Here is a 54,970-nt window from a genome sequence, read left to right on the forward strand (position 1 = left end):
GAACCGGTGTGGACCTCGGCGTGCCCGGTGGCGCGGTCGACGGTGACGTCGCCGGTGGCGGTGCTCGCCTCGAGCCGGGCGGACTCGTCGAGGTGGATGTCGCCGACGGACGTCTTGACCCGGCTGTCCCCGATGCGGCCGCCGACGCGGAAGTCGCCCATCGCGGCGGTGCCCTGGATCCGCGAGCCCGCCGGCAGCTCGACCGTGATGTGCAGGGCGCCGGCCTTGCCCCAGAGCTTGGTGACGTACTTCGGGCCCTTGACCAGCAGCTCGCCGTGGGCGAACTCGACGCGGGTCCGGGCGACGGCCTTGACGTCCTCGTTGTCGGCCGGGTCGGCCGGGGTGACCTCGACCGTGGTCTCCGCACGCTCGCCGGCGACGATCCGGACGTCCGCGACGCTCACGTCGATCGTGGCCGTGATCGGTTCGGGAGTGGGGAAAACAGGCATGGCTGCGCCCTCCTGGGGTGCTCGGGTGACGTCTCCGCAGGTCGGAGACGTGAAGGGAACGAAGAAAAGGGGGTTACTGAACCCAGCCGGTGTACTTCTCGCCGAAGGCCGACCGCCGCGGAGGCGGCTGGGCCCGGCCCGGGCCGAGTGCGCTGGTCGCGGCCCGGACCAGCCAGGCGTTGATGGAGATCCGGTCCCGGCCGGCGGCTTCTTCGACGCGCTGCTTGAGCTGCTCGGGCAGGCGCAGGTTGATCCGCGCGACGGCGCCGTCATCGGGCTCGGGCGGGGGCGGCGGCGCCTCGGCGGGCGCCGGTTCGGGTGTGGTGGGCAGGGAGACGGCGAACTCGGCGTCGCGGCGGCGAAGGCGTACTTCGACGGAGCCGGGTGCGAGGTCGCGGGTGATCTCGTCGGTGGCGGCCGAAAGCGCGTCGAGCAGGGTGAGCCGGATCGCCGATTCGAGCGGCGCGGTGAGCCGCTCGGCCAGGGCGACGGCTTCCTCGCCCGCCGCTTCGGCGGCGACCGCGAGCTCCCGGCGGAGTTCGTCCACGAAGGGCGTCAGGTCCATGGCATTACTGTGGCACCGCTGTGGCACCACAACAACCCTGAATTGGCACCCTTAAGGGTCGGAAGTGGTGCCATCAGGTCCGAAAGTCCAGGTCAGGAGCGTTCGACGCGCTCCAGGAGCTCGTCCAGGAAGCCGCAGGCCTCGGCGGCCGCGCGGTCGGGATCGCGCCGGGCGATGGCCTCGGCGAGACCTTCGTGGCCGATCTCCGGCACGTGCTCGACGCCCGGCGTGATGCTCGACGTCGCCGCGACGCTCGCCGTGATGACCTCGGTCAGCCCGCGGTGGAGCTCGGTGAGCAGTCCGTTGTGCCCGGCGCGCACGACGGCCGTGTGGAACTCGGCGTCGGTGCGCGCGAAGTCCTCCCAGCGCCGTTCGCGCAGCTCGACCTCGCGGCGGGCCAGCAGCGACCACAGCTCGGCGACCTCCTCCTCGGTGCGCGACAACGCGGCGAGGCGGGCGCCTTCGGCTTCGAGGGTGCGCCGGACCTGCAGGACCTCGCGCAGCTCGTCGCCGCAGAGGCGGCGGATCGCGCCGGACACCTCGCTGGTGGCGCGCACGTAGGTGCCGTCGCCCTGGCGGACTTCGAGCAGGCCCGTGTGCGCGAGCGCGCGCACGGCTTCGCGGATGGTGTTGCGCCCGACGCCGAGCTGTTCGCCGAGCTCGACTTCGGTCGGGATGCGCTCGCCGAGGGGCCATTCGCCCTCCGCGACAGCGGTGCGCAGCTGCTCGATGACCTGGTCGACCAGGCCGGCCCGCCGGGTGGTGGCCAGAGGCACAGGAGTTATCCCTTCATCCAATCATCCTACGTATGCGATAGTAGCGGTCATGTCCGTCGAACACCGTGAATCCGCCCTGGAACCCGAGCTGGACGGCGCCATCGAGGTCCGGACACCGGGCGTGGTCGCCGCCGGCGCGCTGCTAGCGGTCGCGGTGGTGCTCACCGCCCTCAACCTGCGCCCGGCGATCACCGGGGTCGGGCCGATGCTCGAAGAAATGCGCGCGGACCTGGGCACCTCGGGAGTCTGGGCGGGCGTGCTCACGACGTTGCCGACGCTCTGCTTCGCCGGCGCCGGGCTCGCCGCGCCGCTGCTCGCCCGCCGCACCGGGATCGGCTCCGCGATCGCGCTCGCGCTGGCCACGATCGCGGCCGGGCTGGTCCTGCGCGTGGTCGACGGCCCGGCCGTGGTGCTCGGCGGGACGCTCGTCGCCACCGCCGGGATCGCCCTGATCAACGTGCTCATCCCGGTGGTCATCAAGGACTCCTTCCCGGCTCGCATCGGCGTCATGACCGGCGTCTACACCGCCGCCCTGCAGGGCGGCGGCGCGCTCGGCTCGGCGGTGACCCCGCAGCTCGGGGACGCCTTCGGCGGCTGGCGCCCGGCGCTGGGAAGCTGGGCGGTGGTGGCCGTCGTCGCGCTGGTGGCCTGGATTCTCGCAGCCCGCGGCACCGGCCGGACGCCCCGGCCCGCCGACGCCGACGCCGCCGGCCGCTCGCTGGTGCGCAACCGGCTCGCCTGGATCGTCACGGCCTTCTTCGGCCTGCAGGCGTTCTACGCCTACGCGGCGATGGGCTGGTTCCCGCAGGTGCTGATGGACGCCGGCGTCCCGCGCGACGAGGCCGGTCTGCTGTTCGGCCTGGTCTCGCTGATCGCGGTGCCGATCAGCCTGTTCGTCGCCCCGATGGCCGCCCGCCAGCGCGGGCAGGGCGCGTGGATCATCCTGCTCGGGGTGTTCTGCATCGCCGGCACGACCGGTCTGATGCTGGCGCCGTCGTGGTCGCCGCTGCTGTGGAGCCTGCTGATCGGACTCGGGATGAGCGTGTTCTCCCTCGCCCTGACGGTGATCGCGCTGCGCGCCCGGACCGGCGCGGACACCGCCCGGCTCTCCGGCATGGCGCAGGGCTTCGGCTACCTCTTCGCGGCGCTGGGCCCGTTCCTGTTCGGCCTGCTGCACGACCTCGCGCACGGCTGGCAGGTGCCGCTGGCGATGCTGCTGGGCCTGCTGCTCGTCCAGATGGTGTTCGGCGCGCTCGCCGGCCGCCGCAGGTTCGTCTGACACTTAACAGTTAATGCCGTTCGTCCAGGCGCCGGCCGCTTAAGATCACCGGATGGTCGCGCCGTCGCCGGACCTCGGGACGCTGCTGCGCGTGGGCCCGTTCGACGCCGCCCTGCGCGCGGCCATCCGCGCCCGCGGCCTGAGCCTCGACCGGCTGCGCGAACACCTGCGCACCCGCGGTGTCACGGTGACGACGGCGACGCTCAGCTACTGGCAGTCCGGCCGCAGCCGCCCCGAACGACGGGACTCGGTGCGCGGGCTGCGTCAGCTCGAAGCCGTCCTCGAGGTCCCGGAAGGCGCTCTGGTCGCCTTGCTCGGGCCGCCGCGCGTGCGCCGGTCCGCGCACGCGGAGATCGGGCGGTTCTGGCCGGACGGCCGGCGCATCGACGCCGCGGTGTCCGATGTGGACACACGGTGGGACGAGCGGCTGACCCGGCTCAGTCAGCACGACGTGGTCGTCGTCGGCCCCGGCCGTGAGGAGCTGGAAATCCGGTCGCGGCAGGTGCTGCGGGCCGAAGCCGACGGCCCGGACCGGTGGGTGGTGATCCTGCACCTCGACGAGCACGACCGGCCGCTGCCGGAGCTGCGCGACCTGCGCGGCTGCCACCCGGGGCGCCGGGTGCTCCGGCCGGGAGACGGCCTCCTCGTCGTCGAGCTGCTCTTCGACAGGCCGCTACGGCGCGGCGAAACGGTGCTCACCGAGCACACGCTCGTCAACAAAGCGCCGCACCCGGTCGCGACGAACTACGAACGCAAGTTCCGGCTCCCGGTCCGCGAATACGTGCTCGAAATCCGCTTCTCGCCCGAGGCGGTTCCGCCGGTGTGCCGCCGGTTCGCGGAGCCGGGCGAAGAGGTCGACGTCGTCCCGGAATCCGGTGCGGTGCACGGGGTCGCGCTGAACTTCGGCCCCGGCCGGTACGGCTTCGAATGGGATTGGCCCGCCAGTTAACTGTTAAGGACTTCCGGATCTTCAAATCGGTTATCCACCCGTTTTACGGTCTGCGCACTCCACTCGCCGATCCGAGGAGAAACCGATGCGCAGAATCGTTTCCGTCACGGGGGTGGCCGCTTTGGCCGCGCTCGGCCTGGGCCTGGTGCCCGCCGAAGCGGCCCCGGGCCACCCGGACGCCGAGGTGGCGGGCGTCGCCGCGGCGTTCGGGCTCACCGCGGACCAGGCCCGGGCCCAGCTCGACGCCCAGGACCAGGCCCACCGCGTCGCCGCGGCCCTGCCCGCCGCGGTGCGGGCGTCCTCGGCCGGGCAGTGGTTCGACGCGGCCACCGGGAAGCTGACCGTCGCCGTCACCACCGCCACGGCGGCCGACCAAGCCCGGGCCGCGGGCGCGGCAGCCCAAGTCGTGGCGCGGAGCCAGGCCGACCTGGACCGGACCGACACGGCCGTCCGGGAGCTGGTCGGGAAGGGCGTGCCGGGGGTGTACGGCTGGGGCGTCGACGTCCGTGGCAACGAGGTCGGCGTCGACGTCGATGCGACGAAGAAGACCGCGGCGACCGAGAGTTTCCTCTCGCGCGCAAGGGATCTCGGCGTCCGGATCACCGAGACCGCGACGTCGCCGCGGCAGCAGTCCGGCACGATCCAGACCGGTAACCCGTGGTGGCCGGGCAGCGAGAGCAACTGCTCGGTCGGCTTTCCGGTGACGGATTCGGCCGGTGCCAAGCACTTCCTGACCGCGGGCCACTGCACGAACGACCGCGACCAAGCCGCGTACGGCGCTTCGGGCCAGCAGAACAAGGTCGGCACGTCGAACGTCGGCGGCACCCACAGCGTCAACGCCCGCGAAGGCGACATGGGTGTCGTCGCGGTGACGGAGGCGGGCTGGAACCTGTCCGCGTCGGTCAACACCTGGGGCGAGCCGGCGGTCACGCTGGCCGGCGCGGCCGAGGCGATGGTGGGCGACCGCGTCTGCCACTCCGGCAACACCTCGCACTGGAAGTGCGGCGAGGTGAAGTACACGCATAAGTCCGTCGACTACGGCGGCGGCCTGGTCATCGACGACCTGACCTGGACGACGGCGTGTTCCCTCGGCGGCGACTCCGGCGGCGGCTGGCTGCTCGGCGACAAGGCCACCGGCCTGCACGACGGCGGCCCGTCGCAGTGCGTGGACAACCCGAGTGACGGCGACATGTCCCTGTTCCAGCCGGTTATCGAGGCGCTGACCAAGTGGCAGCTCACGCTGGTGACCGGCAGCGGCGACACAACCCCGCCGAGCGCGCCCGCCAACCCGCGCGTCACCGGCTCGACGGCCACCAGCGTGTCCCTCGCCTGGGACGCGTCGACCGGCGACGCCACCGCGTACGACGTCTACAACGGCTCCGCGCTCGCCACGAGCGTCGCGGGCACCACCGCCACGGTCAGCGGGCTCTCGCCGGACACCGCGTACACCTTCACGGTCAAGGCGCGCGACGCCGCGGGGAACGCGTCTCCCGCGAGCGCGGCCGTCGCCGCGCACACGCAGGCCGGTGGCGGCGGCCGGACTCTCACCAACGGCACGGACTACCCGATCCTCGACTACCAGCAGGTGTTCAGCCCGATCACGTCCACACTGACCGGCCAGGCGGCGACACCGCTTTCCGTCGCGGTCACGCTGCGGCACACCTGTGCCGAAGACCTCGGTGTCACGCTCCTCGACCCGAACAGCCGGGCGTACGCGCTCAAGTACAGCGGCGGCAGCACGTGCACGGCGTGGAACGGCACTCGCACGTTCACCGTCCCGGCAACCGCTCCGGCGGGCGGCCGGTGGCAGCTGCGCGTGACCGACTACGGGCCCGGCGACACCGGGACCCTCGACACCTGGTCGATCACGCTCTAGGGACTCCCGCGGGCCGGGCGGTCACCCCGCCCGGCCCGCGGTGACTCAGTCCAGCGGCAGGTTGAGCAGGGCGTTCTCGATCAGCTCCGGCATCGCCGGGTGGATCCAGTACTGCCCGCGTGCCATCGAGCGCGCGTCCAGGCCGAAGCTCATCGCCTGGATCAGCGGCTGGATGACCGACGACGCCTGCGGGCCGATGATGTGCGCGCCGAGCAGCTGCCCGGTCGCCGGGTCGGCCAGGAGCTTCGCGAAGCCCGTCGTGTCCTCCATCGCCCAGCCGTACGCGATCCCGGCGTAGTCCTGCTTCGAAGTCACGTACGAGACGCCCTTGTCGCGCGCCTTCTGCTCGGTGAGCCCGACGGAGGCGACCTGCGGGTGGGTGAACACCGCGTGCGGCACGAACCGGTGGTCGGCCTTGATCCGCTCGCCCGGGTGCAGCAGGTTGTGCTGCACCACGCGGGATTCGTGGTTCGCGACGTGCTTCAGCTCGTGCGGCGAGGAGAGGTCGCCGAGCGCGTAGATGCCCTCGACCACGGTCTCCTGGTAGTCGTCGACGACGACGTGTCCACTGTCCTTTGTGGTCACTCCGGTGGCGGCGACGTCGAGGAGGTCCGAGTTCGGTTTCCGGCCGGTGGCGATCAGCAGCAGGTCCGCTTCGACGGTCTCGGCGCCCTTCGGGCCCTCGAGGTCCAGCGCGACGCCGCTGTCGGTCTTGCGGGCCCGGACGGTCTTGCGCTCCAGGCGGACGTCGAAGCGTTCCGAAGCCAGCTCGGTGAACCGCGTGCTGACGTCCTCGTCCTCCGAGCGCAGCAGCCGTCCGGACCGGTTGACCAGCGTCACCCGCACGCCGAACGACGCGAAGACGTGTGCGAACTCGGCTGCGATGTACCCGCCGCCGAGGATGACGATGCGTTCGGGCAGTTCGTCGAGCCGCATGACCGTGTCGGACGTGTGGTAGTCGATGTCGCTCAGGCCGGGGATGTCCGGGATGACCGGGCGCCCGCCCGCGGCGAGCACGAACTTGTCGGCGGTCAGCACTTCGTCGGTACGGCCGTCGGGGAAGCTGACGCGCAGCTCCTTGTGCCCGGTGAAGCGGCCGGTGCCCTCGTAGACGTCGACGTTCTTGTTGTCCTCGTGGCTGCGGCGGTACTCCGCGCCGCCCGCGGCGATCGGGTCGATCCGGCCGAAGATCCGGTCGCGGATGTCGCGCCAGCGCACGCCCTTCAGCTCTTCGTCGACGCCGTACTTAGCGCTGTGCGAAGGCGTGTACGCGACGTCGGCGGCGTACACGAACATCTTCGTCGGGATGCAGCCGACGTTCAGGCAGGTGCCGCCGAAGGTGCCCTTCTCGACGATCGCCGTCTTCTTGCCGGCGAAGTCCGGGCCGAGGATGGAGTTCCCCGATCCCGTCCCGACGATCACCAGGTCGTAGTGGGGCACTGCATCCTCCGCGGGGTCGGTTCCGGTCGATTCACCCTAGCCAACCGCCTGCGTGAGGCGCGTGTTCCCGCGTGTGCTTAACGTCGTATTACGTGCTCAGTGGCCGTTGCCGGTGAAGTGCATCCGGTCCTTCGGGCTGGTCCAGGCACCGCCCCAGCTCCACCCGATCGCCGCGAACGCGCGCACGGTCGCGTCGCCCGCCAGGACCATCCCCGGCCGTCGGTTCGCGCGGTCGAGGTAGGCCGAGGCCAGCTCGGGGAGCACGAGCGGGCCCTGGGTGTAGGGGTTGCAGAACGGGTTGACGTCCACCGCGAGCCCGTACGCGTGCGCTGACCAGCTGGTCTGCCCGCGTGCCGGGCGGCAGACGAACGCGCTGGTGCTGTTGCCGTCGCCGGTCGGCGGCGCGACCAGCTCGGCGGGGGTGGTCACGCGCATCTCCTCCAGGGGGAAGTGCGCCGCGAAGAGCTGCCCGAAGACCTTGGTGATCCCGGTGGCGCCCTTCGCGTTCACCAGCATCTCGCCGGTGTGCGCGCGGCCGTCGAACCCCCAGAACGACATCGTCAGGTAGCGCAGGTCGGCCGGTTTGACCGGGCAGGCGGCCTGCCAGGTGCTGCGCGCGAGGACGTCGGCGGGCACGGCGCTGATCGTCGACGCGTACTCGCCGCCGGCCGGCGGCGGGAGGATGTCTTTTGTCGGAAGTGCCCGGTTCACCAGTTCGGGTGGCGTCGGCTCGATCTCGCCGAACCCGTCCGGGCGGCGGGGGAGCGCGCGGGCACCCACCTGCCAGGTGACGGCGGGCGCGCTCGCCGCCGCCTGCGGTGCCGATGTCACCGGGGCGGGGGGTTTGGCCACCGCGGTCGAGGACGGCGTCGCGGCCACCGGCTGCGGGGTCTGCGGGCCTTCCGACGTGCAGGCGGCCAGCGTGAGGGCCATGAGTGCCCCCCAAGCCGCCATCGCTGTCCGTCGCATCTAATCAGCTTGGCAGAAGCGTTCGGTGAGCGCGGAGTCCACCCGTTTCAGTGACACCGTTTCGGGCCCACTCCGATTAGGGTATTGAGCGCCGCTCCTTCACGCACCGGAGTCATCCGGGTGCCGAGCGCTCTGTCTCGTGCTGTTAGCTCGTGTTGATTTAAAAGAAGAGGGGAACGACCCATGTCCGTGAAGTCCCGCCGATCCCTGTTGCTCGCGAGCGGCGCGCTCCTCGCGGTCGCCGCGGTGGCCGTCCCGGTGGTCGTCGGCACGGCGTCGGCGGACCCGGCGTCCGCCAACCAGCCGCGGATCGTGGGCGGTGACAAGGCCTCGCTTTCGGACCACCCGTACGCGGTGTACCTGACCGACGCGAGCGGCAACCAGTTCTGCGGCGCGGTGATCGTCAGCTCGACGGCCGTCGCGACGGCGGCGCACTGCGCCAAGGCGGTCGCGAAGTCGGACGTCCGCGTGGTGGCCGGCCGGGAGGACAAGCGCACCGACGACGGTGACGTCCTCGGCGTGTCGAAGGTCTGGATCAGCAAGGGCTACAACGATCCGACGCAGGGCGACGACATCGCGGTCATGACCGTCCGCGGCCAGCTCGGCTACCGGCCCGCAAAGCTGCCCGGCAGCGGTGACGCCGCGTCGTACCGCGAAGGCACGAAGGCGACGGTGCTCGGCTGGGGCCGCGTCGCCGACGGCGGCGACCGGTCCGACTACCTGCGCAGCGCCCAGGTCCCGCTGGTGTCCGACAGCGCCTGCCGCTCCGACTACTCCGTGTACGACCAGAAGACCATGGTCTGCGCGGGCTACACCGAAGGCGGCATCGACGCCTGCCAGGGCGACTCCGGCGGCCCGCTCGTCGTGGGCGACACGCTGATCGGGATCGTGTCCTTCGGCGACGGCTGCGGCAAGGCGGGCAAGCCGGGCGTCTACACGCGCGTCTCGGCCTACACCGACGACATCGAGGCCCAGGCCGAGCCCCGCCTCTTCTGAGCGTGGTAAGCAGTGGGCATGCCGACCCTGCACGACGCGACCGGGCCCGAACTGACCGCCGCCCAGCTGCACGACATCCTCCGCCTGCGCGTGGACGTGTTCGTAGTGGAGCAAAAGGCCGCGTACCCGGAGCTGGACGGCCGTGACCTGCGGCCGGACACCCGCCACCTGTGGTTCTCGGACTCCAGCGGCGTCACGTCGTACCTGAGGGTGCTCGCCGACCCCGGTGGCGTCCGCCGCATCGGCCGGGTGGTGACGGCGGCCGCCGCCCGAGGCCAGGGCTTGGCCGCGCAGTTGATGGACGCGGCCCTGCTCACCCCGGGCGAGTACGTCTTGGACGCGCAAACGTACGTCCAGGGTTTCTACGCGCGCTACGGCTTCGTCGCGGAAGGCGCGGAGTACACGGACGAAGACGGAATCCCGCACATCCGCATGCGCCGCCTCCCGCGCTGATCACACGTGTCGTCCATCCAGGTACGCGTGTCGTCCGCCTGGGTACGCGTGTCGTCCGTCCGGGTACGGCTCAGCCGGTCGCGCCGCGCGGAGCCGTCGCCGTGATCACCTTCACCGCGCGGTCCACATCGGACTCCGTGAGGTCGGCGCGGGCGGTCAGCCGCAGGCGCGAGATCCCGTCCGGCACCGACGGCGGCCGGAAGCACCCGACCCGGATGCCCTGCTCGGCGCACGCCGCCGCCCACGCGACGGCCGTCTCCGCGGACGGCGCCTGAACCGAGATCACGGCGGCGTCCGGCATGCTCGCCTTCAGACCGGCCGCCTTCAACGACATCGCCAGGTTGCCGGCGTTCTCCAGCACCTTCTCCGCCATCCCCGGCTCTTCCTTCAGCGCGTGCAGCGCGGCCAAGGCGGCGGCGGCGCTCGCGGGCGCCAGCGCGGTGTCGAAGATGAAGCTGCGAGCCGTGTCCACCAGGTGCTTGATCACGCGACGCGGCCCCAGCACCGCCCCGCCCTGGGCGCCGAGGGACTTCGACAGCGTCAACGTCGTGACGACGTCGGGCGCGCCCGACAGCCCGGCCGCGTGGACCGCGCCGCGGCCGCCCTCGCCCAGGATGCCGAACCCGTGCGCGTCGTCGACGAGCAGCGCCGCGCCGTGCTCGCGGCAGATCCCGGCTAGCTCGCCGAGCGGGGCGAGGTCGCCGTCGACCGAGAACACCGAGTCGGTGACGACCAGCGCCCGCGGCTTCCGGCGGGTCGCCAGCGCGTTCTTGATCGCCGACGGAGTCGAGTGCGCCACCGCGGCGACGTCGGCCCGCGAGAGCCGGCAGCCCTCGATCAGCGACGCGTGGATGTACTTGTCGGTGACGATCGCGGACTCGGACCCCGACAGCGCCGTCACGGCCCCGAGGTTCGCGGCGAAGCCGGAGGAGAACACCAGCGCCGCCTGCACGCCGCAGAACCGGGCGAGCTCCAGCTCCAGCTCGGTGTGCAGCTCGGTCGACCCGGTCACCAGCCGTGACCCGGTCGACCCGGCGCCCCAGCGCAGCGCGGCGGCCGCGGCGGCCCCGGCGACCCGCTTGTCGCGGGCCAGCCCGAGGTAGTCGTTGCCGGCCAGGTCGAGCTCGTCCGCCTTCGCGGGACGCGGCCGCAGCTGCCGCACGAGCCCCGCGTTCGCCCGCGTCTGCGCCTCGGTGTCGAGCCAGTCGAAAACCTCGTCGGGCGGGAGCGTCGGCGGCGTAGTCACGTCCCGCAGTCTCCCATCCGGGCTTCGCGCGGCCGGGAAGCGGGCCCGGAAACGCCGGAAGCCCCGGACCGGGGTCCGGGGCTTCCGAAGAAACGAATCAGCTGTCGTAGCCGCGACGCGGGCCACGGCTCGGGCGGCCGTAGCCACCGCCGTTGCCCGAGCGGGGCTGACGGCTGCGGCCGCCGAAGCCGGCGGGACGGCCTTCACGGTTGCCGGCACCCTCACGGGAGCCCTGGTGGTACCCGCCGCGGTCGCCCCCGCGGTCACCACGGTCGCCGCCGTAGCTGCCGCGGTCGCCGCCACGGTCACGGTCGCCGCCACGGTAACCGCCGCGGTCGCCACCACGGCCGTAGCCGCCGCGGTCACCGCGGAAGCCGCCGCCACCGCCGCGACGCGGGTTCTCGCGCCGGCGCTCGATGACCGGCTCGCCGCTGGGCTCCTGGGCACCGGTGATGCGGGACAGCGCCTCGTCACCCGGACGGACCATCGTGGACTCGGCGCGCACGCCGGCCCGGTCGGTCATCCGCTTGACCATGCGGCGCTGGTCGTTGGTGACCAGCGTGACGACGACACCGGACGCCCCGGCGCGCGCCGTGCGGCCCGCGCGGTGCAGGTAGTCCTTGTGGTCGGCCGCCGGGTCGACGTGCAGCACCAGCGAGATGTCGTCGACGTGGATGCCGCGCGCCGCGACGTCCGTGGCGACGAGCACCGGCGAGTGGCCTTCCTTGAAGTCCGCGAGGACGCGGTTGCGCTGCCCCTGCGTCTTGCCGCCGTGCAGGGCCTGCGCGTTCACGCCCTGCTCGCGCAGGCGCTCGGTGAGGCGGTCGACGTGGTGCTTGGTCCGCACGAACATGATCGTGCGGCCCTCGCGGGCGCCGATCTGCGTGATGATGTCCTGCTTGTCCTGGTGCGACACCTGGAGCACGTGGTGGTCCATGGTGTCGACGCTCGCGGTCGACGGCGCGACCGAGTGCGTGACGGGGTCGCTCAGGTACTGCCGGACCAGGCGGTTGACGTCACCGTCGAGGGTCGCGGAGAACAGCAGCCGCTGGCCGCCCGGAGGGGTGAGGTCCATGATCTCGCGGACCTGCGGCATGAAGCCCATGTCCGCCATCTGGTCGGCCTCGTCGAGGGCGATGAAGTTGCAGTCGCCCAGGTGCGCGGTGCCCTGCCGGACGTGGTCCGACAGCCGGCCCGGGGTGGCGATCAGCAGGTCGACGCCACGGGAGAGCGCGTCGGCCTGACGGGCGAAGGCCATGCCGCCGACGGCCGTGCGGCACCACAGGCCGAGGGACTTGGCCAGCGGGGTGAGCGAGTCGGCCACCTGCATGGCCAGCTCACGGGTCGGGACGAGGATCAGCGCGCGGGGGCGCTTCGGGCGGGCCTTGCCGTCGGCGAGCCGGGCCAGCATGGCCAGGCCGAAGGCGAGGGTCTTGCCGGAGCCGGTCTGGGCGCGGCCCAGCACGTCGCGGCCGGCGAGGGCGTCCGGGATGGTGGCGGACTGGATCGGGAACGGGCTGGTGATGCCGGCGTCGGCCAGCGCGCGGAGCAGCGGCTCCGGCAGGCCCAGCTCGGCGAAGGTCCTGGTCGCGACGGTCTCGACAGCGTCATCGCGCAGCATGTCCCCACCGGCGGGGCGCTGACGCGGCCGACGGTCGGGACGGTCCGCGTGCGCGGACGTCGAGGAAGGACCAGAGTTGAACGTGACTGTCACAAATGCCTCTCGGACGTGGTTCGTCACAAGGAGGCCCGGGCTCCCCGCGCGCAGGCAGGGCAAGATGGTGTGCGGTGGGCGTTCACAGGGACGGACCCCGGCACACTGTGTCTTGCACTTTCCGACACTGCGCGCCGCTTTTGGGAATTACGGTGGATTGCGATCACCGCGAGCCATTCGGTGGCTCTGGAGGCGACGGACACCAACTCATCCACGCCGCCGGTGCGGTCTGAATCGATAGTACCTGAGGGGGGCCTGGTCCTCCGCATGGAGGTAACCGGTTGTGGGCGGCGTCGCAGACGTGTTCCGTGCCACATCCGCGACGCCGCCGTGAGATCACCCGAGCCCGGCGGCGGAAACGAGCTCCGCGAGCAGCTCGTCGGTCCGTGTGACGTGCTCGCCGAGGCCGCGGCCGTGGAACCAGCCGGCGAGGTTGCGCACGTCCCGCGCGAGGAACTCGACGCCGCCGGGGTTGGCGACGACGTCGACCACCTGCGGCAGGTCGATCACCACCAGCCGGCCCCGGTGCACGAGCAGGTTGTACGCCGAGAGGTCGCCGTGTGCGAGACCTTCCGAGGCGAGCAGCTCGAGCGCCGCGGTGGCCTGGAACCACAGGTCCTTGAGCTCGGCCGGCTCCGGGCGAACCTGGGCCAGCCGGGGTGCGGCCGTCCCGTCGTCCTCGCCGAGGAACTCGAGGAGCAGTTCGGTGCCGTTGCGCTGCACCGGGTACGGCACGGGCGCGCCGAGCGTCCACAAGCGACTCAGCGCGGCGAACTCCGCGACGGCCCACTGTTCGGCGATCAGGTTGCGGCCGAACGCGCTGCGGTGCTCGATCGCGCGCATCTCGCGGGAACGGCGCATCCGCCGTCCTTCGAGGTAGCCCGCGTCGCGGTGGAACAGCTTGTGCTCGTCGCTGCGGTAGCGCTTCGCGGCGAGCAGCGTGCCGGGGGTGCCGGGCAGGCCGCGGCGCAGCAGGTGGACGTCGGCCTCCTTACCGGTCTTGAGGACGCCGAGGTCGGTGTCGACGGCGGCGAGCTCGGTGACGACCCAGTCGGGCCTCGGGATCGGGCCGTGTTCGGCGTCGTCCCAGGTGGACCAGCGGTCGGCGCCGTCCGGCAGCTGGTTTTCGGTGTAGGCGTCGTCGCGGAGCTTGGCGAGCCGGACGCGTTCGCCTTCGGTGAGCCGCCCGCGGCGGGTGGGCTCGGGTTCGTCGTCGTACCGCGCGCGGCGGGTCGGCCGTTCGCGGGTTTCCTGCTCGAGCCGCCCGCGGCGCGACGGGCGCTCGTCGGAAAGATCGAAGTCTTCGAAGTCGTGCTGGCGCACTGGTGGGGTTCTCCTTGGTCAGGGATGCCCCACCGGGCGCGTGATCAGCCTCGGGGGGCGGGTGGGCGAGGGCACGAAAAGGCCCGGACATCCATCACGACAGGCACCTCCCGGCTCTCGAACCCCCGGCTCCCTGCCGGTTGCGGTCCAGCTTGCCGGACCGATCCGGGGCCGCGCAACCGAATAGCGCGAAAGGACCGTTCGCGACGTTTCCTTGAATTCCGCCGGCGGGCGTGGTCACGTTGGAGGGCAGGCTCACCGAGGAGGGGTGGATGGATTCCTACGACGTCGTGGTCGTCGGCGGCGGGCACAACGGGCTGGTGGCGGCCGCGTACCTGACGCGGGCGGGGCGGTCGGTGCTCGTGCTCGAACGGCGCGGGGAGACCGGCGGCGCCGCCGTGTCGTTCCGCGCGTTCGACGGCGTCGACGTCCGGCTTTCGCGCTATTCCTACCTGGTCAGCCTGCTGCCGAAGAAGGTCGTGGCCGACCTCGGTCTCGACGTGCGGCTGAAGCGGCGCCGGATGTCGTCCTACACGCCGGCGGGCGACTCGGGTCTCCTTGTCGACACGGGGGACGACGGCCGGACGGCGTCGTCGTTCCGCGCGATCACCGGTTCCGCAGCGGACTTCGCGGCGTGGCGCCGGTTCTCGGAGCTGACCGGCGGTGTCGCCGGACGCGTCTTCGGCACCCTCACCGAGCCACTGCTGTCCGAAGTGGACTTCCGCTCGCGGGTGGGTGACCCCGAGGCGTGGTCGATGCTGTTCGAGCGGCCGATCGGCGAGACGCTCACGTCGTGGTTCGGCGACGACACGGTCCGCGGCGTCGTCCTCACCGATGCCCTGATCGGCACGTTCGCCGCGGCGGGCGCCGAGGACCTGCGGCAGAACCGCTGCCTGCTCTACCACGTGATCGGCAACGGAACCGGCGACTGGGACGTCCCGGTCGGCGGAATGGGCGCGGTCACCGGCTCGCTGGCGGCGGTGGCCGCCGGAGCGGGCGCGCGGCTGGTGACCGGAGCGGAGGTGCGGTCGGTCGATCCGGACGGCGAGGTGCGCTACCGCCGTGACGACGCCGAGCACGTCGTGCGCGGCGGGCACGTGCTGGCGAACGTCGCACCGGAAACGCTGGCGCGGTTGCTGGGCGAGGAGCCACCGGAGCGCCCGGAAGGCGCGCAGCTGAAGGTGAACATGGTGCTGTCCCGGCTGCCGAAGCTGCGCGACCCGCACGTCGACCCGGCGGAGGCGTTCGGCGGCACGTTCCACGTCAACGAGACGTACACCCAGCTGGAGACGGCGTACCGCGAGGCGGCGGCGGGGAAGATTCCCACGCTGCCGCCGTGCGAGATCTATTGCCATTCGCTGACGGACCCGTCGATCCTCGGCCCGGCCGAACGCGCGGCCGGCGTCCAGACCCTGACGTTGTTCGGCCTGCACATGCCCGCGCGGCTCTTCGAAGGGCGGAATGAGGAGGCGCGCGAAGCGGCGTTGCGCGCGACGCTGGCTTCGCTGAACAGCGTGCTGGCCGAGCCGATCGAGGACTGCCTGCTGACGGGCCCGGACGGCAAGCCGTGCGTGGAGGCGAAGACCCCGCTGGACCTGGAGGCCGAGCTGGGCCTACCGGCCGGCCACATCTTCCACCGCGACCTGTCCTGGCCGTTCGCGACGGACCCGGCCCAGGAGGGCACGTGGGGAGTGGAAACAGCGCACGAACGCGTACTGCTGTGCGGCGCGGGAGCGGTGAGGGGAGGTGGCGTCAGCGGAATCCCCGGCCACAACGCGGCGATGGCGGTGCTGGGCATGTGAGCGGGCCGCCGCTGTTTGGCCCTCCCAACCGGCGAACCGCGGCTCGTGCCGCCGGACCGCGGGGTCGGGCTGCGTGGGTCGGGCTGGTGCGGCGGGCCCGAGGCTGCCCGGCTGAGGCCTGGCTGTCGGGCCGAGACCCGGCCGCTCGGCTGAGCCCGGCTGCCCGCCCGAGTCCCGGCCGCTCGGCTGAGCCCAGGCCACTCGGCTGGGACCCGGTCGCCTGGCTGAGACCCGGCCGCCTCGCTGAGCCCTGGCGGCCCGGCCGGGACCCGGTGGCCCGGCTGAGCCCTGGCTGCCCGGCTGAGCCCCGGCCGCCCGGCTGAGGCCTGGCTGTCCGCCTGAGGTCCTGCCGCCCGGCTGCGCCAGGCTGTCCGGCCGAGCCAAGCTGCCCGGCTGGGGCCCGGTCGCCTGGCTGAGCCCGGCTGCCCCGCTGAGCCCCAGCCGCCCGGTTGAAGCCTGGCCGCCCAGCTGAGCCCGGCCGCCTTGCTGGGGCCCAGCCGTGGCGAGCTCGCGACCGCGCCGGCGAAGCCCGGCCACTGCGGCGAGCCCCCCGCCGCGGCAGGACCCGGCCACCGGCCCGACCGTTCCTCGGTCAGCCCCAGGCGGACTCATGCTCAGCGCACAAACACCCGACCCCCGGCTCGATCCACTCCTGCCCAGCCCACTCGGGATGGCGCCCGACGAGCAGCGAACGCACCTCCACGGCGATCTCGCTCACCTCAAGCCCCGAATCCCGCCGGCGCCACGTCTCATCCCGCAGCTCGCGCAGATAGTCACGAACATCCGTGAGCACCGAAACGCCCCCGACCTCCCCATGCCCCGGCACCACCACCCGGGGCCCGTCGAGCACCAGCCGGTCCAGGACCTCCAGCCAGCCGACGCCGGTGACGTCCGTGTCGTGCGGTGGGAACCACGGCAGGATCGCGAACTGCCCGGTCTCGGCCAGGTCGCCGGTGAACAGCACGCCCGCGTCCGGCACCTCGATGACCTGGTCGCCGAGCGTGTGGCCACGGCCCGTGGGCCGCAGCCGGACGGTCCGGCCGCCCAGGTCGAGGTCGTGGGTTCCGTCGTACACGACGTCCGGGACCGGGACCCGGACGTCCTCCAGCCGGGCCGCGATCGCCGGGTCCAGGCCGCGGAACATCTCCAGGTAGCCCGCGCCCTTCGTCGCGAGGTCGTCCGCCTGGGCGCGGTTGACCAGATACGTCGCCTCGCCGGTGAACACCTGCGCGCCGTACGCGTGCTCGGGGTGGAAGTGCGTCGTCGTCAGGAAGAGGCGGCGGCCCGCGGCCACCGACGTCGCGAACGCCAGTACCTCCGACGCGTTCTCGGTACCCAGGCCCGTGTCGACCACCAGGACGGCCTCCGTGCCGCCGATGACGCCGATGTTGGGCACGAGGTCGACGCGGGCGTTCGGGATCAGCAGCAGGTCCGGCGCGAGCTCGCGGGCGCCGGCCACCCGCACGGCGGGATCGGTCATGTCGGTCATGCCCCGATTCCACCGCCGGGACACGGCCGCCGTCCAAGACCGATCGCGTGGTGCCGATACCCGGCGGACATCGTCGCCGGTCGGGGTTACTGTTCGGCCCATGGCAGTGGATCAGGAACTCGTGGACGCGGCGATCGCGCTGGCGCGCACCCGGTTCGGGGGCACGTCGTGGTCCGGGGCGGCGGCGCTGCGCCTCGACGACGGCACGGTGCTCACGAGCACGGCCCCGGAATTCCCGAACCAGGGCGTCAGCCTGTGCCACGAAACCGGCGCGATCTGCGAGGCCTTCAAGCTGGACAGGCGCGTCACCGGCTCGGTGTGCGTGACCGCCGCGGACGAAGACCGCGGCTACTGGGTCCTGGCCCCCTGCGGGGTCTGCCAGGAACGGCTCTTCGCCCACGGCCCGGACGTCGAGGTCGCCGTGCCCGAGCCCGCGGACCCGCGCCGGTGGCGTGCCCTGCGGCTGCGGGACGTCCAGCCGCACTGGTTCGCGCGCGTGTTCCCCGACGACGTCTGGCCCTTCGAGGCCGAGCAACCACACTGAGATGGAGCTGCGCACGCTTCGGTACTTCGTGGCCGTCGCCGAGGAACTCCACTACGGCCGGGCCGCCGCGCGGCTGCACATGAGCCAGCCGCCGCTGAGCCGGGCGATCAAACAGCTGGAGGCCGACGTCGGCGCCGTCCTGCTGGTGCGCTCGGCCGCGGGCGTCGCACTCACCCCCGCCGGCGCGGCACTGCTCGAGGAGGCGCGTGCCCTGCTGGAGCAAGCCGAACGGGCGAAGGCGCGCGTGGCCGGCGCCGCGACGATCACCGTCGGCCTCCTCGCCGACAGCGCCGACCCGGACGCGACGCGGCTGGCCGACGCCTACCGCCGGCAGCACCCGGGCCTCGAGGTCCGCGTCCGCGACACGGACCTGACCGACCCGACGTGCGGGCTGCGCGCCGGGCTGGTCGACGTCGCGCTGACCCGCGGGCCGTTCGACGAGACCGGCCTGACCGTGCACCGGCTGCGCGCCGACCCGGTGGGCGCGGTGCTGCGCGCCGACGACCCGCTGGCCCGCCGCGACCACCTGGAGCTGGCCGACCTGGCCGATCGGCGCTGGTTCCGGTTCCCGGACGGCACCGACCCGGTCTGGCAGGCGTACTGGCACGGCGGCGAGCCGCGCGAGGGACCGGTGGTCCGCGCCGTCCAGGAATGCCTGCAGGCCGTGCTCTGGAACGGGACCGTCGGGCTGATGCCGCTCGGCCACCGGCCGCCCGGCGACCTGACGGTGGTGCCGCTCACCGACCTGGCGCCGAACCCGGTGGTCGTCGCCTGGAAGGAAGCGAGCCCGCTGGTCCGGTCGTTCGTCGGGCTCGCGACCGCCGCGTATCAGACGATCGGCGGGCGCCGGACGTCGTAGAGGTCCCAGTCCAGCTGCCAGAACGCGTCGATGCCGTGCTCGCGGATGTACTTCCGCTCGGTGTCGTACACCGGGTAGCAGCCGGCGATGCTGATGGGCGCGCCACCGATGTCGATCAGCGTGTACTGGTGCGCGTCGAGCCCGGCGGGCGCGGACACGGCGAAAGCGGTCATCGAGGACTCGGGCGCGATCGGCTCGCCGAAGTCGATGGTGTCGCCGTAGACGAACGGGCAGGTGCCCCGCAGCTGCTCGGCGAGGTAGCCGATGGCCAGCGCCCACACCGGGTCGTCCGACCGGACGCTGATCCACAGCTCCGGTTTCACGCCGTGCCATTCGTCGTGGTCGGCCAGCGAAAGGCCGTACGTCACCCCGGTCAGGTATCTCGGCTCCGGCTCGTCGGCGTAGACGAACGCGATGACGTCGTCGAGCCCGGCGTGGGTCGACGCGATCGGCTGCAGCCGGGGTTCGGTGCTCCCGGTCACGGTGTCGAGATGGGCGACATACCGCTCGGCACGGCTGGGCATGGCGCGCAGCATACGACCGGTCACCCGGTGGCGTCGGGCAATCTCGGTGGCCCGGGCGCGGCACGGTCGGGCAGGGTGGGGGACATGCGAGTGCTCGTGATCGGCAGTGGAATCGGCGGCGCGGCAACGGCCTGGCACCTGGCGGGCCGGGGCGCGGAGGTGGTCGTGGCGGACGCGGCCCGGCCGGGGACGGCCACCGAAGCCGGCGCCGGGATCGTCAGCCCGTGGACGTCGCGCTGGGAAGACGCCCTGTACCCGCTCGCGGCGGCGGCCGGCCGGTACTACCGCGAGTTCACGGCGGAGCTCGAGGATTCGTCGTTCGAGGTCGTCGGCGGGATGATCGTCTCGGCCGACGACGCCGAGCTGGCCGAGGCTCGGGACCGGCTGACCGCGCGGGCCGCGGACGCGCCCGAGATCGGCGAGATCCGGCGGCTCGATCCAGGTCAGGCTCGCGAGTTGTTCCCGGCGCTGGCGCCCGGGCTGGGCGCGGTGCACCTGGCGGGCGCGGGCCGCGTCGACGGTCACCGGCTGCGCCTGGCGCTGCTGGCGGCCGCCGAGCGCCGGGGCGCGAAGTTCGTCGAAGGCGAGGTCGCGTTCCGGGCCGACGGGACGGTCGCGGGCGCGGCGGGCCCGCTGGAAGCGGACAGCGTCGTGGTCGCGGCCGGCGCGTGGAGCCGGGAACTGCTGGCACCGCTGGGGATCGACCTGCCGGTGACGCCGCACCGCGGCCAGATCAGCCACTTCGACCTGCCGGACACGGACACGTCGGCGTGGCCGGTGGTGCTCCCGCGCACGAGCCACTACCTGCTGGCGTTCGCCGGCGGCCGGGTGGTGGCGGGCGCGACGCGCGAGGCGGAGGCCGGCTTCGACTACCGCGTGACGGCGGCCGGCCAGCGCGAGGTGCTGGACAACGCGCTGACGGTGGCCCCGGGCCTGGCGGACGCGACCCTGGCGGAGACCCGCGTCGGCTTCCGCCCGGGCACCCCGGACGGCTTACCGATCCTGGGCGCGCTGCGGCCGGGACTGGCGGTGTCGACGGGCTTCGGCGCCGGCGGGCTGACGAACGCGCCGTTCGCGGGGAAGCTGATCGCGTCGATCGCGCTGGGGGAGGACCCGGGGTTCGACCTGGCGCCGTTCGCCCCGGACCGCTTCTGACCGTCAGCCTTCGGTGACCAGCTCCAGCGCGTGCTCGCCGGTGCGTTCCACCACCAGGCCGGCCTTCCTGATCACCTTCACCAGCTGGTCCACAGTGGACGGTTCGGCCCGCGTGACCGCCAGCTCGCGCGCCAGGCGGCCCTTGTACGCCTTGTTGAAGTGGCTGACCGTCACGCGCTCGCCGCGGGCGTTCTCCGTCACCACGCGGACCGTCACCGCGTCCGGGCGCAGCTTCGCGAACGCCGAGTACGTGCCCGAGCGCAGGTCCACCACCAGGCCCTCCACCTGCTGCAACACCGGTTCGAGGACCGGCTTCCAGTGCCCGCGGACCGTCCCCAGAGCCGGCAGCGAGTTCCCGCCCGAAAGCCGGTACGCGGGAATCGGGTCGGTCGCCGACACCACGCCGAACAGCGACGACGTCACCACCAGCCGCCGGTGCGCCTTCTCCAGGCCGGCCTTCGTGAAGCTCTTCACGTCGAGCGCGTCGTACAGCACGCCCGTGTAGCGGCGCAGCGCCGGCATGGTCGGCGACGAGAACAGCTCCGCGTTGCGCGCCACCTCGCGGGACTGGCGCTCGGTGAGGCCCAGGGCGGCGACGCTGCCCGGGACGTCGCGGGCCAGCTCGGCGAGCGCGTCGGCGAGCTTCGCACGTGCCGGGTTCAGCTCGGGGAACGACAGCGCGCCGAGGTCGAGGGGGCCGCCGCGGCCGCCGTCGGCCTTGGTCTCGGAAGGAGGAAGAAGCACCAGCACATACCGAGCGTAAATCGGGGTGCGCGGACGCCGCCGTCCGGCCTAGCCTCGCGCCATGGACCTCACCTGGCGCCCGTTGACCCTCGACGACGTCCCCGCGTTCGCCCGGCTGTACGCCGCCGCGGAGGAGGTCGACAAGACGGGTGACCACTTCAGCGACGAAGACCTCCGCGAAGAGCTCGAAGGGCCCAACATCGACCTGGCCCGCGCCACGATCGGCGCCTGGGCGGGGGAGACGCTCGTCGGCTACGGCCTGATCCGCCGCCGCGACGCCGCGAACCCCGTCCACATGCTCCGGCTCCAGTCGGTCGTGCGCCCGGAGTACCGGGCCGCCGCCGTCGGCGCTCACCTGGTCGAGTGGTTTTCCCGCACGGGCCGCGAGGTCAACGAGCGCACCTTCCCGGACGCGCCGTTCGAGCTGCACCACGGCCAGCACCAGAACGAGCGCTGGATCGCCGGCGTCCTCGCCGGCGCCGGGTACACGCACGCGCGGACGATGGTCAACATGCGCGTCGGCCTCGCCGACCTGCCGCCGCAGCCGCCGCTGCCCGACGGCATCGAGGTGGTCCCGTTCGACTTCAAGCACGACCTCGCCGTGCTCGACGCCCGCAACGACACCTTCGGCGACCACTGGGGCAGCACGCGCTACGAACCCGACGCCTGGCGCCACCTGGTCACCGGCTCGAAGGACTTCCGGCCCGACCTGTCGTACCTCGTCCTCGACGGCGACAAGGTCCTCGCGTTCGTGCTGAGCCACTTCTACGCGTCCGAAGCCGAGGCGACGGGCGTCCGCGAGCACTACGCCAGCTGGGTGGGAACGCGGGCGGTGCTGCGCGGCCGCGGCGTCGCGTCGGGGCTGCTGGGGCACACGCTCGTCGCGGCGAAAGCGGCGGGGTTCGACCGGTCGGCGCTGAACGTCGACGTCGACAACGCGCACCGCGCCCTCGGCGTCTACGAGCGGTGCGGCTACCGCGTCGACGACGAGTGGCACGTGTACGTGCTCACTCCGCCACGAGATTGAGCAGTTCCTCGCCCTTCGCGTACCTCCGCAGCTGCTCCGCCGCGAGCTTCTTCGCGCGCGGGTAGAACGACGCCGACCCGCCGGCGATGTGCGGGGTGATCACCACGCCCGGGACCGTCCACAGTGGATGGTCCGCGGGCAGTGGTTCCGGGTCCACGACGTCGAGTCCCGCGCGCAGGCGTCCGGTGCGCGTCTCCGCCAGGAGGGCGCCGGTGTCGATCGCCGTGCCGCGGCCGACGTTCACCACCAGGGCGTCGTCCGGCAGCGCGGCCAGGGCCTTCGCGTCGAGCAGGCCGCGCGTCGCGGGGGTGTCCGGGAGGATCAGCACCACGATGTCGGCCCGGGGCAGCAGGTCCGGCAGCTCGGCGACGCCGTGGACGTCCTCGTCCGGCCGCGCGCGGCTCGCCACCCGGGTCACCACCGCTTCCGCGGCGACGAGCTGACGTTCGATCGCCCGCCCGATCGAGCCGTGGCCGACCAGGAGCACGCGGCTGTCGGCGAGCGACCGCGTGTGCTCGCGGGTCCATTCGCCGCGCGCCTGCTGCGCGATCCAGCGGGGCAGGTCGCGCTGCGCCGCGTGGATCAGCGCGAGGGCGTGCTCGGCGACGCTCAGGTCGTGCAGCCCCCGCCCGTTCGCCAGCCGCACCCCCTCGGGCAGCAGCGGCACCAGCGTCTCGACGCCGGCCGACAGCGACTGCACCACCCGCAGCGACGGCAGCTCCGCGATGAGCTTCGGCGGCTCGGCCCCGCGGTCGTAGGGCAGCACGTAGAACTCGACGTCGTCCAGCCCGGCCGGCGGAGGCTCGACGCCGTCGTAATAGGCGGCTTCGAGCCCCTCCGGTACCTCGATGTCGGTCCACGGCAGCAGTACGCGAGCGCTCATGCCGCCTTTCTACCCGCTGGCGCGTGTGGTGGCCCCGCAGGTCGCCGGCTCACCCCGAGACGCAGAACTCGTTGCCCTCCGGATCCGTCAGCACCGTCCACGCGAGCCCGGGCACCTCGTGCTCCGCCACCTCCGTGGCCCCCAGCCCGACGAGCCGCTTCACCTCCGCCCCGCGATCGTCCCCGCCGAAGTCGACGTGGACCCGGTTCTTCCCCGCGCGGGGCTCCGGCACCCGCTGCAACCCCAGCGGCAGCCCGCCCTCCGGCGGCGCCAGCACCAGGAACTCGCCTCCGTAATCCTGCGCCACCGTCGTGCCCAGTGCCGCCGTCCAGAACTGCGCCAGACCGCGCGGATCCGCGCAGTCGATCGTGATCATGCCCATGTGGATCGCCATGCCCCGAAGCTAGCGGCGACCACCGACAAAAACCGGCCGCCGAGTAACCCGTTGGAGTCACGGCCGGGGGAGTGACTACCCTGAGCGGGACTTTCACACCCGCCCGGAGCAGGGAGCTCGCAGTGATCACCAGGACTTCGTCGTTGTTCCTTCGCACCTTGCGCGAGGATCCGGCGGACGCCGAGGTACCGAGCCACCGGCTCCTGGTACGCGCCGGCTACGTCCGCCGGGTCGCCCCGGGCGGGTACTCGTGGCTGCCCCTCGGCCTGCGCGTGCTTCGCCGCGTCGAAAACATCGTGCGCGACGAGATGAACGCCATCGGCGCGCAGGAGATCCAGTTCCCCGCGCTGCTGCCGAAGGAGCCCTACGAGGCGACCGGCCGCTGGACCGAGTACGGCGACGCGCTCTTCCGCCTGAAGGACCGCAAGGGCGCCGACTACCTCCTCGGCCCGACGCACGAAGAGCTCTTCACGCTGACGGTCAAGGGCGAGTTCAACTCCTACCGCGACTACCCCGTCACGCTGTACCAGATCCAGACGAAGTACCGCGACGAAGCGCGTCCCCGCGCCGGCATCCTGCGCGGCCGCGAGTTCGTCATGAAGGACTCGTACTCCTTCGACCTCGACGACGAGGGCCTGGAGCGCTCCTACCAGGCCCACCGCGCCGCCTACACGAAGCTGTTCGACCGCCTCGGCCTCGAGTACGTCGTCGTGAAGGCGACGTCGGGCGCGATGGGCGGCTCGGCGTCCGAGGAGTTCCTCGCGGTCGCGGAGACGGGCGAGGACACCTACGTCCGCAGCACGGAGTCGGGCTACGCGGCGAACGTCGAGGCCGTCGTGACGCCCGTGCCGGCCGCGCAGCCCGTCGAGGGCCGCCCCGAGGCGCAGGTGCACCACACGCCGAACACCCCGACCATCGAGTCGCTGGTGAACTTCCTCAACGCCGCCGGGCTCGGCCGCGAGTTCACCGCCGCGGACACGCTGAAGAACGTCATGCTCAAGGCGCGTCAGCCGGGCGCGAAGGAGTGGGAGCTGGTCTGCGTCGCGCTCCCCGGCGACCGTGAAGTGGACATGAAGCGCCTCGAAGCGTCGCTGGAGCCGGCCGAGGTCGCGCTGCTCGACGAGGCCGACTTCGCCAAGAACCCGTTCCTGGTCAAGGGCTACATCGGCCCGAAGGCGCTGCAGGACAACGGCGTGCGCTACCTCGCCGACCCCCGGATCGTGCCCGGCACCGCCTGGGTCACCGGGGCCGACAAGGTCGACCACCACGTCGTCGACCTGCTGGCCGGCCGCGACTTCACCCCGGACGGCACCATCGAGGCCGCCGAGGTCCGCGAGGGCGACGCGTCGCCGGACGGCCACGGCACCCTGGTCGCCGCGCGCGGCATCGAGATCGGCCACATCTTCCAGCTCGGCCGCAAGTACGCGGACGCGTTCGAGCTCGACGCGCTCGGCCCCGACTCCAAGCCGATCCGGATCACGATGGGCTCCTACGGCGTCGGCGTCTCGCGGCTGGTCGCCGTGCTCGCCGAGCAGAACCACGACGACCTCGGCCTGATCTGGCCGCGCGAGGTCTCGCCGTTCGACGTGCACATCGTCATGGCGGGCAAGGACGACGCGGTGCGCGCCGGCGCCGAGAAGCTCGCCGCCGAGCTGGACGCCGCCGGTCTCGAGATCATCCTCGACGACCGCAAGGCGACCCCGGGCGTCAAGTTCGCCGACGCCGAGCTGGTCGGCGTGCCGACCATCCTCGTGGTCGGGCGCGGCCTGGCCAACGGCGTCGTCGAGGTCAAGGACCGGCGCACGGGCGAGCGCGAGGAGATCGCGGTCGACGCCGTCGTCGAGCACCTGGTCAAGCTCGTCCGGTCCTGATGGGCCGGTTCTCCCGGCGTTCCGAAGACCCGACGCCGGGGTACGAGGACAACGAGGCGCTCCGCGGGTTCGGCGGCTACGAACCCGCGGACGCGCCTTCTCCCGAGCCGCCGCGTGCGCGGCCGAAGCGGATCCGCCCGGCGCCGAAGCCGCTGAAGTGGCGGCGGGCGCCGTGGCTGGGGCTCGTGCTGATCGCGCTGATCGCGGGCGTGCTGAACGCGCTGGGCGTCGGCAAGGCGCACCAGACGTCGTCGACGCCGACGTCGCGGCCGCCGCGGGTGGAGACGCCGGCGCCGCGGACGGTCGTCCCGGCAGTGACGAGCGGCTGGCAGTCGGTGGCGGCCCGGGACGGGGCGTACGCCTACGACGTCCCGCCGTCCTGGGAACCCGCGCCGACCACTCAGCACGGCTGGGACCAGCCGGCGATCCGGCTGATCACGAGCGCGTTCCTGGGCAAGGACTTCTGCGCCCGGGACACGCTGGGCGGCGCCGGCGTCACCACGGAGCCGCTCGCCGACCCCGAGGCCGCGGCCCGCAAGGTCGCGACGGACCTGGCGACCGGCGCGTACGGCGGGACGTCCCAGGTCGGACCGGGCACGGACGCCCAGCTGACGAAAGCGGACGGCACGCAGGCCCCGGCCCGGATCGTGGTCGCCGAAGTGATCCCCGCGGCCACGGGCGAGTGCGCGGCGAAGCACGCGCTGGTCGCCGCGATGGCGTTCGGCACCGGGAGCGCGTCGGGCGTGGTGGTGGCGTATGCGGACAGTGACCGCTCCGGACCGGCGATCCGCGAAGACCTGCTGGGGATCGTGAAGAGCTACCGGTTCGTGCCGGCCGCGGACCGGAGCACGACGACTCCGCCGCCGACCACCTACCGCTGAGCGCCGGGGTTCGGCAGGCTGGGCCCATGGACGAACGGCTCGCGCGCATCCGGACCGTCGCGTTCTCCGTGCTCGGCGTCGCCGGGGTCCTGCTGCTCTTCGGGCCGCTGCTGGCGAAGGCCTGGCGCTGGCTCGTCGAGCCGCGTGAGCCGGACTGGTGGGGCGCGGCCGGGCAGTGGGCCGGCGCCGTCGGGACCGTCGCCGCCGTGGCCGTCGCCCTGTGGATCGCCATCCGGGACGGCCGGGTCGCGCGGGCGGACCGGGCGAAGCGGGAGCTGCGCGAGTGGCAGGAGCAGGCCGCGAAGGTCACCGCGTGGATCGAAACCACGGACGCGGGTGAGGTCCACATGATCGTGTCCAACGCCAACTCCGAGGCGGTGCACCACGTCGTCGTCTCGTTCGACCTCGTGCGGAGCCTGCCGATGACCGGGTCCACCCTGCACCGCGGGCCGCGGATCGAACCGGACGAGTACCTCTACGCCGTGCTCCCGCCGGGGAAGTGGCGCATGCCGGTGCGCGACGGGCGGCGGATGGAGCACACCACGCCCGGCGTGATGCTCGCCTTCACCGACTCCCGCAACGGGCACTGGCTCCGGCTGACCGACGGCACCCTGATCGAGAAGACCCAGAACGTCGTCAGCCGCCGGAAGATCCAGTTCCCGCAGCGGATCAGCGTCCCCGAGAGCTACTGACCAGCTTCGCCAGCTCGCGCAGCCGGACGTCCGGCAGGTAGGCCCGGCTCAGCGCCAGCCCGATCCGCGGCAGGTCCGCCTCGTCGCGGTAAGCGAGGTACAGCGGCACGTGCCGGGGCTGGAACTTCGCCTTGAACGCGTGCAGGGAACGGAATCCGTAGTACGGCTCCATGACCCGGCCCAGCGACTCCAGTGCCCGGTCGACCGTGCGGGCCGGGCCGTCGTCGCCGCTGCGGGCCAGCGGAGCACCCGAAAGCGAGACGAACCGCGCGCCCTCTTCGCGGAACTGCACGCACGCCGACGCGATCAGGAACTCCATCACCGGGCGGAAACCGTGCGGGCTGCGGCGCATGACGTCCAGCGTCCAGCCGCCCACCTTGCCCGCGCCCGTGTGGACCGGCAGCCACGACGTCACGCCGTGGACCGTGCCCTCCGCGTCGACCGCCAGGCCGACCCGCGTCGCCGGGTCCATCGCCTCGTCGAGGCCGCCGAGCGTGAAGCCCATCTCCGGCATGCCCTTGCCCGACATCCACTCCTCCGACAGCGCCCGGACCTGGGCGAGGATGGGTTCCGGCTGGTCGGCCAAGCGGACCAGCCGGAAGTCGATGTCCTGCTTGGCGGCCTTGTTGAGCGCCGAGCGGACGTCCTGCCACGCCTTGCCGCGGAACTCCAGCCCCTCCAGGTCGAGCACGTTGTCCTCGGCGACCTGGACGTGCTGCCAGCCCTGTTCGCGCGTGGCCGCGACCGTCTCTTCCGTCGCCGAGAACACGCACGGCACCAGGCCGGAGTTCTCGCACATCGTGGTGAACTCGGTGACCGTGGCCGCCGCCGTGCCGTCCGGCGCGATCGGGTCGCCCAGCGCGACGGCGACGCCCGCGTGCTCGCGGTAGGCGAGGTAGGACCGGCCGTCCTCGCGGACGAAGTAGGTGTTGCGCGGCCAGGTCGTCATCCACGACAGCGTGCTGCCGCCGTGGCGCCCGAGCAGCGTGCGGGCCAGCGCCACCCCCGGACCCTGCGCGTGCCGCCGGAGCCGCCGCCGGGACGGGACGCGGAACGCGCGCTGCCCGGCGATCAGCACGACCAGCAGGACCGTCCACAGGAGATTGTCCACGAAGAACAGCGGCAGGCCCGTGGTGTCGTAGTCCGCGCCGAAGACGTCGGCCAGCCCGTAGAGCGTGGCGTCGCCGAGGGCCTGCAGGGTGACGAAGACCGACAGCGCGACGGCCCAGCGCCACGCGACGCGGCCGCCCTTGCGCAGCCCGTTGACCATCGGCACGGCGATCAGCACGAGCAACGCCAGCTCCGGCGCCGACAGCGAAACCGCTTCGGTGGAACCGAACGGGCCCTCGCCGGGCACCAGGAACATCACGATCTCGGCGATGGTGAGCAGCAGCAGGCCGGCGACGGTCAGCAGCCGCCACTCACGCAGGTTCGGCCCCGCCGACGGCACCCGCCGCGAGCCGACGAGCCGGTTGCCCAGCGGGATCGCCGCCACCAGCGCGAAGAAGTGCACGAGGTCGGCCAGCGTGCCGACGTAGACGATCGCGACCCCGGCGTACACGCAGAGCCCGGCCCGCAGCCGCAGCGCCCACGGCGGCCGCAGCGTCGCGCTGGCGACCGCGACCGCGGCGAGCGCGCCGCCGGAGAACCCGACGTCGAGGCTGTCCGCCATGCGCTCGGCCCACACCCAGCCGGAGTTGCCGCACAGCGCGAGGAACTGCGTCGCGACGAGCACCGAGACGAACTGGCCGCCGATGGTCACGGCCATCGCGCGCCGCGTCCCCAGCTGCCACTCGGCGAAGCCGGCGAAGAGCGCGAAGCTGCCGACCATCGGGAGGTAGTACCAGGGGACGACGGCGAAGAACGGCCCGGTGAGCATGGTCCACCACCGGCCCGTCTCCAGCGACGGCAGTCCGTAGGCGATGAACGGGTAGGCCGCGCGGTCTTCGGCGGCGTTCCAGAGCGCCCCCGTCGCGACGGCCAGCACGAGCATCGCGAGCACGACGGTGCTGGTGAACGGCAGGCGCTGCCTGAGCACCGCGACCGTGCCGCGGATGCGTCCCCCTCCGGCGGGCCCGGCCGCCGACGCTGCTTCAGTCATGCCCGGAAGTCTGGCGAACCGCCGTCTCCGTCCACATCAGGCGAAGGAAGGAGATTTACCCCTAAGGGGTCCTCCCTTCGAATGAGGGACATCCCCACCCGAGGACGACTTTCAGCCGAACACGGCGGTCCGCACGGCGTCGGTGTCGGCCAGGTCCGGCAGCACGATCCGCGCGCCGGCCGCCCGCAGCTCGCCGGCGCTGTAGAGCCCGGTCGCCACCGCGATCGGGAGTGCGCCGTGGGCGAGCGCGGCTTTGACGTCGTTGGGGGTGTCGCCCACGATGACGATCTCGTCGGCGCCGAACGGCGTGCCGTGCTTGGCCGCCGCCAGCGCCACCGCGTGCGGGACCAGGTCGGGCCGGTGCACCGAGAGCGTGCCGTAGCCGCCGATGTCCAGGTCGAGGTGCTGGTGCAGGCCGAACGCGACGAGCTTGTGCCGCGAGATCTCCGGCAGGTTGCCGGTCACGAGCGACTGGACGACGCCCTCGTCCCCGGCGAACGCGGTCAGCGCTTCGGCCGCGCCCGGCAGCGCGCGGGCCTCCACGGGGAAGCGGTGCGCGGCGCGTTCCGACTCCGCCACCAGTGCCTTGAACATCGCCTGGATCGTGTCCGGGGCGGGGTCGAAGCCGTTCGCGGTGAGCAGCTCGGTGGTGGTCGCCAGTTCGGTGCGGCCGCCGAACACCGGGTCGACGCGCAGGGTCGCCCCGGTCGCGGCGGTGAACGCGGCCGCGTACCAGGTCGCGCCCAGCCGGGCGAAGTCCACCAGCGTGTGGTCGATGTCCCAGAGCAGCAGCCGCTTCTTCGTCACGGGACCGAGGCTACCGGCGGTGCTATTCAACACGCGTTGACTTTCTGGGGACGCGGTCGTACCTTGGCTTTAATTCAACAAGCGACGAATAACTGGAGGTTGTCATGACCGCTCCCGTCCGGCGCCCCGCCGGGGCGCTCGCCCTGGTCGCCGCCGTGGCCGGCGCGCTGGTGGCCGTGGTGCTCGGGTTCCTCACCTTCGGCGCGCAGGCCACGGCCGCGCCGGACGGCGTCCCGGTCGCGGTCGCGGGCCCGCCCGAGGTCGCCCTGCGCATCGCGGCGCACGGCGGTGGCGCGCTCGAGTGGACCGTCGCGTCCGCGGCCGACGCGCGGCAGTTGCTGGAGGACAAGAAGGTCTACGGCGTGCTCGAAATCGGACCCGGGCCGTCCGCCACTGTCGTGACGTCGGGGGCGGTCAACCCGGCCGGGACCCAGGTCGCGCAGCAGGCCCTGACCGGGGCGGCGTCGGCGCTGGCCGGCGCCCCGAAGCAAGAGGTGCTGCACCCGGTGACCGTCGCGGGCCGGACCGCGCCGCTGGCCGCGTCCGCGCTGGCCTGGATCGGCGCGCTCGTCGCCGGGCTCGCCCTGACGCAGCTGGCCAAGCGAACCGGCCGCACGGTCGGCGCCGGCGCGCGGTTCCTGCAGGTCCTCGGGGCCGGGGTGCTCGTGACGGCGGTCGTGGCCGGGTTCTTCGCGCTGTGGGACGCCGCGCTGCCGCTCGACGCCGGCGTCCTGGGGTTCGTCTTCCTCGCCGCGACGGCGTTCGCGGCCCTGCAGGCGGGGCTGCTGCGCCTGCTCGGGCTGCGCGCGATGGCCGTCCTGGGCCCGCTCTACCTGGTCGCGCCCGCGGTCGCCGGGCAGGTGCCGGAGCTGCTGAACCCGGCCTACCGCACGCTGCTGTGGTCGTGGACGCCGTTCCGCTTCTCGGCCGAAGGCCTGCGAAGCCTGCTTCAGGGCGTGCCGGGGGCGCCCGACGTCACGACCGGCGTCTGGGTGCTCGGCGCGCTGCTGGCCGCGGGGCTCCTGCTGGCGCTGTGGCCCGGCCGGTCAGCCCGCGAGGAGGCTGAACCGCACCTTCCGGACCGGGTTGTCGAGGTTGGTGTCCACTAGGCAGATCGACTGCCAGGTCCCCAGCGCGAGGACGCCGCCGAGCACCGGGATCGTCGCGTAGGGCGGCACCAGTGCCGGGAGCACGTGGTCACGGCCGTGACCCGGGCTCCCGTGCCGGTGCCGCCAGCGGCCGTCGCGGGGGAGCAGGGCGTCGAGCGCGGTCAGCAGGTCCTCGTCGCTGCCGGCACCGGTCTCGAGGATCGCCAGCCCGGCGGTGGCGTGCGGGACCCAGACGTGCAGCAGCCCGTCCGCCGCGTCCGCGTCGCGCAGGAACGACTCGGCCTCGTGGGTGAGGTCGTGGACGATGGCTTCGGAGCCGGTCCGGACCTCGATCTCGGTGGAGTACATGCTCCCCAGCCTAGGGAGCGCTCGAACCGGCGGCCACCACGAGCATCCCGGCGGTCATCACGACCGCGTCGTCGACGGGCTGCCGGCTCAGGAATCCAGGTAGCGCAACACCGCCAGTACCCGGCGGTTGTCCCCTTCGGACGGTGGCAGGCCGAGCTTGCCGAAGATCGACGTCACGTACTTTTCGACCGAGCCGGCCGAGAGGAACAGCTCCGCCGCGATCGCGGAGTTCGACCGGCCTTCCGCCATCAGACCCAGGACCTCCCGCTCCCGCGGCGTGAGCCCGCTGAGCGCGTCGGTCCGGCGCGTCGCCGAGAACAGCTGGCTGACGACCTCGGGGTCGAGCACCGTCTCCCCGTCCGCGACGCGGCGCAGCGCGTCGAGGAAGTCCGACACCTCGGCGACGCGGTCCTTGAGCAGGTAGCCGACCCCGCCCGCGCGGTCGGCCAGCAGCTCGGCGGCGTACTTGGTCTCGACGTACTGCGAGAACAGCAGGACCGCGCGCCCCGGCGACTCCCGGCGCAGCGAGATCGCCGCCCGCAGGCCCTCGTCGGTGTGCGTCGGCGGCATCCGGATGTCCACAATGGACACATCGGGAGTGTGCTCCTCGACGGCGGACCGCAGCGCGTCGCCGTCCTTGACCGCGGCGACGACTTCGTGGCCGCGGAAGGTCAGCAGCTCGACGAGACCCTGGCGCAGGATGGTGGAGTCCTCCGCGATGACGATCCGCATGCGGGCGAGCCTATCGGGACGGCGGCACCCGCGCGGTCACTTCGGCCGGTCGCGCCTAGCGGGGGAGTGGTACCCGGGCGGTCACTTCGGTCGGGCCGCCCAGTGGGCTCGCGACGGTCAGCTCGCCGTCGACGGTCCGCAGGCGTTCGGCGACCCCGGCCAGCCCACCGCCCGGGACGAGCCGGGCGCCGCCCGGGCCGCGGTCGCGCACCCGCAGCCACAGGACGTCGCGCTCTTCGGTGACTTCGACGTACGTCGTCGTCCCGCTGTGCTTCGCGGCGTTCGTGAGCAGCTCGGCGGCGCTGAAGTAGACGATCGTCTCCAGCGACGGCGGCGGCCGGCGCGGCAGGTCGACGGCGACCCGCGCGTCCATCCCGGACGTCGCGACCAGGGTGGCCAGGGCGACGTCGAGCCCGGCGTCGAGGGCGGCGGGGTGGATGCCGCGGGCGAGGTCGCGCAGCTCGGTCAGCGCCTGCTTCGCGTTGGTGTGTGCGGCGGTGACCAGCTGCTTGACCTGGGGAAGGTCGACGTCTTCGAGCTCGTCCTTGGCCAGCCCGAGCTTCATGGCGAGCGCGACGAGCTGGGCCTGCGCACCGTCGTGCAGGTCACGCTCGATGCGCCGCAGCCGCAGGGCGGAGTCCTCGACCGCCGTCGCACGGCTCGCTTCGAGGTCCCGGACGCGCTCGGAGAGCACCCGCGTCCCGAGCAGGCCGACGACCATCAGCCGGTCGAGCGCGACGAAGGCGTGCGTCACCCACGGGAGCGCCACGAGCACCAGCAGCCCCGACGCCGACCACGCGAGCGCACCGGCCCAGTTCGCGGCCTGGATGTCGAACACGTCCAGCCGTTTCGCGCCGAGCGGCCACCAGAGGAAGGCGAAGGGGGTCGCGGCCACGGCGTAGACGGTGGCGGAGGCCATGGTGATCATCCCGGCGAAGCTCAGGGGCAGCCGCAGCAGCAGGTAGCCGGCGGTCCGCCAGCCGGCGGGATCGCCGACGCGGGCCCGGACCCAGGCCCACAGCCCGGGCTTGAGCTCGGGCCGCCGAGGGGCGGGCACACTCACACCGAGCAGCGCTTTGGCGAGCCCGCGGTGCAGCGCACCGAGGCCGCGCACGTAGGAGATGGCACCGGCGAGCACGAGGAAGCCGAGCAGCACGGGCGTCAGCCCGAGCCCGAACGCGAGCACGAAGAGGAAGCTGAGCAGCGAGAAGAAGGTCAGCGGGCCGGAGAGCCAGAGCCAGAGGTACTCGGCCCAGAAGTCCCGCGCGCCGAGAGGCCCGAAGACGCGGCGCAGCGAGCGGGGGCGAGGGACGTCGAGGCTGGTCACGGATTCAGTTTCGCCTGGTCCGGGCCCGCTGCCCATCCGGTTTTCCCCCGGGGCCGGCCCCGGAACGCCCCCGGTGGCCATGACCGTTACCTCCGCTGGGCTTCGACGAAGCGCGTCCAGGCGTGCGGTTCGCGTTCGGCCCGGACGAAGGTGCAGCGGTTCTGGCGAAGCTCGGCGAGACTGGCCGGCGGCACCACGGCTACTACCAGTGGGCCGATCTGGGATTCGCGGTGGTTTACGGGGTGACCTTGTCCGGTGGGCTTTTCGCGTTGTCCGGGAGAAGGAGCCTCGCGGTGATGCCGGTGATCGGGGCTTTCGCCGACTTCGCGGAGGACTTCGGCGTTCTCGCCGCACTCCAGGAGTTTCCGGCACCCGCACGCGGGGCGCTGGCGATCGCCGGGACGGCCGGGGTGGTGAAGCACCTTTGCTTCTGGCCGCGGCCATCGGGGCCGGCGTTTGGACCATCGTGAAGTGGCCGCGCGTCAGGACGAACGGTGTCACCAAGGCGGTGCAGGTCACCACGCTGGTTCTGGTGGCCGGGGCGGCGTTCTGGGCTTACGCGTTCCCCGTGCACTTCGGTGCGCACGGGCACTTGGCCGCCGCCGGTGCGCTGTTCGCCGGGATCGTCGCGGTGGTGGGCTGGAACTACAGGGCCACCAGTCGCGGCCGGTACGGCGTGATCTTCTGGACCATGATGGGGACCCTGGCCGGGTGGCCGGCCGTCCGCCTGTCCGTCCCCTCGCCCTACTGGACGCTCGCGGTGGAGGCGGCGTTGATCGCCGAGTTCGCCTGGTTCCGGATTTGGCAGACGAAGGACCTGGAGGGACGGCCCAACCCGGCGGCGTGATGGCCACCTCGCGAGATGGCCATCACCGACGGGACCTACGGCCGGTCCGGGTCGTCCTCCCGGGCCTTCTGCGCGGCTTCGCGCATCTCGATGACGTCCGTCAGCCAGTCGCCCGTCTCGCGGGCGATGTCGCGGACCGCGCCCGTGATGATCGACGCTATGTTGCCGACGTGCGTCGCGGCTGATTCGGTGATCACCTGCAGGGTGTCCTTCTCGCGTTCGAACTGGCCCACCATGTCACCCTCACGCTGCTCGGAGCTGCCGGTCGGGTTCCACGGTAGTCGGCGACGGCGAACTCTGCGGGAGAGCCAGCTTCACGATCTTCTTCGCCACCGACCAGAGCTGCTTGTGCAGCGGGCCCGTGTGGTACGGCAGCCCGTACTTCTCGCAGATCGCGCGCACCTCGCCGGCGATCTCCGGGTAGCGGCGGGCCGGGATGTCCGGGAACAGGTGGTGCTCGATCTGGTGCGACAGGTTCCCGCTCATGATGTGGAACAGCGGGCCGCCGGTGATGTTCGCCGAGCCCAGGATCTGCCGCAGGTACCACTGGCCCCGTGACTCCGACGCCGTCTCGGCCTCGGTGAAGCTCTCGACGTCGGCGGGGAAGTGGCCGCAGAAGATGATCGAGAACGACCACAGGTTGCGGACCAGGTTCGCGGTCGCGTTCCCGGCGAAGGTCAGCGGCGCCAGCGGGCCGGTCAGCAGCGGGAACAGCAGGTAGTCCTTGCCGACCTGCCGGGACGCCTTCTTGACCATCTTGCGGACGACCTCGGTGGTGTCCGACCACTTGCGCTCGCCCTTGACGATCCGGTCGAACTCCAGGTCGTGCAGCATCACGCCCCACTGGAAGAACAGCGCCAGCAGCGTCGCGTACACCGGGTTGCCCAGGTAGTACGGGTGCCACTTCTGGGCGGTGTCCATCCGCAGGACGCCGTACCCGATGTCGCGGTCCTTGTCGAGGATGTTCGTGTACGTGTGGTGGATGTAGTTGTGCGAGTGCCGCCAGTTCTCGGCCGGCGCCACGTTGTCCCACTCGAAGCGCTGCGAGCTCAGCGCCGGGTCGCGCGTCCAGTCGTACTGGCCGTGCATGACGTTGTGGCCGATCTCCATGTTGTCGAGGATCTTGGCCACCGACAGCGCGCCGACGCCGGCGACCCACGCGGGCGGGAAGAACCCGGCGAACAGCAGCGCGCGCCCGGCCACCTCCAGGCCGCGCTGCGTCTTGATGATGTTGTGGATGTAGTCGACGTCTTCCTGGCCGAGCGAGTCGACGGTCCGCCGGCGCAGCGCGTCGAGCTCGCGGCCGAACTCCTCGACCTGTTCCGGGGTCAGGCGGTCCTGCAGGCCGGTCATGGCAGTCTCCCTAAGCGTCGATCTCGACGTCCCCGACCGGGACGGAGATGCAGAGCTGGATTTCTTCGTCTTCTTCGCCGGAGATCTCGCCCGTCTTGGCGTTGCGGACGCGACCGGCGGTCTTGAGCTGGGTGCAGGAGAAGCAGATGCCCATCCGGCAGCCGTGTTCCGGCGACAGGCCCGCTTCCTCGGCCTGTTCCAGCAACGGCTTCCCCGAGTTGGCGCACTCCCGTCCGCTGCGCTTGAACCGGACCTGGCCCTCGGCGTTCGCCGTGTCGAAGGTCAGCGCCGGCGGGGTGAACTCTTCGGTGTGCGCGCGTTCACCCAACTCCGCGCGCACGGCGTCCATCAGCGGCTTCGGGCCGCAGACGAACGCTTCGGCGTCGCGGTACCAGGGCGCCACCTGCGCCAGGTGCTCCGGCGAGAAGAACCCGCGCAGGTCGCCGCCCTTGGTGTGGGTGTAGGCGTGCACCACCTTCAGCCCGGGGTGCCGGGCGGCGAGCTCGGCCAGCTCGGTGCGGTAGAGCGCGTCGGCCGGGCCGTTCGAGTAGTGCAGGAACACGACCTCGCCGGGGTGGCCTTCGTCGGCCAGCGTGCGGGCCATGGCGAGCACCGGGGTGACGCCGCTGCCCCCGCTGATCAGCAGCACGCGGTCCGGGCGGGTGGCGGGCAGCGTGAACGTGCCGTCCGGAGTGGACAGACCGACCACGGAGCCGGCGCCGAGCGCGCGGTTGAGGTGCCCGGAGACCAGGCCCTGCTCCTTGACGGTGAACTCGAGCTCGCCGTCGTACTGCGAACCGCACGGCGAATAGCAGCGGGTGCGCCGGACGCCGTCGATCTCCACCTGCAGGCGCACGTACTGCCCGGCGGTGAAGCCGGGCCACGCGCGGCTGGGCTTGACGGTGACGGTCACGCTGTCCGGCGTCTGCTTGCGCACCGCCGTGACCAGGCCGCGGATCTCGCGGCGCACCAGCATCGGGTCGACGAGCTCCAGGTAGCGGTCCATCCCGTGCGGGGTCAGCAGCGCCTCGGCCAGCGAGGCGAGGCTGCGCACCCTCCGGGGGATGAGCGCCGTCATCGGAGACCTCCTCGATTACAGTGAACGACTGTACACTCAACAGTGCACTGCAGGAGTGGACTGCCTGTCAACGCGGAACGCGGAGGATGTGACGTGAGCAACGCGGTGGACATCCGTACGCTGATAGACGTGTCCGAAGACTCGCTGACGCCGGTGAGCCGGCAAGAGCGCAAACAGCGCACGCGCCAGGCGCTGCTGGACACCGCCCTCGACCTGCTGGCCGACCGCCCGTTCGCGACGCTCTCCCTGCGCGAGGTCGCGAAGGGCGCGGGCCTGGTGCCGACGGCGTTCTACCGGCACTTCGCCTCGATGGAGGAGCTGGGCGTCGCGCTCGTCGAAGAAGCGACGCGCACGCTGCGCGGCATGATGCGGTCGGCGCGCACCGATCCCGACACCTACCGGGGGATGATCAGCGCGTCGGTGGCCACGGTCCACCAGTTCGTCCGGGCGAACGAGGACCACTTCCGGTTCCTGACGCGCGAACGCTACGGCGGCGGCCCGCTCGCCCGGTCCATCGCGGTCGAACTGCGGATGTTCTCCGGCGACCTCGCGATCGACCTCGCCCGGTTCGCCCCGTTGCGCGCGTGGAGCACCGAAGACCTGCACATGCTGGCGGATCTGATCGTCTCCGCGATGATCACGACCACCATCGAGCTGCTGGAAGCACGACCGGGTGAAGACGCGAAAATCACCGCGACGGCGGAAAAACGCCTGCGTCTGATCCTGCTCGGCATCCCCCAGTGGAAAACGAGCTGAACGCTCCTCCCGCGGCGCTCGTATCTTCTGGCACAACCCCGGGACTTGCGACCGATGTCGCTGGGGAGTGTCGGTCCGGCGTGGTACAACCCACGGATCGTGCCTCGCCGATGAGGAGGTCGTGTGGCGGACAGCGAACAGAGTCAGCAGCTCACCGTGGGTGTGGTGACCGAGTCACGCCCCGGGGAGCGCCGGGTCGCGATGGTGCCCAAACTGGTCGGCCGGCTCGCGCGACGCGGGTTGCGCGTCCTGGTCGAACCGGGCGCCGGGTCCCGCGCGCACCTGAGTGACGACGCGTACACCCAGGCGGGTGCCGAGCTCGGCGACGCTTGGAGCGCCGACATCGTCGTGAAGGTGAACCCACCCGCGCCGGACGAGGTCGCGAAGCTGGCCAGAGGCACCGTCCTCCTCGGATTCCTCGACCCGCGCGGCAACCCGGACGGGCTCGCGAAGCTCGAAGAAGCGGGCTTGCGGGCGTTCGCGATGGAGGCGGTCCCGCGGATCTCCCGGGCGCAGGCGATGGACGCGCTGTCGTCGCAGGCCAGCATCGGCGGCTACCGCGCGGTGCTGCTCGCGGCCCAGAAACTGCCCCGCTTCTTCCCGATGCTCACCACCGCGGCGGGCACCGTGCCGCCGGCGAAGGTGCTGGTGCTCGGCGCCGGCGTCGCCGGCCTGCAGGCGCTGGCCACGGCGAAGCGGCTCGGCGCGCAGACCACTGGCTACGACGTCCGGCCCGAGGTCGGCGAGCAGGTCAAGTCGCTCGGCGCGCAGTTCCTGGACCTCGGCATCGAGGCGGTCGGCGAAGGCGGGTACGCCCGCGAGCTGACCCCGGAGGAGCGCGAGGAGCAGCAGCGGCGGCTCACCGAGGCGATCACGAGGTTCGACGTCGTCATCACCACGGCGCTGGTGCCGGGCCGCAAGGCGCCGACGCTGGTCACCGCGGACGCCGTCAAGGGCATGCCGGCCGGGTCGGTCGTGGTCGACCTCGCGGGCGAGACCGGCGGCAACTGCGAGCTGACCAAGCCGGGCGAGGACGTCGTGGAGCACGACGTCACCATTTCGTCCCCGCTGAACCTGCCCGCCGAAATGCCTTCGCACGCCAGCGAGCTGTACGCGCGCAACGTCACCGAGCTGCTGGAGCTGCTCGTGACGAAAGAAGGCGCGCTGGAGCTGAACTTCGAAGACGAGATCGTCGCCGGCGCCTGCGTGGCCGGGCGCGAAGGGAGCCCAGCATGAGTCCCCTGGTTCAGAACCTGGCGGTGCTGGTGCTCGCCGGGTTCGTCGGCTTCGCCGTCATTTCCAAGGTGCCCAACACGCTGCACACCCCGCTGATGTCCGGCACCAACGCCATCCACGGCATCGTGCTGCTGGGCGGGCTGGTCGTGCTCGGCCTCGGCGTCGACGGCGTCTTCAACAAGATCCTGCTGGTGATCGCGATCGCCTTCGGCACGATCAACGTCGTGGGCGGGTTCCTGGTCACCGACCGGATGCTGTCGATGTTCAAGGGCAAGAAACCCGCTCCCGCCGACGAGGAGGAGCGGAAGTGACCGACTTCGTCGCGATCCTCTACATCGTCGCGTTCGCCCTCTTCATCTACGGCCTGATGGGCCTGACCGGCCCGCGCACCGCGGTCCGCGGCAACTGGATCGCCGCGGCCGGCATGGGCATCGCCGTCATCGCCACCCTGCTCACCCCGGGCATGGGCAACTGGCTGCTCATCGTCCTCGGCGTCGCGATCGGCGCGGTGGTCGGCGTGCCGTCCGCGCGCAAGGTCAAGATGACCGCGATGCCGCAGATGGTGGCGCTGTTCAACGGCGTCGGCGGCGGCGCGGTCGCGCTCATCGCCTGGGTCGAGTTCAACTCCACCGACGGCTACGCGCACGAGCCGGCGTACATCGCCATCGCGTCGCTGTTCGCCGCGATCATCGGCTCGATCTCCTTCTGGGGCTCGAACGTCGCGTTCGGCAAGCTCCAGGAGCTGATCAGCGGCCGCCCGATCACCATGGGCAAGCTGCAGCAGCCGGTCAACGCGCTGCTCCTGCTGGTCGCGCTGGGCTGCGCGGTCGCCATCGTCGCCGGCGGCGACTCCGGCTTCCTGATCGTCGGGCTGCTCGTCGCGGCGGGCATCCTCGGCCTCACCGTCGTGCTGCCGATCGGCGGCGCGGACATGCCGGTGGTGATCTCGCTGCTCAACGCGTTCACCGGGCTCTCGGCCGCGGCGATGGGCCTCGCGCTGGACAACACGGCGCTGATCGTCGCCGGCATGATCGTCGGCGCGTCCGGCTCGATCCTGACCAACCTGATGGCCAAGGCGATGAACCGGTCCATCCCGGCGATCGTCGCGGGCGGCTTCGGCGGTGGCCCCGCGGTTTCCGCGGGCGGGGGTACCAAGGAGGAGCGCCCGGTGCGCGCGACCAGCGCCGCCGACACCGCGATCCAGATGGCGTACGCGAGCAAGGTCGTCGTGGTGCCGGGCTACGGCATGGCCGTGGCGCAGGCGCAGCACACCGTCCGCGAGATGGCGAAGCTGCTGGAGAAGAAGGGCATCACGGTCGCCTACGCGATCCACCCGGTGGCCGGCCGGATGCCCGGGCACATGAACGTGCTGCTCGCCGAGGCCGACGTGCCGTACGAGCAGCTCAAGGAGATGGACGAGATCAACTCCGAGTTCGCCCAGACCGACGTCGCACTGGTGATCGGCGCGAACGACGTCACGAACCCGGCCGCGCAGACCGACCCGAGCTCCCCGATCTACGGGATGCCGATCCTCAAGGTCAACGAAAGCCGGTCCGTGATCGTGTTGAAACGCGGGATGGCCTCCGGCTTCGCCGGGATCGACAACGACCTGTTCTACGATCCGAAGACCAGCATGCTCTTCGGGGACGCCAAGTCGTCGGTGGGCGAGATCGTGGAGGAACTCAAAGCGCTATGACGACCGGGTCGGACGTCCGTGCCGCGTTCACGGATCCGGCCGAGAACCTGGCGTTCGACGAAGCGCTCCTCCGGGTCGCGCCCGCGTCACCGGTGCTGTGGCTCTGGCGCAACCCGGTCTGCGTCGTGGTGGGCCGCGGCCAGCGGATCGCCCGCGAAGTGCGGGCCGAGGAGTGCGCCCGGGACGGCGTCCCGGTGCTGCGGCGGGCCAGCGGCGGCGGCACGGTGTTCCACGACCCGGGCAACCTGAACGTGACGCTGGTCCTGCCCGGGCCCACCGACCGGCCGCTGGAGACGCTCGGCAAGGTGATGAGCGCCGCGGTCGACCAGCTCGGGCTGGTGCCGCGGATCGGCGACCGCGGCCTGTTCGTCGAGGACGCGAAGCTCTGCGGGTTCGCGGTGTTCCGCACCAAGGGCGGGCTGCTGGCGCACTCGACGCTGCTGGTCGAGACGTCGGCCGCGCTGGTCGGCCGCTACCTGACGAGCGCCCCGGCGGACCCGCGGCCGCTCGACTCCCACCGCAGTCCCGTGGCTTCGCTGGCCGAGCACGGGCTGCGTCCCGGGTTCCCGTCGGTCGAGGCGGCGGTGCGCGCGGCGGCGTCGCAGTTCCTCGGGACGCTGGTGCCGCGCCCACCGTCCGCGGCCGAGCTGACGCGGCAGCGGGCGCTGCTGCACACGCGGTACCGGTACCCGCCCTGGCACGCGGACGGTTCCCAGCGCGCGGGCTGACGGGCCGCGAGGAGATCCCGCGGCGCGTCCGTCCACTGTGGACCTACTCGGCCGCCGAGAACGTGATGCCCGGCACCTTCCGCGCCGCCGCGCGCGTGGTCTTCCTCGGCGCCGCCGCCTTGCGCGTGGTCTTGGCCGGTTCGGCCTTCGCCCCCGTGACCTTCGCGGTGGTCTTCGCGGGCTCGGCCTTCGCGGTCTTGGCGGCTGTGGTCTTGGCGGTCGCCGCGCGGCGGCCGGCGACGGGCTTCGCCGCCTTCGTCGTCTTCGGGGCCGCCTTCGCCCGGGGCCGCTTCGCGCCCGGGACGATCCGCGGCCGGCGCTTGCGGCCGCCGGTGCGGCGACCCGCGTCGGCGTAGCGCTGGAGCAGCTCACGCAGGGCGTCGGCGTTGGCGAAGGAGAGGTCGATGTCGTAGTCGATGCCGTCGAGCCCGAACCCGACGGTCTCGGCGGCGGGCTCGCCGGTGAGATCATCCAGGACCCGCACAGCCGTGTTCTTGGCCACGACAAACCTCCCGTGCTCGAACGTGTATTGCGCGCGCACCGGGGCCGACGGCACCGGGCCGCCGATGACTTGCAGCTTCGAAGACGAGGATAGCCGCTGGCTTGCGTGATCCCGCGTGGTGGTGTGCGCTGAAGCCATGTCTGGACAGACTTTTGACGTAGTGGTGATCGGCGCGGGTCCGGTGGGGGAGGTGGCCGCCGAACGAGCGGCTCGCGGCGGCCTGAAGGTCGCCCTCGTCGAGCACGAGCGCTTCGGCGGCGAGTGCTCCTATTGGGCGTGCATCCCGAGCAAGGCGTTGCTGCGGCCGGGAAACCTGCTCGCCGCGGCGAAGCGCATCCCCGGCGTGCCGGTCGGCGACCGGCTCGACCCCGCGGCGGTGTTCGCGCGGCGTGACTGGTTCACGGGCAAGGGCGACGACTCGGGCCAGGTCGAGTGGGCTCGCGGCGCCGGCATCGAGCCGATCCGCGGGCACGGCGAGATCACCGGTGAGCGGGAGGTCACCCTCGACGGCGACCGCGTGCTGACCGCGCGGCACGCGGTGATCGTGTGCACCGGCAGCGTGCCGAGCACGCCGAAGATCCCGGGTCTCGACACGATCCGGCCGTGGGGTTCGCGGGAGGCGACGTCGGCGGAGTCCGTGCCGGGGCGGCTGGGCGTCCTCGGCGGCGGCGTGGTCGGCGTCGAGATGGCGCAGGCGTTCGCGTCGCTGGGCTCGGAGGTGCACCTGGTGATCACCGGCGAGCGCCCGCTGCCGCGCAACGCCGCGTTCGCCGGCGACCTCGTGCTGCACGGTCTGCGCGAAGCCGGCGTGTACGTGCACACGGAGTCAGGCGTCGAGCGGGTCGCCGCGGGTTCGGGCGGGACCGAGCTGACGCTGAAGGACGGCGAGGTGGTCGTCGTCGACGAGTTCCTGGTGGCGACCGGGCGCCGGCCCGCGACCGCTGGGCTCGGCCTCGAGGCGCTCGGCGTCGAAGCGGGCCGCGCGCTGGAGACCGACGACACCGGCCGGGTGTCCGCAGTGGACGGTGGCTGGCTGTTCGCCGCGGGCGACGTCACCGGGCGCGCCCCGCTGACCCACCAGGGCAAGTACGGCGCCCGCGCGGCGGGCGACACGGTCGCGGCGCTGGCGGCGGGTACGTTCTCGTCGGCGGAGCCGTGGAGCAAGTTCACCGCGACGGCCGACCACCACGCGGTACCGCAGGTGGTGTTCACCGACCCGGAGGTCGCGGCCGTCGGCCTGGCGGACGCGCGGCCCGGTTCGGCCGACCGCGTCGTCGACGTCGACATCGCGGTGGCGGGCTCGTCGCTGCACGCCGACGGCTACACCGGCAAGGCCCGGATCGTCGTCGACACGGAGCGGAACGTCCTGCTCGGCGTGACGTTCGTCGGCCAGGACGTGTCGGAGCTGGTGCACTCGGCGACGATCGCGATCGTCGGCGAGGTGCCGCTCGACCGGCTGTGGCACGCGGTGCCGTCGTTCCCCACGATCAGCGAGGTGTGGCTGCGGCTGCTGGAGGCCTACGGGCTCTGAGTCATTGGGCGGGCAGGCCCAGGGCGGCTTTCGCGGCCCTGGCCAGGCCGGGATCGTCCGAAGTGGACGGTCCCGGCGCCCAGACCGCCTGCACGACCCGCACGGACGTGCCTTCGAGCTGCGAGGTGTAGGCGGCGTTCTCGAACTGCGGCGGCGGAGTGGCCCCCCACTTGCCGGTCTCGGAGGCGAGGTCGAGGATCCCGCCCCCACCGGGAGTGTCGGCGACGGCCTTGAAGGCCTGGGCCTGCGCGGCATCGGGGAACTCGACGATCCCGACGGTGACGGCGGCCTCCCGCCCGTCGACGGAGGCGGCGTAGGACGCGCGCCGGACGCCGGAGCAGCTGGTCTGCTGCAGGCTGGCCTGAGCATCCCCGAAGGCATGGGACGCGCACCGCTGATCCCGATCGGCGGCCCGCAGGGCGAACTGAAGACTTTGCACAGGAGCCCCACTGCTCGCGGGCGGCGACTGGGTAGCGGGAGTAGGCGGCCCGGTGGGGGCGGCAACGGTGTCCTCCCCGGAGGTGGCTACGGCGATGGCGGCAACGACGAGGGCAACGAGCAGCCCGATGGCGGCGAGGGGGAGCCAGCGGACGGTCTTCGAGCTTGGAGAGGTTCCGGCTTCGCGGGGGACCGGCCGCAGGGTGGGGAAGGGGCGGGGTGGGGTGGGGGTTGCAGGTTGCAGGTTGATCTGGCTGAGGGTGACAGCTTGGGGGGCGGGCTTGGCCGGGGTGGCTTCGGTTCGTTGAGTGGAGCCCGGGAACTGCGGGAGGGGTTTGTCGCGGGTGGGAAAGGGCAGGACCTCGGTGCGCTCGGAGTCGGCGGGAGTCGTGACGTCCGATGCGGTGGGTGCTTCGCCCGAGTCTGCGGTGGGTGAAGGCGGTTCGGCCAAGTCCTCAGCGGCGGAGCCGGACGAATCTGCGGTGGGTGAGGGCGGTGCGGCCAGGCTTGTCGCGGGCTCGCCGGGCGAATCTGCGGTGGGTGAGGGCGGTGCGGCCAAGTCTGCAGCGGCGGAGCCGGACGAATCTGCGGTGGTTGAGGGCGGTTCGGCGAGGCTTGCTGCGGGCGCGCCGGACGAATCTGCGGTGGGTGAAGGCGGCTCGGCCAGGCTTGCCGCGGGCCAGCCGGAGTCGAGTCGGCTCGACCAGGCCGAACCGGCTGCGGGCGTGTCGCCGGCGGGGGCTGGGCTTGACCCTGCGGTGTCTGGAGCGGGCGTGTCTGCCGCGGGTGAGCTGGGCGCGCTCGACTCCACAAGCGAATCCGCTGCAGGCGAGTTCGGCTCGGGCGCGTCGCCGGCGGGCGAGCCCGCCGAGGTGGGGCTTGGCTCTGCCTTGCCCAGGCTGGTCGCGCCCGCTGCAGGCGAGCTCGGCGCAGCCGAGCCGCCTGCAGGTGCGGCAGCCGAGGCTGGGCCTGATTCCGCTGTGTCCGGAGTGGGCGAGCTCGGCGCAGCCGAGCCGCCTGCCGGTGCGTCCGCCGGGCCTGAGCTTGATCCTGCTGTGTCCGAAGTGGGCGCGCCTGCTGCGGGCGCATTCGAAGTGGCTCCGGGCGGCCTGGTTGCGGGCAAGCTCGGCTCGGCCGAGCCGTCGGCGGGCGAGCTTGCCGCGGCCGGACTTGCCTCTGCCGTGTCCGAGGCGGGTGAACCTGCTTCAGGCGAATCCGCAGCGGGCGAGCTCGGCTCGGCCGAGTCGCCGGCAGGTGCGTCCACCGCGGCCGGGCCTGATCCTGCTGCGGGTGAGCTCGGCGCAGTCGAACTGGCAGCGGGCGAACCGGTCTCAGCCGAGCCGCCGACGGCCGACCCCGCGGTGTCCGAAGTGGCCGCTCCCGCCGCGAAACCCGCAGCACCCGCACCCGCAACACCCGCACCCGCCGCAGCAGCCGTTCGTACCTGGCTGGGCACCGAGGGCCCACTGTCCCAAAGCGACTCCGGTGGCGAATCGTCCGTGAAACGGCTGAATCCCTCGCCCACCAGCACCTCGTCCGAAAACTCCGGTGCCTCCGGGGCCAACCCCCGGATCAACGCCCGCACCTGGTCCACCGACCGGGGCCGGTGCGCTGTCGCCAGGGATACCGTTGCCGCCAGCATCGTTGTCGGGGTCGGGTGGAGGACTCGGACCGGGCCCGCCAGGTCGCCCGCCGGCTGGTCGACCGTCTCCACGTACGGTCCTACCGCGACGATCGTCCCCACCGGGCCCGTCCCCGGGACCAGGGAAGCGATTCGCCGCTCGCACGCCTGGGAGATGTCCAGGGCCTCCGTCGCCGGGTTGACCGCGTCGTCGTCGGTGACCAGGGGCCAGCCGTCGGCCTTCCACGCGGCTCCCAGTGGGGCCTCCAGCCGCAGGGCCGGGTCCGGGAGGTCCACGCCGATCACGATGATCACGCCGTGGGGCAGCAGGACCACCGCCTCGATCGGGCGCTCGGTCACCGTGCCCACGCCCACCAGGGCGATCCCGCCGATGACGGTGCTGCCACGTCCGAGGGACGCCAGCGCCGCCCGGACGTCGTCGGCCACCCGGGACTGCTGCCGCTGCAGGCGCACCAGTCGCACCGAAACCCCTCCCTGCTCGTCGTTCCGGGTCATCACGCTAGCGCGCGTGGCCCTGTCCATCGTGCGACACGGGGAGGACGCGGCCGTCTGCCCTCCTAAAGTGGTGCCCCGGGTGACTTGTGGTGTTCATGTGGCCAAACGGCACGGTTGGGGTGCAGAATGTGCTTCAACGCATCGGAGGCGGCATTCGGGAGCCGCACTGAAGCCGTTCCGCAGCTCGAGTCAGGGCGTAGGGGAAGACGTCCCTCGTCGAGCAACAAGCGGAGGTAGCAGTGAGCACCCGTGGCAGCACCCGAGGTGTGGTGTACGTCCACTCGTCGCCGTCTGCGGTGTGTCCGCACGTCGAGTGGGCTATTTCGGGCACCCTGGGTGCCCGCGTTGACCTGAAGTGGACGGCGCAGCCGGCCAGCCCGGGTCAGCTTCGCGCCGAGTGCGGCTGGCGCGCGCCCGCGGGCAGCGGCGCCAGACTGGCGTCCGCCCTCAAGGCGTGGCCGATGATTCGGTTCGAGGTCACCGAAGAGCCCAGCGCGGGCCTCGACGGCGAACGGTTCTGCTTCGCGCCCGGGCTCGGCCTGTGGCACGGGCGGACCAGCGCCAACGGCGACATCGTGGTGGGCGAAGACCAGCTGCGCGCGCTCGCGGCCATGACCCGCGGGGGTGAGTCCTTCGCGCACAAGCTCGACGAACTCCTCGCCGCGAGCTGGGACGAGGCGCTCGAGCCCTACCGCCACGCCGGTGACGGCGCGCCGGTGACCTGGCTGCACCAGGTGGGCTGACCGGACGGACGGCTGCCGGCGCGACCTCGGGGTGATCCGGGCGCGCCGCCCGCCGCGCCCCCTGCTGCACCCGGGCACCCCGGCCGGGCCGGTACGCTCTTCGGCGTGACCACCCCCGCCTCCAGCTCCCGCCAGCGCTGGCTGGTGCCCGTCGTGGCCGTGGTGCTCTCGGTGACCGTGGGTGCCGGCCTGCTCGCGCGCGAGATCTACCGCCGCCCCGACCAGCCCGCCGACGAGACCGCCTCCTCGAGCGCCGCGCAGTCCCCGGCCAGCAGCGGGGCGCCGGCCGCGGCGGGCGTCGTCCGGATGACCGAGGACGCGCAGGCGCACCCGCAGGCCGAGGCCGTGCGCAGGCTCCTCAAGACGTACTTCGACGCCATCAACAGCAAGCAGTACCAGCCGTGGACGACGACCGTCAGCAGCGACCGGATCTCGCAGCAGCCACCGGGCGCGTGGAAGGACGGCGTCAAGTCCACAACGGACACCGACGCGCTGGTCTACCGCATCGAGCGCGGCGCCAACGCGTCGCTTCGGGTCTTGGTCGGCTTCACCAGCGAACAGAAGAAGGCCGACGCCCCGGACTTCTTCAAGGAGCCCTGCATCAAGTGGCGGCTGGTCATGCCGATGATCGTCCAGCGGGGCGGGCTGAAGATCGACACCGTCGACCCAGGGCCGCCGCCCGAGCACGAAAAATGCTGAAGAAGGGGCCCGGCCGAAGCCGGGCCCCCTTTTTCGTCGAACCGGGTGGTGCGGACGAACTCAGGCCGCCGGGGTGAACAACAGCGCGGTGTTGTGCCCGCCGAAGCCGAACGAGTTGCTGATCGCCGCGGTCAGCTCGACCTTGCGGGCCTCGCCCGACACGACGTCCAGCTGCACCCGCGGGTCCAGGTCCGTCAGGTTCATCGTGGCCGGCACGATGCCGTGGTACAGCGACAGGATCGTGATGATCCCCTCGACCGCGCCGGCGCCGCCGACGAGGTGACCCATCGAACCCTTCGGCGCCGTCACGACCGCGTGGTCGCCGACCGCCTTGCGGATGGCGGCCGCCTCGCCGATGTCACCGACCACAGTGGACGTCGCATGGGCGTTCACGTGCCCGACGTCCGCCGCCGTCACACCGGCCATCTTCATCGCCGCGCGCATGGCGGCGATCTGGCCGATGCCCTCGGGGTGGTTGCCCGTGATGTGGTAGGCGTCCGAGGTGATGCCGTGCCCGGCGATCGTCGCGTAGATGCGGGCCCCGCGGGCCTTCGCCTGGTCCGCGCGCTCCAGGATGACCACGCCGGCGCCCTCGCCGAGGACGAAGCCGTCGCGGCTCGCGTCGAACGGCCGGGACGCGCTGCCCGGGTCGTCGTTGCGCGTGGACACCGTGCGGGCCTGGGCGAACCCGGCCAGCGTGATCGGGTGGATGCACGCTTCGGCCCCACCGGCGACCACGACGTCGGCGCGACCGGAGCGGATCATCTCCACCCCGCTCGCGATGCCTTCGGCACCGGAAGCGCAGGCCGAGGCCGGGGAGTGCACCCCGGCCCGCGCCTTCAGGTCGATGCCCACGTGCGCGGCCGGGCCGTTCGGCATCAGCATCGGCACGGTCAGCGGCGACACCTTGCGGAGACCCTGCTGGTGCAACAGATCGTTCTGGGTGAGCAGGGTGACCGGGCCGCCGACGCCGGTGCCGATCGACACGCCGAGGCGGTCGGGGTCGACGTCGGTGTGCTCGTCCGTCGGTTCCGCGTACCCGGCGTCGGCCCACGCCTGGCGGGCGGCGATCAGTGCGACCTGCTCGCAGCGGTCCAGCCGGCGGGCCTGCACCCGCGGGAGGACCTCCGACGGATCGACGGCCAGCATGCCGCCGATCTTGACGGGCAGCTGCAGCTCCTCGACCCAGTCGGCCTCGATCGCCCGGATCCCGCTCCGCCCGGCCAGCAGACCGTCCCAGGTGGACGTCACGTCCCCGCCGAGCGGTGTGGTGGCGCCGAGACCGGTGATCACGACGTCGATGTTGCTCATGGGAGTCTCCTCAAGGAGGGAACAGACTTACTTGGAGTTGGCCGACACGTAGTTGACGGCGTCGCCCACGGTCTTGAGGTTGGCGAGCTCGTCGTCCGGGATCTTGACGCCGAACTTGTCCTCGGCCTGCACGGCGATCTCGACCATCGACAGCGAGTCGATGTCCAGGTCGTCCACGAACGACTTCTCGGCGGTGACGTCGTCCTGAGCCACACCGGCCACCTCTTCGACGATCTCGGCGAGGCCGGCGAGGATCTCAGCGTTGTCAGCCATGGGGTAGTTCCCTTCTCGGTGTTTCTTGGGTCTGGTTGCCCTTGGGCGAGTGCCCGCGGGGAGCGTAACGGTGATCAGGGGCAGACGAACGCCTGCCCGGCGTAGGACAGGCCCGCGCCGAACCCGACCGCCAGCACCACGTCGCCGGACTTCGCCGTCCCGGCCTTGCGCATGTGGTCCAGCGCGAGGGGGATGGACGCCGACGAGGTGTTGCCGGAGTACTTGATGTCGTCGGCGACGACCATGTCGTCACGGGCGCCGTTGGCCCGCAGCTTCTTCGCGATCGCCTCGACGATGCGCAGGTTCGCCTGGTGCGGGATCAGCACGTCCACATCGGACGGCTTCAGCCCGGCGACCTCCAGCGCGCGCATGGCGATCGGCGCGATCTGGGTCGTCGCCCACCGGAAGACCGACTGGCCCTCCTGGTAGATGAACTTGTCCTCGGTCATCCCGATCAGGTCGACGAGGTCGCCGGCGCTGCCCCAGGAGACCGGGCCGATCAGCGGCTCGTCGGACGCGCCGACGACCGCGGCACCGGCGCCGTCGGCGAAGATGATCGCGTTGGCGCGGTCGGTCGGGTTCACCGAGTCGGTGAGCTTCTCCGCGCCGATGACGAGGACCTTCTTCGCCGAGCCGGACCGGATCAGGTCGGAGGCGACGCCGAGGCCGTAGCAGAACCCGGCGCACGCGGCGTTGAGGTCGAACGCGCCGGGGCCGGGGATGCCGATCCGCGCGGCCACCTGGGCGGCGGCGTTCGGGATCAGCGTCGGCATGGTGCAGTTCGGCAGGATCACCGTGTCCACTTCGGACGGGTCGACGCCGGCGTCGGCCAGCGCGGCGGTGCCCGCGGCGACGGCGAAGTCGGTGAGCGTCTCGTCCTTCTCCGCGAACCGGCGCTCGATGATCCCGACGCGGTCGCGGATCCACTGGTCGTTGGTGTCCATGATCTGCGACAGGTCGTCGTTGGTGACGATCTTGTCCGGCTGCGCGCTGCCGATGCCCAGCACGCGGCTGCCGCGGGAGCCGGGGTTGAGGCTCAAGGTGGGTCGGTCGGTCACGAGGCGTCCTCCTGGCGCAGCGCCGCCAGTTCGGCCGGCGTCTTCAGCGCGGTGGTAGTGGTGACGACACCCTTGAGCTGGCGCTTGACCAGGCCGGTCAGCGTGCCCGCGGGCGCGAGTTCGACGGTGCGGGTGACGCCGAGGGAGACCAGGCCGTCCATCGTCAGGTCCCAGCGGACGGACCGCGTGACCTGCGCGACGAGGCGGTCGAGGTACTCGGCCCCGCTGGTGACGACCGCACCGTCCGCGTTGGACAGCAGCGGGCGGACCGGGTCGGCCGGGGTCAGCTCGGCGGCGTGGGCGCGCAGCGCCTCTTCGGCGGGCGCCATGTACTGCGTGTGGAACGCGCCGGCGACCTTGAGGGCGCGGATCTTCGTGCCTTCAAGGGGTTCCGCGACGATCTTCGCGATGGCGTCGGCGGCACCGGAGGCGACGATCTGCCCCGCTCCGTTGCGGTTCGCCGCGGTCAGGCCCTGTCCTTCGAGCCACGCGACGATCTGCTCGGGGTCCCCGAGCATGACCGCGGCCATCGACGTCGGCTCCAGCGCGCACGCCTTCGCCATCTCGGCGCCCCGGACGGCCGCCAGCGCGACGGCCTCTTCGGGCTTCAGCACGCCGGCGATCGCGGCGGCCGCGAGCTCGCCGACGGAGTGCCCGGCGACGGGCGCGTCCGCGGAAACCGGCGCGGTGGCCTGGAGGTGTTCGAAGGTGAGCAACGACAGCGCGACGATCAGCGGCTGCGCGACCGCGGTGTCCTGGATCTCGTCGGCGTCCGCCTCGGTGCCGAGGCGGAGCAGGTCGAGCCCCGCGCGCTCGGACCACAGTGCGACGCGCTCGCGGGCGCCGTCGAGGTCGAGCCAGGGCGTGAACATGCCGGGGGCCTGGGACCCCTGACCGGGAGCGAGGACTGCTGCTGTCACCCTCCAAGACAACACGTTCACGGTGCTTCGGCGTGATGCCGACGCTCACAGTGTCTGCGCGGCGTCTTTGTCGGAACCCTCCAAAGACGCGCCGGAGAACCTCGCGCGTAACCCGGAAGCCTTGTCGGGTTCAATCACCTTTCGCTGTTAAGTCCATCACGTGACGCCCGTCTCGGGAAGCCGTCACCAGAGGCCGCGGGCCCGCGCCAGCCGGCCCACCGTCAACGCGATCCGGAGCACCAGCGCGTCGCGCGGGTCCGTCGCCTGGCACCCCGTCAGGTCCGCCGCCTTGCGCAAGCGGTACCGGACGGTGTTCGGGTGGACGAACAGCGTCTTCGCGCACGTCTCCAGCACCCCGCCGCTCTCCAGGTAGGCCTCGACCGTGCGCTGCAGCGTCGGACCGGCCTCCTCCAGCGGGCGCGCGATCGTGTCCACCAGCAGACGCTCCGCCTCCGCGTCGCCCGACAGCGCGCGCTCGGGCAGCAGGTCCGCCGAGCGGACCGGGCGGGGTGCAGCCGGCCAGCCGACCACCGCGCGCAGTCCCGACAACGCCTCCGTCGCGCTGTGGTGCGCCTCCGCCAGCGTCGGCACCGTCGGCCCCGCCACCACCGGGCCGTCGGCGAACGCCACCGACATCCGGGCGAGGATTTCGCGCTCCTTGACACCGCCCTCGGTCGGGCCGCCGACCACGACCACCAACCGGGAGCCCTGGACCGACAGCAGCACCGGGCGGCCGACGCGGGCCGCGCGGCTGCGGACTTCGAAAACGACCGTCGGCGGGTCCTCCGACGGCGGATTGCCGACCAGGACCGTCGCGGCCGCCGACGGCTCCCAGCCCAGCGCCGTCGCGCGTGAGAGCACCGACTCCTCGGCGTCGCCACGGACGATTCCGTCGACGACCAATGCTTCCAGCCGGGCGTCCCACGCGCCCCTGGCCTCCGCCGCCGCCGCGTACGAGTTCGCCGCCGCGAACGCGATTTCCCGGCCGTAGCGCAGGATTCCCTCGATCAGCGCCGCCCGCTCGGCCTCGTTCGCGGCGAACTCCGGCAGCTGCTCCTCGAACACCTCGATGGCCAGGCGCACCATGCCGACCGCCTGGCGCAGGCTGACCCATCGGGACAGCTCGGCGGGCGCGTCGCGGAACGCCTCGGTCGTCAGCTTCAGGGCTTCCTTCGAGTCCCGCAGCCAGTCGACGAAGCCCGCGGCACCCGCCTGGGTGATCAGCAGGACGCTCGCGCGCTGGTCGGCGGGCAGCCGGGCGAACCACGACAGCCGCCGCTCCATCACCGCGATGCTCGCGCTCGCGAGGCTCCCGGACGCGTGCTCCAGCCGCCGAAGCGTCTTCGCGGAGAGTCCGTGGTGCTTCGGCACCTGGCGCGGTGTGGTGGTTCCATCCATGGCGCCCGCGATCCTACGTGCCCGCAACTTTCGTAGCCCCCGGCGGCAACGCGCGGTGCTATGCGGTGCGTGTACGAACTGCCTAGGATCGCGAGCGGGGGCAGCCAGTGATGAACGGGGGAACCGGAATGACCGGTTTGGAGATCGACAGGGTCTCGAAACGCTACGGCGACGTGGTCGCTTTGCGAGAAATGACATTCGAAGTCCGGCCGGGCGAGCTTTTCGGGTTCGTCGGGAGCAACGGTGCCGGAAAAACCACGACCATGCGCATCGCGCTGGGCGTGCTTTCCGCCGACGGCGGCGAAGTCCGCTACGACGGCGAGCCGGTGACGCACGAAACTCGCCGCCACATCGGGTACATGCCCGAGGAACGCGGCCTTTACCCGAAGATGAAGGTGGCCGAGCAGCTCACCTACCTCGCGCGGCTGCACGGCATGCCGGCCGCCGCCGCGCGGGCGTCGGCGGACAAGTGGACCGAACGGCTCGGTGTCGCCGGCCGCCGCGACGACGAGGTGCAGAAGCTGAGCCTCGGCAACCAGCAGCGCGTCCAGCTGGCCGCGGCGCTGGTGCACGAGCCGCGGATCCTGGTGCTCGACGAGCCGTTCTCCGGCCTCGACCCGGTCGCGGTCGACGTGATGAGCCAGGTGCTCAAGGAAAAGGCCGCCGAAGGCGTGCCGGTCGTGTTCTCCAGCCACCAGCTCGACCTCGTGGAGCGGCTCTGCGACCGGGTCGGGATCGTCCGGAGTGGACAGATGGTCGAGGCCGGCACGGTCGAAGAGCTGCGGGCCGGCGGCGCCGTCCGGCTGCGGGTCGACGTCCCCGAAGCCGGTGACGGCTGGGCCGACGGTCTGCCCGGTGTGAAGGTGCTGAGCCGGAAGGGCTCGGTGACCGAGCTCGAGCTCGGCGAGGGCGCCGACGACCAGGCCGTGCTCAAGGCCGCGCTGGCCACCGGGCCGGTGCGCGAGTTCGCCCGCGAACAGCCTTCGCTGGCCGATCTGTTCCGTTCCGTCGTCACGACCGAGGAGGTCCCGGCATGAGCACCCCGGTTCAGGACGTCCGGATGAGCCCGGCGAGCGCGGTCGGGCTGGTCGCCTCCCGTGAGATCGGCACCCGCGTCAAGTCGAAGGCGTTCCGCGTCGCCACCGTCGTCATGTTGCTGCTGATCGTCGTCGGCATCCTGCTGATCAAGTTCATCTCGGGCGGCGGCGGTGCCGACTCGACCGTCGGCTACACCCCGGCGACCGCCCCGTTCGCGGCGCCGCTGAAGGCCGGCGGCCAGGCGGTCGACGAATCCATCGACACGACCCAGGTCGCCGACGAGGCCGCCGGGCGCGCGAAGCTGGCCGACGGCTCGATCGACGCGTTGCTGACCGGCGACGGCAAGACCGTGCACGTCCAGGTGAAGAAGGACCTCGACGGCAAGCTCGCGAACGTCCTGCAGCTGCTGTCCCGGCAGATCGCGCTCGACCAGCAGATCACCACGCTCGGCGGCGACCCGGCCCGGTTCGAAGCCGCCGTCTCCTCCGCGAAGTTCATCGAGGACCCGCCGCTGGAGCAGCCGTACGACTACAACGGCCAGCAGCTGGTCCTGGGCATCGCCGCCGGCATCCTCATCTACCTCTCGCTGATGATCAACGGCCAGAGCGTGGCCCAGGGGGTCGTCGAGGAGAAGACCTCGCGGGTCGTGGAGCTGCTGCTGTCGACGATCAAGCCGTGGCAGCTGATGGCCGGGAAGGTGCTCGGCATCGGCGTGGTCGGGCTGATCCAGATGCTCGTGATCGGGGCCGGCGGGGTGATCACCGGACTGGCGGCCGGGGTGCTCACCATCTCCGTTTCGGCGGCCGTCGGCACGGTCGTGTGGCTGATCGTGTGGTACCTGCTCGGGTTCTTCATGTACTCGATCGTGTTCGCCGCGCTCGGTGCCTTGGTCTCGCGCCAGGAAGACGTCGGCGGCGCGACGATGCCCGCGCTCATGTTCGTGATCGCCGGGTACGTCGTCGGCATTTCCGTGCTGCCGACGGACCCGGGGAACACGTTCGTCGAAGTGCTTTCCGTGATTCCGGTGTTCGCGCCGACGCTGATGCCGATGCGGCTGGCGATGGGCGGGGTGCCGGTGTGGGAAGCGGTGTTGTCGGTGGGACTGGTGGTGCTGATGATCCCGGGGCTGATCTGGCTCGCCGCGCGGATCTACCGGAACGCGGTCATGCGCAGTGGCGCGAAGGTGAAACTGCGCGACGCCCTGCGCGCCGCCTGAGGTTCGCCGATCGTTCATCCGGCCCTCGGACGCCTCGGAGTCTCGGTGTCCGGGGGCCGGAACACGTATTCCCCCCAAATGCTCGAGGCCGCCCGGCGCTTGCGGTTTACGCTGCGCCGGACGGCCTCGTCTCCCCGGTCCCCACCGGTAGAACCAGTATGGCCGTGGCTGATCTTCGCGCGCCAGTCGTCTCACTCGATCGTGGGGCGCACGAGTTGCCGACGCTGGGTACCTGATCAACGATCCGGTGCACCAAGTGCACCACCTCGAATCGGCGGGTGGCGATTCGGGCGCAAAAACCGTGGAGAGGGAGTCGGTATGGGCCAGCAACTGAAGGACGGGCTCGGGCAAGCGTGGAACCTGGTGGCCACGTTCGTTCCGAAACTCGTCGGTTTCCTGATCATCCTGCTGATCGGCTGGCTGATCGCGAAGGCGATCGCGAAAGGGCTGAGCCTCGTCCTCGGAAAGGTCGGGTTCGGCAAGCTGATCGAGAAGACCGGCCTTTCCGGCAGCATCGGCCAGCAGAAGATCGACGCGGCCGGAATCCTCGTGAAACTGGTCTACTACTTCGTCCTGCTGATCGCGCTGCAGCTGGCGTTCGGCGTGTTCGGGCCGACCAACCCGGTGAGCCAGCTGCTCAACGACATCATCGCGTTCCTGCCGCGGATCGTGGTCGCGGTGGTGCTGA

At 72.1% G+C, this 54,970-nt stretch carries 55 protein-coding genes (2 of these 55 running past the window's edge); 27 read left to right on the forward strand and 28 right to left on the reverse strand.

Annotated elements, in window-relative coordinates:
* The 3 genes from ACZ7OU_RS46020 to ACZ7OU_RS46030 form a co-directional block, all read right to left on the reverse strand.
* Positions 1-449, reverse strand: partial view of a DUF4097 family beta strand repeat-containing protein gene (locus ACZ7OU_RS46020; protein WP_470260090.1) — the 5' portion only. It extends 394 nt beyond the left edge of the window; only the first 449 of its 843 coding nucleotides appear in the window; its start codon is at positions 447-449; its stop codon lies off the left edge, out of view.
* Between the two features lie 73 nt (positions 450-522).
* Positions 523-1,014 (reverse strand): toxin-antitoxin system HicB family antitoxin, encoded by a 492-nt coding sequence (locus ACZ7OU_RS46025; RefSeq protein WP_470260091.1) that lies wholly within the window; start codon positions 1,012-1,014, stop codon positions 523-525.
* A gap of 92 nt (positions 1,015-1,106) precedes the next feature.
* On the reverse strand, positions 1,107-1,790 hold the full coding sequence (locus tag ACZ7OU_RS46030; protein ID WP_470260092.1) for a FadR/GntR family transcriptional regulator: 684 nt from the start codon (positions 1,788-1,790) through the stop codon (positions 1,107-1,109).
* A gap of 49 nt (positions 1,791-1,839) precedes the next feature.
* Here ACZ7OU_RS46030 and ACZ7OU_RS46035 point away from each other — a divergent pair, with 49 nt between their 5' ends.
* The 3 genes from ACZ7OU_RS46035 (at position 1,840) to ACZ7OU_RS46045 (ending at position 5,894) form a co-directional block, all read left to right on the forward strand.
* On the forward strand, positions 1,840-3,069 hold the full coding sequence (locus tag ACZ7OU_RS46035; RefSeq protein ID WP_470260093.1) for a CynX/NimT family MFS transporter: 1,230 nt from the start codon (positions 1,840-1,842) through the stop codon (positions 3,067-3,069).
* A 52-nt stretch (positions 3,070-3,121) separates the two neighbouring features.
* A complete protein-coding gene (locus ACZ7OU_RS46040) occupies positions 3,122-4,018 on the forward strand; it encodes an XRE family transcriptional regulator (protein ID WP_470260094.1) in 897 nt (298 codons plus the stop codon).
* A gap of 85 nt (positions 4,019-4,103) precedes the next feature.
* The gene (locus ACZ7OU_RS46045; RefSeq protein ID WP_470260095.1) at positions 4,104-5,894 is read left to right on the forward strand and encodes a fibronectin type III domain-containing protein; all 1,791 of its coding nucleotides are present in this window, start codon (positions 4,104-4,106) and stop codon (positions 5,892-5,894) included.
* Positions 5,895-5,939: 45 nt separating this feature from the next.
* Here ACZ7OU_RS46045 and ACZ7OU_RS46050 read toward each other — a convergent pair whose 3' ends face one another.
* Complete coding sequence (locus ACZ7OU_RS46050) at positions 5,940-7,334, reverse strand: mycothione reductase (RefSeq protein ID WP_470260096.1); 1,395 nt, start codon at positions 7,332-7,334, stop codon at positions 5,940-5,942.
* 96 nt (positions 7,335-7,430) lie between these two features.
* A complete protein-coding gene (locus ACZ7OU_RS46055) occupies positions 7,431-8,267 on the reverse strand; it encodes a M15 family metallopeptidase (RefSeq protein ID WP_470260097.1) in 837 nt (278 codons plus the stop codon).
* A gap of 219 nt (positions 8,268-8,486) precedes the next feature.
* On the opposite strand from ACZ7OU_RS46055, the gene ACZ7OU_RS46060 reads away from it, so the two are divergent.
* On the forward strand, positions 8,487-9,299 hold the full coding sequence (locus ACZ7OU_RS46060; RefSeq protein WP_470260098.1) for a S1 family peptidase: 813 nt from the start codon (positions 8,487-8,489) through the stop codon (positions 9,297-9,299).
* A gap of 18 nt (positions 9,300-9,317) precedes the next feature.
* The gene (locus ACZ7OU_RS46065) at positions 9,318-9,752 is read left to right on the forward strand and encodes a GNAT family N-acetyltransferase (RefSeq protein ID WP_470260099.1); all 435 of its coding nucleotides are present in this window, start codon (positions 9,318-9,320) and stop codon (positions 9,750-9,752) included.
* 70 nt (positions 9,753-9,822) lie between these two features.
* Here the strand turns inward: ACZ7OU_RS46065 and ACZ7OU_RS46070 are convergent, their stop codons facing one another.
* The 3 genes from ACZ7OU_RS46070 to ACZ7OU_RS46080 form a co-directional block, all read right to left on the reverse strand.
* Positions 9,823-10,998: an 8-amino-7-oxononanoate synthase gene (locus ACZ7OU_RS46070; RefSeq protein ID WP_470244841.1), complete on the reverse strand. Its 1,176-nt coding sequence runs from the start codon at positions 10,996-10,998 to the stop codon at positions 9,823-9,825.
* Positions 10,999-11,095: 97 nt separating this feature from the next.
* Complete coding sequence (locus tag ACZ7OU_RS46075; protein WP_470244840.1) at positions 11,096-12,712, reverse strand: DEAD/DEAH box helicase; 1,617 nt, start codon at positions 12,710-12,712, stop codon at positions 11,096-11,098.
* 336 nt (positions 12,713-13,048) lie between these two features.
* On the reverse strand, positions 13,049-14,035 hold the full coding sequence (locus ACZ7OU_RS46080; protein WP_470260100.1) for a serine protein kinase RIO: 987 nt from the start codon (positions 14,033-14,035) through the stop codon (positions 13,049-13,051).
* A gap of 272 nt (positions 14,036-14,307) precedes the next feature.
* On the opposite strand from ACZ7OU_RS46080, the gene ACZ7OU_RS46085 reads away from it, so the two are divergent.
* A complete protein-coding gene (locus ACZ7OU_RS46085) occupies positions 14,308-15,837 on the forward strand; it encodes a phytoene desaturase family protein (RefSeq protein ID WP_470260101.1) in 1,530 nt (509 codons plus the stop codon).
* Positions 15,838-16,429: 592 nt separating this feature from the next.
* Here the strand turns inward: ACZ7OU_RS46085 and ACZ7OU_RS46090 are convergent.
* Positions 16,430-17,326, reverse strand: coding sequence for an MBL fold metallo-hydrolase (locus ACZ7OU_RS46090; RefSeq protein WP_470260102.1), 897 nt, complete (start codon positions 17,324-17,326; stop codon positions 16,430-16,432).
* Positions 17,327-17,426: 100 nt separating this feature from the next.
* Between ACZ7OU_RS46090 and ACZ7OU_RS46095 the strand changes: the two genes are divergently transcribed.
* Both ACZ7OU_RS46095 and ACZ7OU_RS46100 read left to right on the forward strand, forming a co-directional pair.
* Positions 17,427-17,870, forward strand: a complete 444-nt coding sequence (locus ACZ7OU_RS46095) for a cytidine deaminase (RefSeq protein ID WP_470260103.1) — start codon at positions 17,427-17,429, stop codon at positions 17,868-17,870.
* Between the two features lies 1 nt (position 17,871).
* Complete coding sequence (locus ACZ7OU_RS46100; RefSeq protein WP_470260104.1) at positions 17,872-18,729, forward strand: LysR family transcriptional regulator; 858 nt, start codon at positions 17,872-17,874, stop codon at positions 18,727-18,729.
* Here ACZ7OU_RS46100 and ACZ7OU_RS46105 read toward each other — a convergent pair.
* Positions 18,699-19,253, reverse strand: coding sequence for a suppressor of fused domain protein (locus ACZ7OU_RS46105; RefSeq protein ID WP_470260105.1), 555 nt, complete (start codon positions 19,251-19,253; stop codon positions 18,699-18,701). The genes ACZ7OU_RS46100 and ACZ7OU_RS46105 overlap by 31 nt on opposite strands.
* A gap of 84 nt (positions 19,254-19,337) precedes the next feature.
* On the opposite strand from ACZ7OU_RS46105, the gene ACZ7OU_RS46110 reads away from it, so the two are divergent.
* Complete coding sequence (locus tag ACZ7OU_RS46110) at positions 19,338-20,408, forward strand: NAD(P)/FAD-dependent oxidoreductase (RefSeq protein ID WP_470260106.1); 1,071 nt, start codon at positions 19,338-19,340, stop codon at positions 20,406-20,408.
* A 3-nt stretch (positions 20,409-20,411) separates the two neighbouring features.
* On the opposite strand, the gene yaaA is transcribed toward ACZ7OU_RS46110, so the two are convergent.
* Positions 20,412-21,158 carry a peroxide stress protein YaaA gene (gene yaaA / locus ACZ7OU_RS46115; RefSeq protein ID WP_470260107.1) on the reverse strand — a complete coding sequence of 249 codons (747 nt, stop codon included), beginning with the start codon at positions 21,156-21,158 and terminating at the stop codon, positions 20,412-20,414.
* Positions 21,159-21,213: 55 nt separating this feature from the next.
* On the opposite strand from yaaA, the gene ACZ7OU_RS46120 reads away from it, so the two are divergent.
* Complete coding sequence (locus ACZ7OU_RS46120; protein WP_470260108.1) at positions 21,214-22,179, forward strand: GNAT family N-acetyltransferase; 966 nt, start codon at positions 21,214-21,216, stop codon at positions 22,177-22,179.
* Here the strand turns inward: ACZ7OU_RS46120 and ACZ7OU_RS46125 are convergent.
* Positions 22,160-23,062, reverse strand: coding sequence for a 2-hydroxyacid dehydrogenase (locus tag ACZ7OU_RS46125; protein WP_470260109.1), 903 nt, complete (start codon positions 23,060-23,062; stop codon positions 22,160-22,162). The two genes, ACZ7OU_RS46120 and ACZ7OU_RS46125, sit on opposite strands and share 20 nt — an antisense overlap.
* A gap of 49 nt (positions 23,063-23,111) precedes the next feature.
* The gene (locus tag ACZ7OU_RS46130) at positions 23,112-23,456 is read right to left on the reverse strand and encodes a VOC family protein (RefSeq protein WP_470260110.1); all 345 of its coding nucleotides are present in this window, start codon (positions 23,454-23,456) and stop codon (positions 23,112-23,114) included.
* 122 nt (positions 23,457-23,578) lie between these two features.
* Here ACZ7OU_RS46130 and ACZ7OU_RS46135 point away from each other — a divergent pair, with 122 nt between their 5' ends.
* The 3 genes from ACZ7OU_RS46135 to ACZ7OU_RS46145 are packed head-to-tail and all read left to right on the forward strand — an operon-like array spanning position 23,579 to position 26,900.
* Positions 23,579-25,327, forward strand: a complete 1,749-nt coding sequence (locus ACZ7OU_RS46135; protein WP_470260111.1) for a proline--tRNA ligase — start codon at positions 23,579-23,581, stop codon at positions 25,325-25,327.
* Entirely contained in the window at positions 25,327-26,208 is an 882-nt protein-coding gene (locus ACZ7OU_RS46140; RefSeq protein WP_470260112.1) for a DUF8017 domain-containing protein, read from the forward strand. Before ACZ7OU_RS46135 ends, ACZ7OU_RS46140 begins: the two co-directional genes overlap by 1 nt.
* 26 nt (positions 26,209-26,234) lie before the next feature.
* Positions 26,235-26,900, forward strand: a complete 666-nt coding sequence (locus ACZ7OU_RS46145) for a hypothetical protein (protein ID WP_470260113.1) — start codon at positions 26,235-26,237, stop codon at positions 26,898-26,900.
* On the opposite strand, the gene ACZ7OU_RS46150 is transcribed toward ACZ7OU_RS46145, so the two are convergent.
* The gene (locus tag ACZ7OU_RS46150; RefSeq protein ID WP_470260114.1) at positions 26,878-29,001 is read right to left on the reverse strand and encodes a bifunctional lysylphosphatidylglycerol flippase/synthetase MprF; all 2,124 of its coding nucleotides are present in this window, start codon (positions 28,999-29,001) and stop codon (positions 26,878-26,880) included. The genes ACZ7OU_RS46145 and ACZ7OU_RS46150 overlap by 23 nt on opposite strands.
* Positions 29,002-29,112: 111 nt before the next feature.
* Complete coding sequence (locus ACZ7OU_RS46155) at positions 29,113-29,808, reverse strand: haloacid dehalogenase-like hydrolase (RefSeq protein ID WP_470260115.1); 696 nt, start codon at positions 29,806-29,808, stop codon at positions 29,113-29,115.
* A 104-nt stretch (positions 29,809-29,912) separates the two neighbouring features.
* On the opposite strand from ACZ7OU_RS46155, the gene ACZ7OU_RS46160 reads away from it, so the two are divergent.
* Positions 29,913-30,917: a YhgE/Pip domain-containing protein gene (locus tag ACZ7OU_RS46160; RefSeq protein WP_470260116.1), complete on the forward strand. Its 1,005-nt coding sequence runs from the start codon at positions 29,913-29,915 to the stop codon at positions 30,915-30,917.
* Here the strand turns inward: ACZ7OU_RS46160 and ACZ7OU_RS46165 are convergent.
* The 3 genes from ACZ7OU_RS46165 to ACZ7OU_RS46175 form a co-directional block, all read right to left on the reverse strand.
* Entirely contained in the window at positions 30,855-31,265 is a 411-nt protein-coding gene (locus ACZ7OU_RS46165; RefSeq protein ID WP_364380539.1) for a secondary thiamine-phosphate synthase enzyme YjbQ, read from the reverse strand. The genes ACZ7OU_RS46160 and ACZ7OU_RS46165 overlap by 63 nt on opposite strands.
* A gap of 87 nt (positions 31,266-31,352) precedes the next feature.
* Positions 31,353-31,997 carry a response regulator gene (locus tag ACZ7OU_RS46170; RefSeq protein WP_470260117.1) on the reverse strand — a complete coding sequence of 215 codons (645 nt, stop codon included), beginning with the start codon at positions 31,995-31,997 and terminating at the stop codon, positions 31,353-31,355.
* 55 nt (positions 31,998-32,052) lie between these two features.
* Positions 32,053-33,360, reverse strand: a complete 1,308-nt coding sequence (locus ACZ7OU_RS46175) for a sensor histidine kinase (RefSeq protein ID WP_470260174.1) — start codon at positions 33,358-33,360, stop codon at positions 32,053-32,055.
* An 86-nt stretch (positions 33,361-33,446) separates the two neighbouring features.
* Between ACZ7OU_RS46175 and ACZ7OU_RS46180 the strand changes: the two genes are divergently transcribed.
* Positions 33,447-33,794: a hypothetical protein gene (locus ACZ7OU_RS46180; RefSeq protein WP_470260118.1), complete on the forward strand. Its 348-nt coding sequence runs from the start codon at positions 33,447-33,449 to the stop codon at positions 33,792-33,794.
* Positions 33,791-34,171, forward strand: coding sequence for a hypothetical protein (locus tag ACZ7OU_RS46185; RefSeq protein ID WP_470260119.1), 381 nt, complete (start codon positions 33,791-33,793; stop codon positions 34,169-34,171). Before ACZ7OU_RS46180 ends, ACZ7OU_RS46185 begins: the two co-directional genes overlap by 4 nt.
* Before the next feature lie 35 nt (positions 34,172-34,206).
* Here the strand turns inward: ACZ7OU_RS46185 and ACZ7OU_RS46190 are convergent, their stop codons facing one another.
* The 3 genes from ACZ7OU_RS46190 to ACZ7OU_RS46200 are packed head-to-tail and all read right to left on the reverse strand — an operon-like array spanning position 34,207 to position 36,602.
* Positions 34,207-34,407: a hypothetical protein gene (locus ACZ7OU_RS46190; RefSeq protein ID WP_470244814.1), complete on the reverse strand. Its 201-nt coding sequence runs from the start codon at positions 34,405-34,407 to the stop codon at positions 34,207-34,209.
* A gap of 7 nt (positions 34,408-34,414) precedes the next feature.
* Positions 34,415-35,524 (reverse strand): fatty acid desaturase family protein, encoded by a 1,110-nt coding sequence (locus ACZ7OU_RS46195; RefSeq protein ID WP_470244813.1) that lies wholly within the window; start codon positions 35,522-35,524, stop codon positions 34,415-34,417.
* A gap of 10 nt (positions 35,525-35,534) precedes the next feature.
* A complete protein-coding gene (locus ACZ7OU_RS46200) occupies positions 35,535-36,602 on the reverse strand; it encodes a ferredoxin reductase (protein WP_470260120.1) in 1,068 nt (355 codons plus the stop codon).
* Positions 36,603-36,695: 93 nt separating this feature from the next.
* Here ACZ7OU_RS46200 and ACZ7OU_RS46205 point away from each other — a divergent pair, with 93 nt between their 5' ends.
* The 5 genes from ACZ7OU_RS46205 (at position 36,696) to ACZ7OU_RS46225 (ending at position 41,018) form a co-directional block, all read left to right on the forward strand.
* Entirely contained in the window at positions 36,696-37,358 is a 663-nt protein-coding gene (locus ACZ7OU_RS46205; protein ID WP_470260121.1) for a TetR family transcriptional regulator, read from the forward strand.
* Between the two features lie 123 nt (positions 37,359-37,481).
* On the forward strand, positions 37,482-38,594 hold the full coding sequence (locus ACZ7OU_RS46210; RefSeq protein WP_470260122.1) for a Re/Si-specific NAD(P)(+) transhydrogenase subunit alpha: 1,113 nt from the start codon (positions 37,482-37,484) through the stop codon (positions 38,592-38,594).
* Positions 38,591-38,905 (forward strand): NAD(P) transhydrogenase subunit alpha part 2, encoded by a 315-nt coding sequence (locus tag ACZ7OU_RS46215; RefSeq protein WP_470260123.1) that lies wholly within the window; start codon positions 38,591-38,593, stop codon positions 38,903-38,905. The genes ACZ7OU_RS46210 and ACZ7OU_RS46215 overlap by 4 nt, the downstream gene beginning before the upstream one ends.
* Entirely contained in the window at positions 38,902-40,290 is a 1,389-nt protein-coding gene (locus ACZ7OU_RS46220) for an NAD(P)(+) transhydrogenase (Re/Si-specific) subunit beta (RefSeq protein WP_470260124.1), read from the forward strand. The genes ACZ7OU_RS46215 and ACZ7OU_RS46220 overlap by 4 nt, the downstream gene beginning before the upstream one ends.
* Complete coding sequence (locus ACZ7OU_RS46225) at positions 40,287-41,018, forward strand: lipoate--protein ligase family protein (protein WP_470244807.1); 732 nt, start codon at positions 40,287-40,289, stop codon at positions 41,016-41,018. The genes ACZ7OU_RS46220 and ACZ7OU_RS46225 overlap by 4 nt, the downstream gene beginning before the upstream one ends.
* A gap of 43 nt (positions 41,019-41,061) precedes the next feature.
* Here ACZ7OU_RS46225 and ACZ7OU_RS46230 read toward each other — a convergent pair whose 3' ends face one another.
* Positions 41,062-41,520: an Lsr2 dimerization domain-containing protein gene (locus ACZ7OU_RS46230; RefSeq protein ID WP_470260125.1), complete on the reverse strand. Its 459-nt coding sequence runs from the start codon at positions 41,518-41,520 to the stop codon at positions 41,062-41,064.
* 136 nt (positions 41,521-41,656) lie between these two features.
* On the opposite strand from ACZ7OU_RS46230, the gene ACZ7OU_RS46235 reads away from it, so the two are divergent.
* Entirely contained in the window at positions 41,657-43,051 is a 1,395-nt protein-coding gene (locus ACZ7OU_RS46235) for a dihydrolipoyl dehydrogenase family protein (RefSeq protein ID WP_470244805.1), read from the forward strand.
* 1 nt (position 43,052) lies between these two features.
* Here ACZ7OU_RS46235 and ACZ7OU_RS46240 read toward each other — a convergent pair whose 3' ends face one another.
* On the reverse strand, positions 43,053-43,490 hold the full coding sequence (locus tag ACZ7OU_RS46240; RefSeq protein WP_470260126.1) for an RNA-binding protein: 438 nt from the start codon (positions 43,488-43,490) through the stop codon (positions 43,053-43,055).
* A 2,375-nt stretch (positions 43,491-45,865) separates the two neighbouring features.
* Between ACZ7OU_RS46240 and ACZ7OU_RS46245 the strand changes: the two genes are divergently transcribed.
* Together ACZ7OU_RS46245 and ACZ7OU_RS46250 are read left to right on the forward strand one after the other, a co-directional pair.
* Positions 45,866-46,369: a DUF3145 domain-containing protein gene (locus tag ACZ7OU_RS46245; protein WP_155545434.1), complete on the forward strand. Its 504-nt coding sequence runs from the start codon at positions 45,866-45,868 to the stop codon at positions 46,367-46,369.
* Between the two features lie 105 nt (positions 46,370-46,474).
* Entirely contained in the window at positions 46,475-47,068 is a 594-nt protein-coding gene (locus tag ACZ7OU_RS46250) for a hypothetical protein (protein WP_470244804.1), read from the forward strand.
* Positions 47,069-47,128: 60 nt separating this feature from the next.
* Here the strand turns inward: ACZ7OU_RS46250 and ACZ7OU_RS46255 are convergent, their stop codons facing one another.
* The 5 genes from ACZ7OU_RS46255 to ACZ7OU_RS46275 form a co-directional block, all read right to left on the reverse strand.
* Positions 47,129-48,379, reverse strand: coding sequence for a beta-ketoacyl-[acyl-carrier-protein] synthase family protein (locus tag ACZ7OU_RS46255; RefSeq protein WP_470244803.1), 1,251 nt, complete (start codon positions 48,377-48,379; stop codon positions 47,129-47,131).
* Positions 48,380-48,406: 27 nt separating this feature from the next.
* Positions 48,407-48,652, reverse strand: a complete 246-nt coding sequence (locus ACZ7OU_RS46260) for an acyl carrier protein (RefSeq protein WP_004559006.1) — start codon at positions 48,650-48,652, stop codon at positions 48,407-48,409.
* A gap of 74 nt (positions 48,653-48,726) precedes the next feature.
* Complete coding sequence (locus ACZ7OU_RS46265) at positions 48,727-49,710, reverse strand: beta-ketoacyl-ACP synthase III (protein WP_470244802.1); 984 nt, start codon at positions 49,708-49,710, stop codon at positions 48,727-48,729.
* Positions 49,707-50,630 carry an ACP S-malonyltransferase gene (locus tag ACZ7OU_RS46270; protein WP_470244801.1) on the reverse strand — a complete coding sequence of 308 codons (924 nt, stop codon included), beginning with the start codon at positions 50,628-50,630 and terminating at the stop codon, positions 49,707-49,709. Before ACZ7OU_RS46270 ends, ACZ7OU_RS46265 begins: the two co-directional genes overlap by 4 nt.
* Before the next feature lie 183 nt (positions 50,631-50,813).
* A complete protein-coding gene (locus ACZ7OU_RS46275) occupies positions 50,814-52,028 on the reverse strand; it encodes a PucR family transcriptional regulator (RefSeq protein ID WP_470244800.1) in 1,215 nt (404 codons plus the stop codon).
* A gap of 128 nt (positions 52,029-52,156) precedes the next feature.
* On the opposite strand from ACZ7OU_RS46275, the gene ACZ7OU_RS46280 reads away from it, so the two are divergent.
* From ACZ7OU_RS46280 to ACZ7OU_RS46290, 3 genes are all read left to right on the forward strand, one after another.
* Entirely contained in the window at positions 52,157-53,065 is a 909-nt protein-coding gene (locus ACZ7OU_RS46280) for an ABC transporter ATP-binding protein (RefSeq protein WP_470260127.1), read from the forward strand.
* Entirely contained in the window at positions 53,062-54,282 is a 1,221-nt protein-coding gene (locus ACZ7OU_RS46285; RefSeq protein WP_470260128.1) for an ABC transporter permease, read from the forward strand. Before ACZ7OU_RS46280 ends, ACZ7OU_RS46285 begins: the two co-directional genes overlap by 4 nt.
* A gap of 318 nt (positions 54,283-54,600) precedes the next feature.
* Positions 54,601-54,970 carry the start of a mechanosensitive ion channel family protein gene (locus tag ACZ7OU_RS46290; RefSeq protein WP_470244797.1) on the forward strand. It continues 407 nt past the right edge of the window, so only the first 370 of its 777 coding nucleotides appear in the window; its start codon is at positions 54,601-54,603; its stop codon lies off the right edge, out of view.

The organism is Amycolatopsis sp. NPDC114505 (assembly GCF_055633615.1).

Coding starts and splice junctions, on each gene's coding strand:
- ACZ7OU_RS46025 (WP_470260091.1), bottom strand. CDS start 1,014: ATGGACCTGACGCCCTTCGTGGACGAACTCCGCCGGGAGCTCGCGGTC.
- ACZ7OU_RS46035 (WP_470260093.1), top strand. CDS start 1,840: ATGTCCGTCGAACACCGTGAATCCGCCCTGGAACCCGAGCTGGACGGC.
- ACZ7OU_RS46040 (WP_470260094.1), top strand. CDS start 3,122: ATGGTCGCGCCGTCGCCGGACCTCGGGACGCTGCTGCGCGTGGGCCCG.
- ACZ7OU_RS46045 (WP_470260095.1), top strand. CDS start 4,104: ATGCGCAGAATCGTTTCCGTCACGGGGGTGGCCGCTTTGGCCGCGCTC.
- ACZ7OU_RS46055 (WP_470260097.1), bottom strand. CDS start 8,267: ATGGCCCTCACGCTGGCCGCCTGCACGTCGGAAGGCCCGCAGACCCCG.
- ACZ7OU_RS46060 (WP_470260098.1), top strand. CDS start 8,487: ATGTCCGTGAAGTCCCGCCGATCCCTGTTGCTCGCGAGCGGCGCGCTC.
- ACZ7OU_RS46065 (WP_470260099.1), top strand. CDS start 9,318: ATGCCGACCCTGCACGACGCGACCGGGCCCGAACTGACCGCCGCCCAG.
- ACZ7OU_RS46085 (WP_470260101.1), top strand. CDS start 14,308: ATGGATTCCTACGACGTCGTGGTCGTCGGCGGCGGGCACAACGGGCTG.
- ACZ7OU_RS46090 (WP_470260102.1), bottom strand. CDS start 17,326: ATGACCGACATGACCGATCCCGCCGTGCGGGTGGCCGGCGCCCGCGAG.
- ACZ7OU_RS46095 (WP_470260103.1), top strand. CDS start 17,427: ATGGCAGTGGATCAGGAACTCGTGGACGCGGCGATCGCGCTGGCGCGC.
- ACZ7OU_RS46100 (WP_470260104.1), top strand. CDS start 17,872: ATGGAGCTGCGCACGCTTCGGTACTTCGTGGCCGTCGCCGAGGAACTC.
- ACZ7OU_RS46105 (WP_470260105.1), bottom strand. CDS start 19,253: ATGCCCAGCCGTGCCGAGCGGTATGTCGCCCATCTCGACACCGTGACC.
- ACZ7OU_RS46110 (WP_470260106.1), top strand. CDS start 19,338: ATGCGAGTGCTCGTGATCGGCAGTGGAATCGGCGGCGCGGCAACGGCC.
- ACZ7OU_RS46120 (WP_470260108.1), top strand. CDS start 21,214: ATGGACCTCACCTGGCGCCCGTTGACCCTCGACGACGTCCCCGCGTTC.
- ACZ7OU_RS46125 (WP_470260109.1), bottom strand. CDS start 23,062: ATGAGCGCTCGCGTACTGCTGCCGTGGACCGACATCGAGGTACCGGAG.
- ACZ7OU_RS46130 (WP_470260110.1), bottom strand. CDS start 23,456: ATGGCGATCCACATGGGCATGATCACGATCGACTGCGCGGATCCGCGC.
- ACZ7OU_RS46140 (WP_470260112.1), top strand. CDS start 25,327: ATGGGCCGGTTCTCCCGGCGTTCCGAAGACCCGACGCCGGGGTACGAG.
- ACZ7OU_RS46145 (WP_470260113.1), top strand. CDS start 26,235: ATGGACGAACGGCTCGCGCGCATCCGGACCGTCGCGTTCTCCGTGCTC.
- ACZ7OU_RS46150 (WP_470260114.1), bottom strand. CDS start 29,001: ATGACTGAAGCAGCGTCGGCGGCCGGGCCCGCCGGAGGGGGACGCATC.
- ACZ7OU_RS46160 (WP_470260116.1), top strand. CDS start 29,913: ATGACCGCTCCCGTCCGGCGCCCCGCCGGGGCGCTCGCCCTGGTCGCC.
- ACZ7OU_RS46165 (WP_364380539.1), bottom strand. CDS start 31,265: ATGTACTCCACCGAGATCGAGGTCCGGACCGGCTCCGAAGCCATCGTC.
- ACZ7OU_RS46170 (WP_470260117.1), bottom strand. CDS start 31,997: ATGCGGATCGTCATCGCGGAGGACTCCACCATCCTGCGCCAGGGTCTC.
- ACZ7OU_RS46175 (WP_470260174.1), bottom strand. CDS start 33,360: ATGGGCAGCGGGCCCGGACCAGGCGAAACTGAATCCGTGACCAGCCTC.
- ACZ7OU_RS46190 (WP_470244814.1), bottom strand. CDS start 34,407: ATGGTGGGCCAGTTCGAACGCGAGAAGGACACCCTGCAGGTGATCACC.
- ACZ7OU_RS46195 (WP_470244813.1), bottom strand. CDS start 35,524: ATGACCGGCCTGCAGGACCGCCTGACCCCGGAACAGGTCGAGGAGTTC.
- ACZ7OU_RS46200 (WP_470260120.1), bottom strand. CDS start 36,602: ATGACGGCGCTCATCCCCCGGAGGGTGCGCAGCCTCGCCTCGCTGGCC.
- ACZ7OU_RS46215 (WP_470260123.1), top strand. CDS start 38,591: ATGAGTCCCCTGGTTCAGAACCTGGCGGTGCTGGTGCTCGCCGGGTTC.
- ACZ7OU_RS46225 (WP_470244807.1), top strand. CDS start 40,287: ATGACGACCGGGTCGGACGTCCGTGCCGCGTTCACGGATCCGGCCGAG.
- ACZ7OU_RS46235 (WP_470244805.1), top strand. CDS start 41,657: ATGTCTGGACAGACTTTTGACGTAGTGGTGATCGGCGCGGGTCCGGTG.
- ACZ7OU_RS46255 (WP_470244803.1), bottom strand. CDS start 48,379: ATGAGCAACATCGACGTCGTGATCACCGGTCTCGGCGCCACCACACCG.
- ACZ7OU_RS46260 (WP_004559006.1), bottom strand. CDS start 48,652: ATGGCTGACAACGCTGAGATCCTCGCCGGCCTCGCCGAGATCGTCGAA.
- ACZ7OU_RS46275 (WP_470244800.1), bottom strand. CDS start 52,028: ATGGATGGAACCACCACACCGCGCCAGGTGCCGAAGCACCACGGACTC.
- ACZ7OU_RS46280 (WP_470260127.1), top strand. CDS start 52,157: ATGACCGGTTTGGAGATCGACAGGGTCTCGAAACGCTACGGCGACGTG.
- ACZ7OU_RS46285 (WP_470260128.1), top strand. CDS start 53,062: ATGAGCACCCCGGTTCAGGACGTCCGGATGAGCCCGGCGAGCGCGGTC.